The organism is Pseudomonas sp. THAF187a, from assembly GCF_009363395.1.
Lineage (GTDB): Bacteria > Pseudomonadota > Gammaproteobacteria > Pseudomonadales > Pseudomonadaceae > Aquipseudomonas > Aquipseudomonas khazarica.
Genome location: NZ_CP045349.1, coordinates 4,586,478 through 4,644,148, shown reverse-complemented (window position 1 = coordinate 4,644,148; position 57,671 = coordinate 4,586,478). Strand labels below are relative to the sequence as shown.

General features: G+C 60.8%; 46 protein-coding genes, 1 tRNA gene and 2 pseudogenes (2 of these 49 cut by a window edge). 14 read left to right on the top strand and 35 right to left on the bottom strand.

From position 1 onward, the window contains the following. Together FIV02_RS21700 and FIV02_RS21695 are read left to right on the top strand one after the other, a co-directional pair. On the top strand, positions 1-687 hold the 3' portion of the coding sequence (locus FIV02_RS21700) for a TRAP transporter large permease (protein ID WP_037056035.1). It extends 609 nt beyond the left edge of the window; only the last 687 of its 1,296 coding nucleotides appear in the window; its start codon lies beyond the left edge, outside the window; the stop codon is at positions 685-687. A gap of 83 nt (positions 688-770) precedes the next feature. Next, the gene (locus FIV02_RS21695) at positions 771-1,871 is read left to right on the top strand and encodes a GGDEF domain-containing protein (RefSeq protein ID WP_152489756.1); all 1,101 of its coding nucleotides are present in this window, start codon (positions 771-773) and stop codon (positions 1,869-1,871) included. A gap of 10 nt (positions 1,872-1,881) precedes the next feature. Here the strand turns inward: FIV02_RS21695 and FIV02_RS21690 are convergent, their stop codons facing one another. Next, positions 1,882-2,250 carry a hypothetical protein gene (locus tag FIV02_RS21690; protein WP_134676475.1) on the bottom strand — a complete coding sequence of 123 codons (369 nt, stop codon included), beginning with the start codon at positions 2,248-2,250 and terminating at the stop codon, positions 1,882-1,884. A 188-nt stretch (positions 2,251-2,438) separates the two neighbouring features. On the opposite strand from FIV02_RS21690, the gene FIV02_RS21685 reads away from it, so the two are divergent. After that, positions 2,439-4,070, top strand: coding sequence for a hybrid sensor histidine kinase/response regulator (locus FIV02_RS21685; RefSeq protein ID WP_152489755.1), 1,632 nt, complete (start codon positions 2,439-2,441; stop codon positions 4,068-4,070). 3 nt (positions 4,071-4,073) lie between these two features. Here the strand turns inward: FIV02_RS21685 and FIV02_RS21680 are convergent, their stop codons facing one another. Beyond that, positions 4,074-4,709, bottom strand: a complete 636-nt coding sequence (locus tag FIV02_RS21680; RefSeq protein WP_152489754.1) for a response regulator transcription factor — start codon at positions 4,707-4,709, stop codon at positions 4,074-4,076. 148 nt (positions 4,710-4,857) lie between these two features. On the opposite strand from FIV02_RS21680, the gene FIV02_RS21675 reads away from it, so the two are divergent. Next, on the top strand, positions 4,858-5,016 hold the full coding sequence (locus FIV02_RS21675) for a YqaE/Pmp3 family membrane protein (protein WP_003084988.1): 159 nt from the start codon (positions 4,858-4,860) through the stop codon (positions 5,014-5,016). Between the two features lie 122 nt (positions 5,017-5,138). Here FIV02_RS21675 and egtD read toward each other — a convergent pair whose 3' ends face one another. The 7 genes and pseudogenes from egtD to FIV02_RS21640 all read right to left on the bottom strand — a co-directional run bounded on the left by egtD (position 5,139) and on the right by FIV02_RS21640 (position 14,481). Further along, the gene (gene egtD, locus FIV02_RS21670) at positions 5,139-6,101 is read right to left on the bottom strand and encodes an L-histidine N(alpha)-methyltransferase (RefSeq protein WP_152489753.1); all 963 of its coding nucleotides are present in this window, start codon (positions 6,099-6,101) and stop codon (positions 5,139-5,141) included. Positions 6,102-6,103: 2 nt separating this feature from the next. Beyond that, the gene (gene egtB, locus FIV02_RS21665) at positions 6,104-7,387 is read right to left on the bottom strand and encodes an ergothioneine biosynthesis protein EgtB (protein WP_152489752.1); all 1,284 of its coding nucleotides are present in this window, start codon (positions 7,385-7,387) and stop codon (positions 6,104-6,106) included. Between the two features lie 560 nt (positions 7,388-7,947). Then, positions 7,948-10,287, bottom strand: a complete 2,340-nt coding sequence (locus tag FIV02_RS21660; protein ID WP_152489751.1) for an AAA family ATPase — start codon at positions 10,285-10,287, stop codon at positions 7,948-7,950. Further along, positions 10,271-10,966: an ABC-three component system middle component 1 gene (locus FIV02_RS21655; protein WP_152489750.1), complete on the bottom strand. Its 696-nt coding sequence runs from the start codon at positions 10,964-10,966 to the stop codon at positions 10,271-10,273. The genes FIV02_RS21660 and FIV02_RS21655 overlap by 17 nt, the downstream gene beginning before the upstream one ends. Further along, positions 10,963-12,243: an ABC-three component system protein gene (locus FIV02_RS21650; RefSeq protein WP_152489749.1), complete on the bottom strand. Its 1,281-nt coding sequence runs from the start codon at positions 12,241-12,243 to the stop codon at positions 10,963-10,965. The genes FIV02_RS21655 and FIV02_RS21650 overlap by 4 nt, the downstream gene beginning before the upstream one ends. Before the next feature lie 180 nt (positions 12,244-12,423). After that, positions 12,424-13,193, bottom strand: a pseudogene (locus FIV02_RS21645) (NERD domain-containing protein). 160 nt (positions 13,194-13,353) lie between these two features. Further along, positions 13,354-14,481, bottom strand: coding sequence for a Fic family protein (locus FIV02_RS21640; RefSeq protein ID WP_152489748.1), 1,128 nt, complete (start codon positions 14,479-14,481; stop codon positions 13,354-13,356). 815 nt (positions 14,482-15,296) lie between these two features. Here FIV02_RS21640 and iteA point away from each other — a divergent pair. Further along, positions 15,297-16,499, top strand: coding sequence for an anti-phage ATPase IteA (gene iteA, locus FIV02_RS21635; RefSeq protein ID WP_093051872.1), 1,203 nt, complete (start codon positions 15,297-15,299; stop codon positions 16,497-16,499). Next, positions 16,459-18,738 (top strand): S8 family anti-phage peptidase IteS, encoded by a 2,280-nt coding sequence (gene iteS, locus FIV02_RS25070; protein WP_256663015.1) that lies wholly within the window; start codon positions 16,459-16,461, stop codon positions 18,736-18,738. Before iteA ends, iteS begins: the two co-directional genes overlap by 41 nt. 308 nt (positions 18,739-19,046) lie before the next feature. On the opposite strand, the gene FIV02_RS21625 is transcribed toward iteS, so the two are convergent. From FIV02_RS21625 to FIV02_RS21600, 6 genes and pseudogenes are all read right to left on the bottom strand, one after another. Further along, positions 19,047-19,976: a hypothetical protein gene (locus FIV02_RS21625; protein ID WP_152489746.1), complete on the bottom strand. Its 930-nt coding sequence runs from the start codon at positions 19,974-19,976 to the stop codon at positions 19,047-19,049. Continuing rightward, the gene (locus FIV02_RS21620; RefSeq protein WP_152489745.1) at positions 19,973-21,418 is read right to left on the bottom strand and encodes an AAA family ATPase; all 1,446 of its coding nucleotides are present in this window, start codon (positions 21,416-21,418) and stop codon (positions 19,973-19,975) included. The genes FIV02_RS21625 and FIV02_RS21620 overlap by 4 nt, the downstream gene beginning before the upstream one ends. Before the next feature lie 400 nt (positions 21,419-21,818). Next, positions 21,819-22,091: pseudogene (locus tag FIV02_RS25125) on the bottom strand (LasR-specific antiactivator QslA); the annotation flags it as partial. Further along, positions 22,088-22,357 carry a hypothetical protein gene (locus FIV02_RS21610; protein ID WP_055985363.1) on the bottom strand — a complete coding sequence of 90 codons (270 nt, stop codon included), beginning with the start codon at positions 22,355-22,357 and terminating at the stop codon, positions 22,088-22,090. The gene FIV02_RS21610 and the pseudogene FIV02_RS25125, both read right to left, overlap by 4 nt. Before the next feature lie 496 nt (positions 22,358-22,853). Beyond that, positions 22,854-23,645 carry a helix-turn-helix domain-containing protein gene (locus FIV02_RS21605; protein ID WP_152489744.1) on the bottom strand — a complete coding sequence of 264 codons (792 nt, stop codon included), beginning with the start codon at positions 23,643-23,645 and terminating at the stop codon, positions 22,854-22,856. A gap of 5 nt (positions 23,646-23,650) precedes the next feature. Next, entirely contained in the window at positions 23,651-23,869 is a 219-nt protein-coding gene (locus FIV02_RS21600; RefSeq protein ID WP_096825472.1) for a plasmid-related protein, read from the bottom strand. 126 nt (positions 23,870-23,995) lie between these two features. Between FIV02_RS21600 and FIV02_RS21595 the strand changes: the two genes are divergently transcribed. Then, the gene (locus FIV02_RS21595) at positions 23,996-24,754 is read left to right on the top strand and encodes a hypothetical protein (protein ID WP_152489743.1); all 759 of its coding nucleotides are present in this window, start codon (positions 23,996-23,998) and stop codon (positions 24,752-24,754) included. A gap of 76 nt (positions 24,755-24,830) precedes the next feature. On the opposite strand, the gene FIV02_RS21590 is transcribed toward FIV02_RS21595, so the two are convergent. The 6 genes from FIV02_RS21590 to rpsU all read right to left on the bottom strand — a co-directional run bounded on the left by FIV02_RS21590 (position 24,831) and on the right by rpsU (position 34,306). Further along, entirely contained in the window at positions 24,831-25,925 is a 1,095-nt protein-coding gene (locus FIV02_RS21590; RefSeq protein ID WP_152489742.1) for a site-specific integrase, read from the bottom strand. Positions 25,926-26,052: 127 nt separating this feature from the next. Continuing rightward, positions 26,053-26,129 (bottom strand) — tRNA-Ile (locus FIV02_RS21585). Between the two features lie 16 nt (positions 26,130-26,145). Beyond that, complete coding sequence (locus FIV02_RS21580; protein ID WP_152489741.1) at positions 26,146-29,880, bottom strand: bifunctional diguanylate cyclase/phosphodiesterase; 3,735 nt, start codon at positions 29,878-29,880, stop codon at positions 26,146-26,148. 147 nt (positions 29,881-30,027) lie between these two features. Then, positions 30,028-31,875 carry an RNA polymerase sigma factor RpoD gene (gene rpoD / locus FIV02_RS21575; protein WP_037055043.1) on the bottom strand — a complete coding sequence of 616 codons (1,848 nt, stop codon included), beginning with the start codon at positions 31,873-31,875 and terminating at the stop codon, positions 30,028-30,030. A gap of 67 nt (positions 31,876-31,942) precedes the next feature. Continuing rightward, positions 31,943-33,943 carry a DNA primase gene (dnaG, locus tag FIV02_RS21570; protein WP_037055042.1) on the bottom strand — a complete coding sequence of 667 codons (2,001 nt, stop codon included), beginning with the start codon at positions 33,941-33,943 and terminating at the stop codon, positions 31,943-31,945. 147 nt (positions 33,944-34,090) lie between these two features. Next, the gene (rpsU, locus tag FIV02_RS21565) at positions 34,091-34,306 is read right to left on the bottom strand and encodes a 30S ribosomal protein S21 (protein ID WP_003290642.1); all 216 of its coding nucleotides are present in this window, start codon (positions 34,304-34,306) and stop codon (positions 34,091-34,093) included. 203 nt (positions 34,307-34,509) lie between these two features. Here rpsU and tsaD point away from each other — a divergent pair, with 203 nt between their 5' ends. Next, entirely contained in the window at positions 34,510-35,535 is a 1,026-nt protein-coding gene (tsaD, locus tag FIV02_RS21560) for a tRNA (adenosine(37)-N6)-threonylcarbamoyltransferase complex transferase subunit TsaD (protein WP_152489740.1), read from the top strand. Positions 35,536-35,591: 56 nt separating this feature from the next. On the opposite strand, the gene plsY is transcribed toward tsaD, so the two are convergent. Further along, a complete protein-coding gene (gene plsY, locus FIV02_RS21555) occupies positions 35,592-36,161 on the bottom strand; it encodes a glycerol-3-phosphate 1-O-acyltransferase PlsY (RefSeq protein ID WP_037055037.1) in 570 nt (189 codons plus the stop codon). A 75-nt stretch (positions 36,162-36,236) separates the two neighbouring features. Here plsY and folB point away from each other — a divergent pair, with 75 nt between their 5' ends. Together folB and folK are read left to right on the top strand one after the other, a co-directional pair. Then, positions 36,237-36,593, top strand: coding sequence for a dihydroneopterin aldolase (gene folB, locus FIV02_RS21550; protein WP_152489739.1), 357 nt, complete (start codon positions 36,237-36,239; stop codon positions 36,591-36,593). Then, on the top strand, positions 36,584-37,111 hold the full coding sequence (gene folK / locus FIV02_RS21545; RefSeq protein ID WP_047589147.1) for a 2-amino-4-hydroxy-6-hydroxymethyldihydropteridine diphosphokinase: 528 nt from the start codon (positions 36,584-36,586) through the stop codon (positions 37,109-37,111). Before folB ends, folK begins: the two co-directional genes overlap by 10 nt. A 117-nt stretch (positions 37,112-37,228) precedes the next feature. Here the strand turns inward: folK and FIV02_RS21540 are convergent, their stop codons facing one another. The 12 genes from FIV02_RS21540 to FIV02_RS21485 form a co-directional block, all read right to left on the bottom strand. Further along, on the bottom strand, positions 37,229-38,458 hold the full coding sequence (locus tag FIV02_RS21540; protein ID WP_152489738.1) for a multifunctional CCA addition/repair protein: 1,230 nt from the start codon (positions 38,456-38,458) through the stop codon (positions 37,229-37,231). Positions 38,459-38,546: 88 nt separating this feature from the next. Then, positions 38,547-39,059, bottom strand: a complete 513-nt coding sequence (locus FIV02_RS21535) for a DUF4136 domain-containing protein (RefSeq protein WP_134676491.1) — start codon at positions 39,057-39,059, stop codon at positions 38,547-38,549. Positions 39,060-39,120: 61 nt separating this feature from the next. Then, positions 39,121-40,686: a SpoVR family protein gene (locus tag FIV02_RS21530; protein ID WP_037055027.1), complete on the bottom strand. Its 1,566-nt coding sequence runs from the start codon at positions 40,684-40,686 to the stop codon at positions 39,121-39,123. A gap of 10 nt (positions 40,687-40,696) precedes the next feature. Further along, positions 40,697-41,968 (bottom strand): YeaH/YhbH family protein, encoded by a 1,272-nt coding sequence (locus tag FIV02_RS21525; RefSeq protein ID WP_037055025.1) that lies wholly within the window; start codon positions 41,966-41,968, stop codon positions 40,697-40,699. Between the two features lie 111 nt (positions 41,969-42,079). Further along, on the bottom strand, positions 42,080-44,002 hold the full coding sequence (locus FIV02_RS21520) for a PrkA family serine protein kinase (RefSeq protein ID WP_047589140.1): 1,923 nt from the start codon (positions 44,000-44,002) through the stop codon (positions 42,080-42,082). Positions 44,003-44,286: 284 nt separating this feature from the next. Then, the gene (glpE, locus tag FIV02_RS21515) at positions 44,287-44,616 is read right to left on the bottom strand and encodes a thiosulfate sulfurtransferase GlpE (protein ID WP_152489737.1); all 330 of its coding nucleotides are present in this window, start codon (positions 44,614-44,616) and stop codon (positions 44,287-44,289) included. A gap of 41 nt (positions 44,617-44,657) precedes the next feature. Next, positions 44,658-45,476, bottom strand: a complete 819-nt coding sequence (locus tag FIV02_RS21510) for a symmetrical bis(5'-nucleosyl)-tetraphosphatase (RefSeq protein WP_152489736.1) — start codon at positions 45,474-45,476, stop codon at positions 44,658-44,660. Next, entirely contained in the window at positions 45,476-45,856 is a 381-nt protein-coding gene (gene apaG / locus FIV02_RS21505) for a Co2+/Mg2+ efflux protein ApaG (RefSeq protein WP_152489735.1), read from the bottom strand. Before apaG ends, FIV02_RS21510 begins: the two co-directional genes overlap by 1 nt. Positions 45,857-45,885: 29 nt before the next feature. Further along, the gene (gene rsmA, locus FIV02_RS21500) at positions 45,886-46,695 is read right to left on the bottom strand and encodes a 16S rRNA (adenine(1518)-N(6)/adenine(1519)-N(6))-dimethyltransferase RsmA (RefSeq protein WP_152489734.1); all 810 of its coding nucleotides are present in this window, start codon (positions 46,693-46,695) and stop codon (positions 45,886-45,888) included. A gap of 112 nt (positions 46,696-46,807) precedes the next feature. After that, positions 46,808-47,800 carry a 4-hydroxythreonine-4-phosphate dehydrogenase PdxA gene (gene pdxA / locus FIV02_RS21495; RefSeq protein ID WP_152489733.1) on the bottom strand — a complete coding sequence of 331 codons (993 nt, stop codon included), beginning with the start codon at positions 47,798-47,800 and terminating at the stop codon, positions 46,808-46,810. Between the two features lie 99 nt (positions 47,801-47,899). Beyond that, positions 47,900-49,192 carry a peptidylprolyl isomerase gene (locus tag FIV02_RS21490; RefSeq protein WP_152489732.1) on the bottom strand — a complete coding sequence of 431 codons (1,293 nt, stop codon included), beginning with the start codon at positions 49,190-49,192 and terminating at the stop codon, positions 47,900-47,902. After that, a complete protein-coding gene (locus tag FIV02_RS21485) occupies positions 49,173-51,989 on the bottom strand; it encodes an LPS-assembly protein LptD (protein ID WP_152489731.1) in 2,817 nt (938 codons plus the stop codon). Before FIV02_RS21485 ends, FIV02_RS21490 begins: the two co-directional genes overlap by 20 nt. Before the next feature lie 124 nt (positions 51,990-52,113). Between FIV02_RS21485 and FIV02_RS21480 the strand changes: the two genes are divergently transcribed. From FIV02_RS21480 to FIV02_RS21470, 3 genes are read left to right on the top strand one after another with little or no spacing between them, the layout of a single operon-like run. Continuing rightward, positions 52,114-53,139 (top strand): aminoglycoside phosphotransferase family protein, encoded by a 1,026-nt coding sequence (locus FIV02_RS21480; RefSeq protein ID WP_152489730.1) that lies wholly within the window; start codon positions 52,114-52,116, stop codon positions 53,137-53,139. Then, on the top strand, positions 53,136-53,807 hold the full coding sequence (gene murU, locus FIV02_RS21475) for an N-acetylmuramate alpha-1-phosphate uridylyltransferase MurU (protein WP_152489729.1): 672 nt from the start codon (positions 53,136-53,138) through the stop codon (positions 53,805-53,807). Before FIV02_RS21480 ends, murU begins: the two co-directional genes overlap by 4 nt. Next, a complete protein-coding gene (locus tag FIV02_RS21470) occupies positions 53,807-54,565 on the top strand; it encodes a DnaJ domain-containing protein (RefSeq protein WP_152489728.1) in 759 nt (252 codons plus the stop codon). Before murU ends, FIV02_RS21470 begins: the two co-directional genes overlap by 1 nt. Here the strand turns inward: FIV02_RS21470 and FIV02_RS21465 are convergent. Next, positions 54,562-55,545: an alpha/beta hydrolase family protein gene (locus tag FIV02_RS21465; RefSeq protein WP_152489727.1), complete on the bottom strand. Its 984-nt coding sequence runs from the start codon at positions 55,543-55,545 to the stop codon at positions 54,562-54,564. The genes FIV02_RS21470 and FIV02_RS21465 overlap by 4 nt on opposite strands. 115 nt (positions 55,546-55,660) lie before the next feature. Between FIV02_RS21465 and FIV02_RS21460 the strand changes: the two genes are divergently transcribed. Next, positions 55,661-57,671 carry the 5' portion of a PAS domain S-box protein gene (locus tag FIV02_RS21460; RefSeq protein ID WP_152489726.1) on the top strand. It continues 395 nt past the right edge of the window, so only the first 2,011 of its 2,406 coding nucleotides appear in the window; it begins with the start codon at positions 55,661-55,663; its stop codon lies off the right edge, out of view.

Sequence of the window (57,671 nt, the reverse complement as noted above, 5' to 3'; positions counted from 1 at the left end):
CCGGAGCAGGGTGAGCGCCCGGCACTGGGAGAAAGCTTCAAGCAGGCGTTGCCGGCGCTGTTCGCTCCGGTGCTGATCCTCGGTGGGCTGCGCAGCGGCCTGTTCACCCCGACCGAAGCGGCGGTGGCCGGTGTCACCTACGGCGTGCTGGTCGGCCTGTTCCTCACCCGCGAGCTGGACTGGCGCGGCCTCTGGCGCCTGTGTGGCGAGGCGGCGGTGATCTCCGGGGTGGTCATGCTGATCATCGCCCTGGCCGGCATCTTCGCCTGGGCCGGCACCATGCTCGGCACCTTCCGCCACCTGGCCGAGTGGCTGATCTCGCTGTCGGACAACGGCTGGGTACTGCTGGCACTGGTGATGCTCGCCGTGCTGCTGGCGGGCATGCTGCTCGATGCGATTTCCATCTACCTGATCCTGATGCCGATCCTCATCCCGGTGATGCAGCACTTCGGCTGGAATCCAGTGTGGTTCGGCATCCTGCTGGCGATGAACATCGCCATCGGCCAGTTCACCCCTCCGGTGGCGATCAACCTGATGGTCACGGCCGAGGTCGCCAAGATCCGCCTCGAGCAGACCGTGGGCTGGGCCGCGTTGTTCGTGGTGGTGATGTCCAGTGCGCTGCTGCTGGTGGCGATCTTCCCGGAAATCGCCCTGTGGTTGCCGCGAGTGCTGGGCTACGCGGTGTAAAAGGCGCGACAGCGTCTATAGTTGGCAGATGGTGCGCAGCGGGGGGCTGCGCACCACTGAGGGCGGTACCGCTGGGCAAGAACATGGGCGATGGCGACTATAACGAGCACAGGGATGTAGGCACGGAGCACTGCGAAGGGCTGCGTGAGTCGGGCAAGCGTGCGCTGATGCGCACCATCCTGCTGGCAACGGGGCTGACCCTGGGTGGCTTTGCCGTGCTGCAGGCGTTGGCCGGCAACTATCCGTTCGCCATCCTCGAAGTGCTGTGCACCGCGCTGCTGCTGTTCGGCGCCAGTCGCATCGGGCGGGCGCGCCACCTCAACCTGTGGATCTACCTGTACCTGGTCCCCACCTTCTGTTTCATCCTCTACATCATCGTCATGCCGGATGCCTCAGCGGCGGCGTTCGTCTGGCTGTACATGATCCCGCTGTTGGCCTACCTGCTGCTGGGCAAGCAGCGCGCCTTCCTGCTGACCGCGCCGTTCATGCTCGCCGGCCTGTTGCTGTACTTTGCCGACAACCGCCTGAACCTGGATACCCGTGGCCTGATCGACCTGGGCAATGCGGCCCTGTGCGGTGTCCTCATCCTGGTCTTCGTGCATATCTACGATGGCTTGCGCATGCAGGCCCATCTGGAGCTGGAGCGCCTGGCGCAGACCGACTCGCTGACCGGCGTGGCCAGCCGTGGCAGCTTCCAGCATGCCTTGCAGCGCAGCATCCAGGAGGTCGAGCGCAGCAACGGGCACCTGGTGCTGGCGCTGCTCGACGTCGACCACTTCAAGCAGGTCAACGACCAGTGGGGGCACGAGGCGGGGGACATGGCCCTGCAGCACATCTGCCAGATACTCCAGCATCGCCTGCGCGTGACGGATTTCCTCGGGCGCCTGGGCGGCGAGGAGTTCGGCCTGTTGTTGCGGCACACCGACAGTGCGGGCGCCGAGCCGCTGGTGGAGCTGCTCCGCGAGCAGGTCGCCGAGCAGCCGCTTGAGTACGACGGCCAGCTGATCGCGCTGTCAGCCACCTTCGGCCTGGCCGCCTGGCCAGCGGACGGACGCAGCGCCGCCGAGCTCTACCGCAGCGCCGACCGCCGCCTGTACCGGGGCAAGCAGCGCGGGCGCAATCAACTGGTCAGCGCGGACGTTCCGGGGGAACTGCTGCTGGACAAGTTCGACGTGCGCCTGTGAGCGAGCGCGCTCAGCGCGTCGCGCTGGTTGGTGCGGGCGCTACGCAGGGTTGCTGGTTGGCACCGGCCAGTTTCTCGACGTTGTTCAGCACGTTCTGCCCCTGGTTGACCCGCTGGGCGTTCTCCGCGACCTGCATGCGCTGGGTGTAGGTGGCGGAGTTGCCGTTGAAACTCTGCTGCGTCTCGAGCACGGTGTTGGCCATGTCCAGCAGGCTGCGCCCGGTTTCGATCAGGCTGCTGGTTGCACTCGGGGCGCATGGGTCATTGGCCATCTGGGCATTCTGCAGGCCCTGGCTCTGCGTGTTCTGTGGCAGGCAGCCGGTCAGCGCCGTCAGTACGGCAGCACCCAGGACCAAGCCCAGGCTTCCATTGATATTCATCGGACATTCCCTTCGATCACCAGGCCTCGGCCCAGTGCCGAAGCGTTGTCCGCGATTCTAGGAAGGGGCTGACAGGCCAGGAATAGTACGGGTGTACTAGTGCCCGCCTATGGTCCTTGCCGCGTTCGCTGCCCAGGGCCTAAGGTGTCGGGGTAACGACGAAAGCTGTTTCAGCAGGGAGTGTCAGCATGCCCAGGAAGGGTCCCGTTTCCTACGACACCGAGCTCGCCCAGGCCGGAGTACGGCTGATTTTCGTGGCGATCGTCAGCAGCTATACCGTGCTGCTCTACCGCTATTCGCTGATGGAGCCTGGCCCGGTCTGGAAGGCGCTGGCGCTGTACGCAGCGTTGCTGGTGCTGGCGATGATCATTCGCTGCGACGTCATGCGCCGTCCGGGAAACCGCCCCTGGCGGCGCATGCTCACCATGCTCAACGACTACACGGGGATCACCCTGACGCTGGTCAACGGTGGCCAGTTGATGCTGCCGATCTATGCGATCCTGGTCTGGGTCACGATCGGCTACGGGTTGCGCTACGGCTTCGGCTACCTGTTGCGGGCGACGCTGATGGCGTTGCTGTCCCTGATCCTGACCGCTTGCATGTCGGAGTACTGGCAGTCGCAGCCTTACCTGGTGGCGACGCTGCTGCTGACGGCCCTGATGGCGCCTGCCTACCTGCACACGCTGCTCAAGCGCGCCCGCGAAGCCGCCGAGGCCGAACAGGCGGCGAACCGCGCCAAGTCGCAGTTCCTCGCGCAGGCCAGCCATGACCTGCGGCAACCGGTTCACTCCATCAGCCTGTTCACCGCCTGCCTGCGCGACAGCGACCTGGGCGCCGAGCAGCGGCGCCTGGTGGAAAACATCGACAAGTCGCTGCACAGCGTCGCGCGCCTGTTCCGCTCGATTCTCGACATGTACTCGCTGGACAGCGGCAAGGTAGTGCCGCGAATGGAGACGCTGGAGCTGCGTCCTCTGCTGCAGCAGCTCATCCAGCAGAATGCCGAGGCGACGCGCTGGGCCGGGGTCGAGATCCGTCTGCATTGCCCACCACTGTATGTGCGCGCTGACCCGGCGCTGCTCACCACCATGCTGCAGAACCTGCTGTCCAACGCGCTGAAATACGCGCCGGGCAAGCCGGTGCTGATCGCCTGTCGGCGTCGCGGCCAGGGCCTCGCCATCGAGGTCTACGACCGGGGGCGGGGCATCGCGGTCGGCCACCTCGACAGCATCTTCAACGAGTTCTATCGCGTGCGTCAGGAGCGCGACCGCGACGTCGACGGCATGGGCCTGGGCCTCGCCATCGTCAGGCGCCTGGGCACGCTGATGGACCTGCGGGTGAGCATGCGCTCCGTCGAGGGCCGAGGCACGCGGGCGATGATCGACGGCTTGCAGCGGGTCGAGGCACCGAGCGAAGGCCGCTCGACCCACGCGGGCAGCGCCCAGGCGCCGAGGATGCTGGACGGCTTGCGCGTGTGCCTGATCGAGGACGATCAGAACGTGCTGCTGGCGACCGCGACCCTGTTGCGCAAGTGGGGTTGCGAGGTGGCGACCTTCGATGCGCTGCCCGATGCGTCGATGCATTTCGACCTGGTGGTGACCGACTTCGACCTCGGCACCGAAGTCTCCGGTGCCGACTGCATTCGTCACCTGCGCCGGCACAGCGGACGCGAGGTGCCGGCGATCATCATGACCGGGCACGACGTACGCCGTGTGCAGGAGCAGGTGGGCGATGGCAACACGCCGATCCTGTCGAAGCCGGTGCAGCCCGCCGAACTGCGTTCGCTGCTGGTGGCGCTGAAGCTCAAGCTCAAGGCCGCCTGAGCGCTACACCAGCCCGGCCTTGGCGCCGATACCCGCCGCTGCCGCACGGGTGCTGACGTCCAGCGTGCGCAGCAGCGAGGAGACATGGATGCGGACGGTGAACGGGGAGATATCCAGCTCGCGGGCGATCTCCTTGTTCGATAGCCCGCGCACCACCAGGCGCAGCACATCCTGCTGGCGCGGCGTCAGCTGTTCCAGCAGGTGGCGGTTCTCGGCAAAGTCCGGTACGCCGGACGGCCCCAGCGCCATGACGAATTCCCCGGCGCAGACGGCCAGCAGTGACTCGGCGATTTCCTCGGGAGGGGTCGCCTTGCCGATGAACCCGTCGGCACCTGAGGCCATGACCTCATCGATCAGCTCGCGGTTATCGACCATCGACACGATCACGATGGAACTGCGCTGGAACTCCTGGCGCAAGGCACTGATGGCATGCGGGGACTGACCGGGGAACAGCAGGTCGAGCATGAACAGGCGCGGCGCCTTGCCGTCGCGTGCGAGGCTCAACACTTCGTCCATGTCGCCCGCCTCGAGGATCTCCGCCTGGGGGAAGACTCGCTGGGCGATACGGCACAGGCCATCCCGGAAAACAGGGTGGTCGTCGGCCACGATTATGCGTTCTTGTTGTGAGGGTTCGGACATGGTGGGCGCTTCCGTCTGGCCCTCAGACTAAAGTCATATGCCGGTCGGCGCCAGCGGATGTTTTCTCCAGCCATGCCGCCGAACTGAACCGGAGAGCGTCGCGCCGGGTCTGTGTGAGTACACCTCATGGAATGCCAAGGAGTCGTACATGGACCTTATCCGCATCCTCATCGCCATTCTGCTGCCGCCGCTGGGCGTGTTTCTCCAGGTCGGTTTCGGCGGTGCGTTCTGGCTGAACATCCTGCTCACCCTGCTGGGCTACATCCCCGGCATCGTGCATGCGGTGTACATCATCGCCAAGCGCTGAGGGCCTGTTCCCGCCCGCAGCGATGCAAGGAACGGAGCCCCTCTCTCGCCAGCGGGAGAGGGGAGACGATCACGCCGCAGTTCCCCCAGCCCGCTCTCCGAAGCGGCTCGTCATTCGTTGTTTCACTCCCGCCGCAAGAAATGCACGCTGAACAGCTGCGCCGGGTCGCGCCACATGGCCGCCGAGGCGAAGCCACAGCTGCCGGCCAGATCGCGGAACCCGCTCGGCGTGTACTTGTAGGAGTTCTCCGTGTGCAGGGTCTCGCCGGCGGCGAAGTCGAACACCCGGTCCTCGATCCTGACCTGTTGCGCCTGCCGGCTGATCAGGTGCATCTCGATGCGCGATTCGGCCTCGTTGTAGAACGCCCGGTGCTGGAAACTGCGCGGGTCGATGTCGCTGTCCAGCTCGTTGCGGATGCGCTCGACCAGGTTGAGGTTGAACAGCGCGGTGACCCCGGCATGGTCGTTGTAGGCGCGCTCCAGCACCTGACGGTCCTTGACCAGATCCACGCCGATCAGCAGACCACTGCCGGCCGGCAGCGCCTGGTGCAGATTGCGCAGGAAGGCGCGCGCCTCGTCCGGGTCGAAGTTGCCGATGCTGGAGCCCGGGAAGAAGGCCAGCGGGCGTTGTCCCAGCGCATCGCCGGGGAGCTTCAGCGGTTGACTGAAGTCGGCGCACAGGGCGTGCACGTCGAGCCAGCGATAGTCTGTGGCCAGGCGGCGGGTGCTGGCCTGCAGGAACTCGCGGGAGATATCGATGCCCAGGTAGCGCGCCGGGCGCAGGGCTTCGAGCAACAGGCGGATCTTGCGGCTGGCGCCACTGCCCAGTTCGACGAGGCTGGCGTTGCGCCCGGCCAGCGCGGCGATGTCCTGCGCGGCCAGGCGCAGGATGGTCTCCTCGGTGCGCGTCGGGTAGTACTCGGGCTGTTGGCAGATCAGCTCGAACAGCTGCGAGCCACGGTGATCGTAGAAGAACTTCGGCGACATCGTTTTCGGCCAGGCCGCGAAGCCGCGCAATGCCTCGTCGCGCAACGCCTCCTGTTCCGGGCTCAGGGATCGTTCGTTGCTACGCAGTGCCAGTGCCATGCTCAAAGCTCCTTGGCCAGGCGCAGGCCGGAGAACTGCCAGCGCATCGTGGGGTAGAAGAAATTGCGATAGGTGGGGCGAACGTGGTCTTCGGGGGTGGCGCAGCTGCCGCCGCGCAACACCATCTGCCCGGACATGAACTTGCCGTTGTACTCACCCAGGCTGCCGCCCAGCGGACGAAAGCCGGGGTAGGGCCGGTAGGCGCTGGCGGTCCATTCCCAGACGTCGCCGTAGAGCTGCTGCAGGCCTTCGCCCGCGCCAGCGGCCACCGGCTGCAAGTGATCGTTCTCGACGAAGTTGCCCCGCAGCGGCTCGTCCTGCGCGGCGACTTCCCATTCCTCTTCACGTGGCAGGCGCGCCTGCGCCCAGGTGGCGAAGGCCTCGGCCTCGAAGTAACTCAGGTGGCAGACTGGTGCGGCGAGGTCCAGCTCGCGCGGGCCGCCCAGGGTCAGCTCCAGCCAGTCGTCACCCTCGCGCAGCCAGTACAGCGGCGCCTGCCAGCCGGCGCGCTGGATATGGTCCCAGCCATCCGCCAGCCACAGCGCGGTGCTGCGATACCCGCCGGCGCGGATGAACTCGAGGTACTCGCCGTTGCTCACCGGCCGGCTGGCCAGCTGGAAGTCGTCGACGAACACCCGATGGCGCGGCTGCTCGCAATCGAAGGCGAAGCCCTCGCCGGCATGCCCGACATGCCGCAGCCCGGCGGGAAAGCGCAGCCACTGCAGCTCGCCCGCTGTGGCAGCGCCGGGCTTGAGGTCGTCGCGGTAAGCCGGGCGCAGCGGGTTCTGCGCCAGGATGTGCTTGATGTCCATCAGCAGCAGCTCCTGATGCTGCTGCTCGTGCTCCAGTCCCAGCTCGATACGCTGCAGAATCTCGTCGGCGAGCTGGCCGCTCTGCCGGGTCAGCAACTGCGCCATGGCCTGGTCGACATGGCTGCGGTAGGCATACACCTCGCTCACCGTCGGCCGCGACAACAGCCCGCGCCGCGCCCGCTCGAAGGGCGTGCCGTGGGTCTGGTAGTAGGAATTGAACAGGTGGTCGTAGCGCTCATCCAGCGGACGATAGCTAGGCAGGAAGGGCCGCAGCACGAAGGCTTCGAAGAACCAGGTGACATGCGCCAGATGCCACTTCGGCGGGCTGACGTCCGGCATGCTCTGGATCACATAGTCCTCGCGCTCCAGCGGCTCGCAGAGTCGCTCGCTGGCGGCGCGCACCCACTGATAACGCTGCCATAGGCGTTCGAGGTGAAGGTGTGCAGCGTCGATCCTGCTGGCGCGGTTTGGCATGTCGCGCGTCCTTTGCTGGCGTCGCGGAGGCGACGGTTCTTAGAGCCGACCGGGCGAACAGGGCAAAGGTTCCGGCAAAAGCATGACGTTCGGATGACAGGTCGCCGAGGTCAGTGGGTATTGGCCTTGCGAGGGCTGGGAAGCGGCGCCAATCACGCCAGTGAGCGAAGCGGCTGTGGCAACTCTATGGAGGCAAAAGCCACGCAATGCGCGGCTTTGAAGATGGCAGATCCACGCAGACTCGGATCGTGGAACAAAGGATTATGAGTTGCCTAGAAATGCCTCAATCCCAGCAAAACGGTAGGCAGCTTAGCGCAAGTAAAATAAGCTGGAAGCATCGTCGTTACTGGGCTTCAGCGAAATTTTGCGAAACCTGTAGAAGCTCGGAACTGTACCTCTAGTGTACTGATTTTTCAGCCCGACAGCCAATTGTTGCGGACTCTGTCCAGCAGCATAGCTTGTCAGGCGAGGCTTTGATCAGCCAGCTATTAGCTTCTTGGGAGTACGCACCCATGAGAGTAACCGAGCGCTATTTGAGGGATGTGCGCGATAACCATAAGTTAAACATGAAGAGTCCTTTTAAAATCAATAGACTCTGCCTCTAAGTTGTGTTTCTTGAATTTGTACTTCATGTAAGAGGATATTTCATCTTCGTGTGTTGACAGAATAATTTGGCGTTCAGAGAACTCATTCCTCAATAAATCAATGAAGCCTGCAACATTAATGTCATCCAGGCTCTGTGCAGGGTCGTCAATTAGAAGTATGGAATTTTTTGCATATCGCTTATTTAGGGCAAGTGTAAAGGACAGAACCAAGGAGGAGAGTTGGCCTGAGCTCATTGAGAAAATAGCGTCATGTAATTTATTAGGATGCTCACGAAAAGAAAGGCTTTTTCCATCAGTCTCAATAAAGATGCCGAGTCCATTTTGAAAATTTTGTAAAAGACGGCCAGAGTACACGTGAAAGAGAACCTCTATGCCTTTGGCGACAGAGGAGATATAGGAGCTTAGATTGTCTGTGTAAATTTCAACCAGCTTTTCTAGTGCCTTGCTTAAATAAACAGCTTTTCGATATGTCTCATCCAATTTTAAAACTTCCGCTTCTTTGCTTGCGATTTCTATGTGTGTGCCACGGATATAAGCTAGTTTTAAATAGGAGTGTTTTCTATTAATGGCCTCAATATCAAGTTGCATGACTGATTTTTCATCTGAAAGAAAAATCTGTTCAAAAAATTCCTGAAAGTATTCTTCAATAGAATCGTAATTAACTTCTCGGTACAATAGGCGTACTTCGTCCTCGAGTTCTTTTATTTTTAGCGTCTCTTCTAAAGAAAAATCTTTGCAGTAGAACCTGCTCAGATCTATACGATAAGATGTATATGAGTATTTAAGTCGTTGCAGGTACGAGATTTGCTCCTCGCTAAGAGCAATAAGCTTTCTCTTGTATTCAATCGTGTGATAGTGAGTTGCAATATAGTGCTCCAAGATCTTAAGAATGGGGCTGGCTATTTTGGTCTTGAATTCATCGACACTATTTTTTAAGTTCTTGCCGTTTGACTCAACTAGAGCTTCTAAAGAGATTCTATGCAAGTCCAACTGCCGCAACAGATTTTCCCTAGTGCCCCACTCATACCCGCACGCCGGACAATCAGAGCTGTTATGTTTTAAGTGGGTATTAGAAAATTTCGTTATGAATGTATCGCGCGAGCTCAAGAGCTCATTATAGGCAAGCTCGACAAGGTCTGCGCTTTCTGCAATTGAGCGCACTGAGGCTGCGGCTGAGATAAACTCCTTGTAGTCAAGTCCAAAATTAAATTCATTGAATATGTCTGAGTTGATTTCGAAATTCAAGTTTAGAGGTTGGTGTAGGCTGTTTTCTAATTTGCTTGTTAGTGACTTTGCGAAATCATAGCGCATCACCTCTTTGCGAGAGTCAGCAATACCATCTAATTGACCTCCAAATCTCAGTAGGCTCTCAATGGCCTGCAGTTTTGGTCTTAAGCTTTTATCAATGGAATTGTTATGTTTGGAGTTGAAAAAAATAACGGCGTTTTGGCGAAATTTTTTTAGCTTGTTCAATACTCCGTCGGCTTCTAGCCAACTGGATATGATTGAGGGTTTTGTGTCAATGGTTTCGAGATCCCACGGTTGTAGCGTGGCGCTGATCAGTCGTTCGTAAACAATGTCTTCAGCATTAAGTGTGTTGTTACTGACAGATTGGCGCAGCTCGCTTAACTCATTTTTATGGAGTTCGAGGGCCTCTTTTTTGGCAGCTGTTTTTAGCTTACTTATTGCGTTTTTAATCGCGGCTATTTTATTACACTTCTCTCTATAGTCGCCAACATCAAATAGATGATCAATTTTCTTTTGTTTGGTTGAACCCTTGCTTTTTAGTGCCGCGGTATTATTTTCTTGCTCGACATAATGGAAGAGTCTATAGTTCTGCTTGTAGCCGGGGCCGAGAATTTTTTCAAGGATCTGTGCTTCATTTGCAACCTCTTGCCACTCGCCATTGTTTGACGAAATATAAAGCTTGAATAGGTTAAGGCCTAAGCCCTTTCCTTCATCAAGGTCGGCTTTGATAGCGCTTCTTCTTAGGTGAAATATACCATTACCTGTCTCTACTTCAGCTGAAATAGAAACCTCTGTCCCTGGTAATGACAAGTCGTAAGTTAGTGGGCTCCCTTTAACGGTTGAGCGGCCATCCACAGTGTCAGCCTCTAATGAGGCGTAACGCGTTATATTGCCTGTTAATAGGAGTTCCACTGCGTCAAAAAAAGAGGTCTTCCCAAATCCGTTGGGGCCATCCAGTACAGTTAGATTGTTGGAGTTTATTTTGAATTCATAGAAATGAAATGCTTTAAAATTTTCAAGCGTAAGCTTCTTAATATTTGATTTCATATCCAGTTCCTACAATCCTTGAGGCCAACTCATCCAAAACCAACTCTGGATCACTTGTGCTTTCAAAGTCTAAATCCAATACGGCCGACTCAATGAATGCCAAGAGTTCTGGTTGCTTTGTTTTTTGGATCTTGGACTTATGCTTGGAATATAGTTCTTGTATGTCAGCCGGTTCGCCGTCGCCAATATCGATGAAGCCTAGTTTTATAACGAGTCTGAAAACAAGTTCCTGCCAGGCTCCCGTCCCCAAAAGTTTTTTGTAGTCTGAAAAAACAGTCGAACTATTCAGTGCGCTATGTATCGTCTCTGAGAAATTGCCTTCGCCCAGCATTTCGTGAAGGTTGTTAAGTTCAATTGGGGTGTAGTAAATAACGTGCTTCTTAAAGAAGAATAGATCCTCTTCTGCCTCGTGAACCTGGCTTATCACAGATGGGCTAATTTCGGCTACCTGCCACAGGCAAATCAAGTTGGTGTTCTTCTGTATCGACTCATGCCGATATAGCTCTTGGCATCTTTCGAGCCATAGGTGCTGGCTACTGATAACTTGCTTCGGATCGGTCTCTACAACCAGCCAGTATGTTTGGCTGTCTTTGTCTTCCGGGATAAAAAAATCAAATCCTTCTCCGATGAGAAGTCTATATCCATTTTGAGAAAACAGGCTGGCGACTAAATCTCTCACTTTTTTATCTCATCTGGAATGTTAGCAATAGAGACTAGAGCTATTTCTTTAAACTTATTGAACTTGCTGTGCTCTTGATAGCTTTCACTACGAGCTCCGACACATAGTACCGAATAAATTGACTCGGCATTGATGTCGGATGTTATTAGTGTCCCGCTTTCGTATAAGAATTCCACATCATGTTTTATGGCTCCTTCAACAATTCGTTTGCAAATTGCACCAGCGCTGCTAGGTCCTTGGTGTATTGCTGTAGGGTAAAAATCCCCGTTGGGGAGGCTCCAGAAGAAATTCTTAACCTTGCGAGACGGGTCGTAAGTAGATTCGACCAGTTCGTGAAATATTCTAAATAACCCTAGTTGTAGGTCATTTGATGTGAAGGCTTCGTCTTTGTATTCTACCAGCGAGCTAAATTGACCTTTCTTGTTTGGTAGTATTGAACGGATAAAAGATTTTAGTCCTTCGGTATCTAGCTGGCTGATTTGCGCGACGCAGCGGCTAAGCTTTTCAAGTTCTTCTCCTTGTAGGTCGTTGTCATCACAGAACTCAGAAAAGTAAATTCCTAGGTCTTTAATGATGACTGAGAAGAAATATTCTTCGTTGAGAATCGAAGAGGTTAGGTTTTGCTCCAAAACGCTGATGAATCTTTTAAATTCAATTTTTTCACGATTGGCCACTTGGCGCTGGATAGCAGTCTTTGATAGCTGTATCTCAGAATGCATTGCGATAACTTTTTTTACAACGATATCTTCCAGTAGGTTTCTTGACCAATCCAGGTATTCAGTAGAGAGTTTGTGGGGGGCGCTGGTATGGTATCTTGCATATATCTGTTTTATGGTGTTTTCTAGAAGGGCGTCTATTTCCGCAAGGGCGCAGTAGCTTTCCGAATTTGACCCTTTTTTGTATTCATACAAGGAAACTGGTAAGTAGTTTGAAATGAAGTTATCGGGGAGCTTGATCTTTTTTGATACATGAAGGAATGCGCTGCAATTAGGATGGTTGGTGGCTTTTTCTATCTGCTCTGTAATTGCTGACTCATAAGAAGAGAACTCTTCGCTTTTGTAAGCCTTAACTTGATGTATAGACTGGCAAGTGTCACCTAAAAGTACTGCAAAATCATCAATGCTATCTAGCTGTAAGGAAAGGTTTTCACTGAGATCTAAGTCGTCAAGGATCAAAGTCAAGCAGTGATAAAGAGCAACCTTGCCTTGGTATATGTATCCACCCCAAGTGGCTACTGCGGTGTGAGGTAAACTAGCCTCGATATCATTCCTAGCCATGACGCATCCAATCTAAGCGTAAAGGGAGTCTTTGGACTCAAGTCACGTTTCCTAACTGGCTCCTTGGCAGATTAGGTTGCGTGACAATATTCGGAAAGGCGGAGTATGCCCAGAATTGCTGCCGGTACTCTTGCTGGGGTAATTGGGAGCAGATCACAGATTATTGTTCTCACATGCATTTCAAAAACTCTGCACCGTTCGACACTGAGGGAATGCTGAACACCCCCGAGCTGCTGAAGCGCCTTCGTCCCAGATTTCACGGTACGAATCAGCAGCGCACTGCTGCATTTCGGGCATTGCCGCTCGGCTGTCGGATCGCTACGGCGCTTGAGGTTCTGCACATGCTCGCGGTGAGTGGCGAGGCTCGGCACGCGACGGCCGCTTTGCAGGGTGTGCAGCATGGCGTCGACTTCGGCCTCGCTGAATACCGCCTGCTGGAATGACTGGATATAGCGGATAAAGCCAATGCCCTGGGTCACGTTGGCCGGCACTTCGGTCTTGAAGGTGCTACCGCCGACAAAGGTGATCACCGAGTGCAGTTGCTCGGGGCTAGCGCCAAGGGTGGCTTCCAGGGCTTTGAGATGCTTGTAGTTCTGGCGTAGCGGGCTCTGGAATTTGAAGGTGCGTTTGTAGAGCTTCTGCGTCCACTGCGCCTGTTTCTCGCTGCCGAAGATCCAGCCGCTCATATTCTTCGTTTTCAGCACGAAGATGCCGTAGGGCGAGAGGAATACGTGGTCGATCTGTGTAGTGCCGTCTAGCGTGTTCAGGGTGACGTTGTGCAGGCGGCGGTAGGTTTGCTTGTCCAGTTGCCAGTGGGCGAACAGGCGCACCAGCAGTTCGCCGATCTGCCCCTTGGCCCACGGCGATTTGAGCAGGGCGATCAGCAGGGCTGCAGGGATGAACCAGGTCAGCATGCCCCAGACCTGGGCGACTATCGGGCTGTAATCCATTTTCTTCCTTGAGCCGAGCTGCTTGTTAGAGAGGCGAGCAGGTGTGCCGAAATCCAGGTGCCTGGCACATCCGGATAATGGCTAATTGCTTTCAAGGGCTCAAGGGGGCGCGACTATTGTCCTATGGCGTGATGACGCACTAGGGGCTGGTGAGCCCGGTTTAGCTACTCAGCGCTATTTGGTAACGCGTGCTGCGCCCGCCACCGGGTAGTCGCTCGATGCAGCCCTTTTGCAGCAGGTCGCCCAGGTGACGGGTGGCGGTGGCTTTGGATACCTTGGCCACGGCTTGGTATTGCGCCGCGCTGATACCGTTCTCGAAACCCCTTTCACCGCCATCGAGCAGACGGTTAAGCACTTTGATCTGCTCCGCCGATAGCGTTTGGCTGCGGTGTACCTGCCAGAAGCGCGCCTTGACCAGCACACGGTCAATCCGAGCAAGTGCCCGCTCCAAGCTCTTGAGCAGTGTCTTCAGAAACCACTGCAGCCAGGCAGTGATATCCAGCCCACCTTTCTGACTGGCTTCGAGGATGCGGTAGTAGCCGGCGCGGTCCTCGAGGATGCTCGCGGACATCGCGTAAAAGCGGATGGCCTGCTGTTCGCCCTGAGCCAATGCCAGATCGGTGATAGCGCGGGTGAGGCGACCGTTGCCGTCATCGAAGGGGTGCAGGGTCACGAACCAGAAATGTGCGATACCGGCGCGAAGAAACGGGTCGAGGCTGGTATCGCTGCGGCTGCTTTCGAACCAGGCGAGAAAGTCCGCCAGTTGCGCTTCCAACCCTGCGCGGGGAGGGGCTTCGAAATGCACGGTAGGGCGGTCTATCCGACCCGAAACTACCTGCATGGGCTCTTCGCCGCGCAGTGCGCCGATGTGTAGTGGTCGAGCCAGAAGTTGGTCATCGGTGGGGAATAACCAACTGTGCCAGGTGAACAGTCGCTGTTCTTCTAGCGGCTCTTGATGTGCGTGGGTGGCATCGAGCAGCAGTTCCGCCAGGCCTTCGGAGCGAGAGGTGGTTCGACCTTCTTCGCTCAGCCCCAAGCGCCGCGCCAGTGATGAACGCACCGAACCGACATTCAACTGCTCACCCTCGATGGCAGAAGAGGTGACGATGTTTTGCAGCATGGCATCCAGGCTGCTCTGCACTTCGGTGTCATTGCCCACCGCACCGAGCATTCCTAACAAACGCCCCTGAGCCTGACTGCAAGCACGCAGCAGCGGGGCAAGCGTTTCGCCTTGCCAGCTGAAGTGCGGCCAGTTGGGCTGCTGCCAGATCCAGAGCGGTTCATTCATAAGGGGGCATCTGTGAGCCGATTGGCGAGCCTATTCGGCTCATTCAGTGAGCCGATAATGCCTTCTATTCGGCTCACTGTCTAATTCTCAAGCCGGGCTTGCTAGGTTGCTGAGCGTGTCTGATCAGGGTTTTTGCTCGCGCGTTTTTTTCAGCGTTTCAGAAACATCGTTGAAAGAGGTCATTTGTAGCTCTCGGGCTACAAAATGGCACAGTCCGAGCTGTCTTGTAGCTCAAGGGCTACAAGCTTCCAGGCATGACTCTGTATCTGCGCCGGTTTTCGGCTGTAGGTTCGGTTGCCGATGTCTGTTCCAAGCTGATCGCAATGAGGAGTGCTAGGCACGTGCCAAAGCCAGAACTGGCGGGCGTTTGCGCTGTGCACGGCACGCCTATGCATGCCTTGGGTGCCGTCTCCAACCCCCGTGCAGACTGCTTTTCAGGTGAACGAAGTGCCGCCACCTTTTATCTTGCCCTCCACCTTTTCCGCGCATTCTGAACTGCTGGATGGAGTAACCATGGTGAGGAAGTGAGGGACGCCGCCTTCGCTGTGTGCTGCGCGAGGGCTGGTCAGTGGCATTCGACTGTGTACGCCATAGATATCAGCGTCGATGCAGATGACTTTCAGATGACTGGCTTTGTCAGTGGTCTGTCTGGCAAGCCTTTGCTTGCCGTTGGTCCAATAGCTGGTGCATTAGCTAGGAGGCTGTACGCATATACAGCTATGATCTGTAGGAGTGACCTACGAAGGCTTAAACCGGAACAGATACCCATTTTTCCGACACGGATTAATGGTTATCCGTTACGGGAAGCAGCTATCATGAAACGAGTTTTAGAAAACCGGATCGGCAAAGTGGAATATTTATCTGAAATCCTGAAGATCCTAGATGGGGCCTTGAAAGCCAACGCAAGCATGGCATCGAATTATGCCGGCTTGCTGGCCGACAAGCTTGATAGCGATGGAGCATCGCGGCAAGCACGTATGATTCGTGAGCGTTTGGCGCGCGCCCCTGCGGCCTTGGCTACAGCCCAAGATGCTTCCCGTGGCGTTAGCCTCACTCAGCTTCCGGTGGACGGTGAAAGTAGACTTCATACCGTCGATGTGAGCCGACCGAGCGCGAGCGAGTTTTCTCTGCATCTTCCCAGTGCTCTTCATGAGCGTATTGTTGAGTTTCTGGAAAACGTTGAGCACTACGATGCTCTGGCCAAAGTTGGAGCCGCGTTACCGAGCCGGCTCCTAACTTACGGGCCGCCGGGCACCGGCAAAACGATGCTTGCTAGGCACATAGCTTCAAAACTCGACTTACCGTTGCTGACAGTTCGGTGCGATACCTTGGTGAGTAGCCTGCTTGGCCAGACTAGTCGCAATCTGCGCCGGGTTTTTGAGTATTCCCAGCAGATGCCGTGTGTGCTGCTCCTAGATGAGTTTGATGCCTTGGCCGGGGCAAGGGGCAACGAACGAGATGTGGGAGAGTTGCAGCGTGTGGTAATTGCCCTTCTGCAAAATATAGATGCTTTACCGGAAAGCACGATTCTCATTGCAGCAACAAATCATGACCAGTTGCTGGATCCAGCCATCTGGCGACGCTTCAGCTTTAGGATCCCGATGCCGGTTCCTGATGCAGTGTTGCGAGAAGTGCTTTGGCACCAATTCTTGGGCAGCTATCGCCCAGCAAGCCTGGATATTGCCTCTTTGGTACAAGCGTCAGAGGGCCTCACGGGTGCAATGATTGAGCAGGTCTGCATCGACACCAAGCGCCACGCTGTAATTCTTGGTGCGGCTGAGGTGGATGAGACCCAATTGTTCCGGAAATTGGGTCTGTTGATTGCACTTCTTGATGGTATTTTCTTAAGCACCTCTGAAGCAGAAATTACTTGGTTGAGAAAGTGGAACCCCAAGCAATTTTCGCTGAGAAATCTCGCCAAGACGTATAAAGTCTCTACACGGTACGTATCGAACCTTACAAAGGAGAAGGAATTCAGTGGCTCGGAAAAAGGGATTGGCAGCACGAGAAATAGCTAGCGCAAGCGTAAACAACCCCTTCCAGCATGTCCCCTTTTCTGAGGGCGATCTTGGCTCGTATGACCGGAGCGGGGGCGGCGGAGGGAAGATTCTTGTCGATGTGACCGCTGAGTATCGTCAGTCACTGATTGAGAACATCACCTCAGCGGCAGCAGTTTTAGCCCCAGAGGGGGTTAAACATCCAGGCTACCTTTCGACTCTTGTTTTCAAGCTGAGAGAAACAGGAGTTGCCAAGTCCCACCGCCCAACCACGCTGGCAGAGGAAGCTGGTCTTCTGACAGCTGGACATGGAAAGATCGACGAGATGCTGGTTGGCGTCGATGCAGCGCGCATCGCTGAGTTGAATCGGGTCATTAGGACGAGAACAACTAAAGCTATTGAGGCTAACCTCAGCGCTATCCAGAAGATCGAGCCTTGGGGGCGAGACAGGAGGGTTCCAGAGGGCGCGCCTACCCTTCGAGAGAGGGGACGCGCACTCGTGCGCTTATTCCGGTACGGCCAGGAAGCCTTTTCCCAGCATAACTATGAGAGCGTTCTTGCCATGCTCAAGAAGCTCAACATTCCATACCGCCAACTTTTTCGGTCCCGCGGACTACCGCTGTTTTCATTGTTGGATCTGGACAAGGTAAGTGATGAAGCCTTCGGCTTGCTGCTCGACTACCCAGGTGCACGTCAGATCATCGCGGAACCGATTTTCAAGCCATTCACAACGCATGCAGCCTCCACAGCTGAAAGCACGAGCGCTGCAGTAGCTGGTCTTCCTGCGGCATCCTCTATTCCTACTGTCGCCGTTTTCGACTCCGGTGTTAGCGCCGGTGCCAAAGCACTATCTGGGTGGATTGAGGGAAGAGACCTCTACGTACTTCCTCCGGATACCAATTACGAGCATGGCACGATGGTCGCCTCGCTCGTAATCGATTCTCGCCATTTTAATGACGGGCACGATTGGTTCCCGCCGCTACAGACCAAGGTCTTCGACGTGTGTGCTTTAGAGACCGGAGGCTCGTACATGAGCGACCTGGAGGAGCGGTTGCGCAGCGCAGTTAAAAAGCGCCCCGACATCAAGGTCTGGAACATATCGATTGGCGGAAACCCATGCGACGAGCACCTATTCAGCGACTTCGCGCACACACTCGATAAGCTTAGTGACGAGTACAACGTGCTGTTCGTTGTAGCCGCGGGCAACTATGACATTGAGCCAAGACGGAGCTGGCCTAACTCTGCCCCGCTAAAGGATCGCATCTCGACACCCAGCGAGTCCGTTCGGGCTCTGACTGTCGCCTCAATCACTCATATTCATGCGACCGACGCGCATACCTTGATAGGCCAACCTACCCCGTATTCGCGACGCGGGCCTGGGCCGGTGTTTACCCCTAAGCCAGATATCACTCATGTTGGCGGTGGCGTACATCTTCCTTGGAAGAGCGGAGCAAGTAGCATCAAGGTGGTCACTCCTGATGACAAGCTCACGGCGAGATTCGGCACCAGCTTTGCGGCGCCAATTGCATCGAGCATGGCCGCTCACGCCTGGCAGGCTGTCGAGGGACACCCTCATCTGAGCGCCGATCCCTCGATGGTCAAAGCGTTGATGATCCATGCCGCGCAACTCGCCTCGCCTGACTACGACCGTAGTGAACGTCGGTATCTTGGAGCCGGGCGACCAGACGACGTCATTCGTACGCTTTATGACAGCGACGACAGTTTCACGCTGGTCTTCCAGGCAAAGGTTGCTCCGAGCATGAGATGGCGCAAGTCCCCCTATCCCATCCCGAAAGCCCTAATGCACGATGGCAAGTTCCGGGGCGAAATCATCATCACTGCCGCCTACGCCCCTCCACTCGACCCAGATTGGGGTAGTGAGTACGTACGGGCCAACATTGAGCTCAGTTTTGGTGTGCTCAATGGCGAGCGGATATCGGGACGCGTCCCGATGGAGGGCGAAGCGGGACAGAGTGGCTATGAGACTGCTCAGGTCGAACAGGGAGGGAAATGGTCGCCCATTAAAGTTCACCGCAGGAGTTTTCCTGAAGGGACTGCGGGAGATATCTGGGCGCTGCAAGCATCCGTTTTCCTGCGCGCTTTCGAGCCGCGCCTAGAAGAGGCACTGCCAGTTACGGTAATTGTTACGTTACGCTCGCTTGATGGTGACACGAATGTTCACGCAGATGGCCTTCGCGCATTGGGGGCAACGAACTGGGTGCATAATACTTTGCCGGTTCGAGTTCCGGTTAATGCTTAGAGCCGTCAGCGAGTGCCGTATTCTCGATATGTTTGAGGTATATAGGTCTTCTATCCTTGTGATGCTTTAATTTTTTGTGCGGATGGCTCGGTAATTTCTGCACATTGAAAGGTCTCAACCTTTGTCTATTAGCTGGTTGCCATCAGTTAGCGCTGTGGCCTCCAGTTGTAGTCGAGGTACAGCTGATATCTGCCTGATCGCATCAATTAAGTGATCACGTTATGCCTGTCGTGAGACAGCAGTAGACTGTACCGTAATACTCATTCTATTGAGTTGGCTTAATTTGTCCCCGTATTCCCGTCAGTCGTCTAGTCCGGAAGTGCTCCGAACTGTTTTGCTATGCAGATTCTTGCCTTACCATAAGGCACAGTCTTGTAGTCCTCTGGTTCGAATTCCAAATAATCTTCAATAGAGGTTTCGCATTCTAATATTTCTCGATGCATGTCCAGGCGAGCAGACATGCCGCGCATGACTTTGGCTAAATGATAAGCTTGGCCAGAATAATCTTTATAGCGACTTTTAAGTTGAAAGGTTCTGATCGATGCCTTCGATAGAGCTTCGTTTTTCTTAACTCTAAGCGTGAGGAGATAGCTGGACTTGGGTAGGCTTAAAGAAATTAACTCAGTAAATGAGTCATTGTCTGGGTTTTGGGGTGTGAGCACGAAATCTATAGTCTCTTCATCCAATAAAGGATTCAAATGTGGAATCTCAGAGAAGTCGATCATTCCTTTCATTTGACTGCCATTGCATTTTTCACAGCAGGGGACGAAATTGCTAAGGGTCAAAGCTAAAAATGGGTACTCTGCTTTTCCGTAATAATGATCAATTGGTGGCCTGTATCCTTGATTTTCTTCATCAGGTAAGCATGTGCCAGTGAAGACTAATTGACAATATGAGCAGACTTGGTACTTCGCTAGCATGCAAAGATTGTATGCGGTCCAGGGCTTTCCAGATTTCTTTGAGAAGTCAGAGTAGTCAAATATTATCTTTAGTTTTTCTGCGGCGCATGCTCGTAACAAACTACTACCAAATCTCAGGTTATAGTCGTTGATGCAGAGTTTCAAATCAGAGGCGGTGCCTCCGTTGATGGTCTCTATGTTGTCTATAATAAACTGATATATCTGTCGATCCAGTGTTGAGTTGCTTAAGAGCTTCAGTCCGCTCTCAATTACTTCTGCAAGATATTTGGTGTGGTTGTCTGCGGCTGCATCCCATACGTCTGAAATATTTATTATCATTCTTTTGTTGCTCCGCTCAACGCTGCCTGTATTGCTGGGTCTCCAATCGCAGATATTAGTTTGCGGTCTTCTTTGGTTAGCTTGGATTTCTGTGCTCGCTTGTAAACTTCATTTATTTTGCTTGCGGCAAATTCTCCAATCGAATTTGATTCAAATGATCCAGCTATTACTTCCTCCAAGGGGGCGGCAAATGATTTTGTCTTTGTGGTTGAGTCGAGGTTAGTCACAAATTCGCTGGGGATGTCTGCGGCCAGCAATGGGGAGTGAGTGGCTAGTATAAGTTGTAGGCTTTCTAGTCTGTGGCGTTTCTTGACATTGGCGAGGTACTTATTAAGTAGTGATATATATTTTCTCTGCCAATCTAGGTGTAGATATGCGTCACCCTCGTCAATTAAAAGTAGCACAGAAGAACGCCCTTGCTGTGACGCTTGAGCTACTGCCTCGTCGATTAATGAAAATTGCTCTACCAAAGCTTGGAGGCCAGAGCTAAGGTTTGACCACTCGATTTTTATTGGCGTTTCATGTCGGTGAATCGCTTCCAGGCCCAGAACTGAGTCAATTTGAAAGTGCTGGGTTCGTTCGTCAAGGTAGAAGTCCTCAGGATGAGCGTAGTTATTTAATGCTGATCTAGTTCGCTCGACGATGTGCTCAAGATCCTCAAAGTTATATTTTGATGAGTTGGCTCTAATTAGGCCGATGTAATCTAGGAACGCAGAGGCTGCTTTAGGGGTGTCAAACTCTCTTGTGCGTCCATGCATATATTCAAGTGATGTCAAGAAAAGGATGCGCTCGTAGGACCCAAGCTTGTAGTCGATCTCTCTATCTAAAAGCTGTTCAATTTCATGGAGTGTTTCCTCTTTTTCGTGATCAATGAATCTTGTGCTTCTATTTGATGTAAGCTCCTTGCTGTCGGTGTCATTGTAATACGTATGTATGAGTTTTTTTAAGTCTTTGTCGATTATCTCAGTTTCCTGATGCAGTCTCGGTATGAGTATTGAGCGATATACATTGCGCGAGTACCCAAAATAAGCAGTAAGTTTTGTGTCTATTCCTAGGTCTCGTGCCACTTCTCCAATACGTAGTAGGCGGCTGGCATCATTTTTATTTCTTGCGGTAGGCGAGGCGTCAATTAACCCACTACGTCGCTTAAGCTTTCGCCTATAGGGCAGTGCTGAATAGTAAATGGCGCAAGATTTTTCTTTTGGAGTGCGATAGGAGAACGGTTTTCTTTCTTCTTTGCTGAAATATATTCTTGCTCCCTCATCTGTTGGTGATGTGATGGCGCGTGCCAGTGCCACTAAGAATCGTGTCTTGCCAGAACCATTCTTGCCGAGAAGCAAGTTAATACTGTCGATGTCAAATAGCTTTCCAAAACTATCAAGTTCCGGGGAGGATAATTCAATAAATTGATCATCGACTCGCACACCAAGAATTGCAGGCATGAAACTCCCTTTACTGAACAATCAGGTATGTTGGCAGGAATCTCAACGCACATGGCTTGCACTAAGCCAGGATGCCGTAACGGTATATTGGGCTTAGGGGGCGTTGCGCGATGAGCGATTCGCTCGGATCTAATGATCGCGAATATCAGGCCCGAGTGACAAGATCATCCTCGCCTCTCAAGCGCTCTATAGCCTGAGTAGATCAAGGCTGTGATTTCATGAAAACCTGTTTTGCCTACCTACCAGAAGTTCACTTCTTACAGCTTTTTTTGGGCGTTCTGACCCTGTTTCTGGACGTCCGCGCTGTTGGGGCGCCCCTGTAGTTTGCTGGCATATTTGGTTCGTGAGCCGGCAAGATCGGCTCACGAACATCTTCTTTATAGCGCGAGGGGAAGGGGGGATCTGGCTGCCCGCTGCACTTATGAGAGCATATGCGCTGATGTAGGCGGCTGAGGAACCCCACTTCGAAGGCTCGCCGTTCTATTGCGCCTGGTAGTAGATCGCGCTCTGCAATCATGACCGCCCAGAGCCAGCCGCTGCGAGCATTATCAAGCCAGCTCTGGGCCAGTTTGGCTCCTTGATTGAACGCTTCTCTGCAGTCTGCCGCCCAGGTGATCTCCACACCTGGGTGGCCGTCGTGAGGTGGAAGGCAGGTCATTACGCCTTTGCTCATCTCGCACCTCCTCGCGCCTCGGATAGGGCTCGGCGATAGAGCACGACCATCTCGTCGAGCAGATCCAGAGCTGAGTAAGCAGCGATCCGTACGCGCAGATCTTCCGGCTGTAGCCCATCCGGTTCAGCCAGTTGATCAAGCAGATTGCCGAGCATGACGCCGCGTAGTTCAGCTGCAGCTTCGGAGGGTAGGGGAGAGCGTTCGGATTCATGCAGCGGGCTTCGCTGCAGTGGGAAAGGTACAACGCAGGATTCGAACTCAGCCATGGCGCACCTCCGGGTCAGAGGTGGACAGCAAGACCTGAAGCCCAAGGCGGAGCTCTCGGGTAAAAAAGGGGTAGCGCATTTTCCTTGTGCTCCTCAGACGATTAAGGAGCCGTCACCCGCCGTTGTCACTCGGATATGGGTGGCGGACCGTGCGGGGGTGACAAACCGGCGTCCGAGGGAACCGGCCAGGCAAAAGCCTGCCCCACACGGCCCGCCATAGAAGTTAAGCAACCAAGCAATCGTATTGCTGGCTACCTAAGCTATGGCGCTACCGCGCCTCGAACGAATCAGGTTGTCACACCCGGTCGTGGGATTTACCACGACGGGCGCACTCTAGCCCGAGGGTTTCAGTATGGCAACCAACTATGGCGTAGGAGGGTTTTGGCGGTCTGCGCTAGGTGTGTGGCCACGTGATGTAGCCAGCTTCTGCGGACACACATAACGAACTGCGGGGCGAACTGGCAGGGGCGTACTTCGTCAGCTTCACGCTGTCCTTTCAGCCGCAGTCCTGGGCGGTTTGGTGGGTGAGGTGATTCCCCCAGCGTTTCACAGAGGGGCTGACTCCACGGCGACTAAAGGTCTTCTGGGCTATGCGCTGAGCGTCCTCAGACGATATTCCGCCTTGAACCAGACGTTTCACATAGTCCGCTTCCGACAGCTCTGGCGCGTTCCTCGGATGCGCGAGGCTCCCTGTCCGGTGAATGACAGCTCTCAACCAGCGCGATGGGGAAGTACGGATGGTTCCCTTGACCAGCGCGTTCAAAAGCTGGGAAGTGATCGCTTCCTGTTGATCAGCAGGAGCGGAGCTGATCAGCAGGGCGACCTGTTGACTCTCCGATGCACTCAGCCGCGTCAGTTTTGCCGTGCGGCTTACTGATGATTCATTTGAGGGTTCATATGGTGGTTCTAGGGGTGACATAGCTATGTCACCCTCCCCCTGACATAGCTGTGTCACCCCGGGGGTGACAGTGGTGTCACCCTCCCTGGCGATGTCATCGGCCGGGGGTGACAATTTGTCGGGGTAGGTCAAAGCGAGTGTGTAGCCGTTAGAAACCTGCCGGCCGCTGGCATCGAATCGAGCGTCCTTCTTCAGCAGACCGGCAGCCAGCAGGGTTTTGATAGTGCGTTGGACGGTGCGCTCCGAAGTGCTGCACTTCGCTGCAATCGTCTTCATCTTCGGCCAGCAGTAGCCGTGATCATCTGCGTTATCAGCGAGCGCCATGAGGACTAGCTTCGGCACAGGCGGGAGCGGCTGCTCCCATGCCCAGTTCATGGCTTTGATGCTCATGGCGATCAGGCTTCTTCGATGACGCGAGCGACTGCAGAGGTTTTGAAATAGATCCGTCGGCCGATCTTGACCTTGCAAGAGCGCAGCTTCGCGGACAGCTCGTTGTCGCCGCTCAGGGAGATCCTCAGGCCGTTTTTGCTGCGATGTAGCACCTCTGCGAGCTGCTCAAGGGAAAGCAGTGGTGAGCCTCCGTAACGGTTCAGCAGGGTTTCTTCGACTGTCATCTTGCGACTCCTTGTATGGCTTGCGATACACTGCGCTCATTACGCGAAAAAGGCGTAAGAGTCCTTAAAAAATACTAAATGTCCATATTTTAGACATTTAGTTCTTTTTATGATCGAAGGCTTACGATGTCAAGCACGATTGAAGACCGCGTCATTCTGATTCTGAAGGAGCAGATGTCTCCGGCTGACCTTGAGAGCCTGAAGGGGCACGAAGGGCCGTTCTCAGCGCTGCTCAGCCTGTGGAGTCAGCCGCCGTACGCTGGTCGCGGCTTCTGGGAAAAGCTCTCCCAGCTCACAGGTATTCCATCCGCCCGGTGGCGTAGTGCGTTCTCGCGCAAGCAGAAACCGACCTCAGCCATGATCGAGTCGATTGCTCACCTGTGGCCGAAATATGCGTTCTGGCTGGTTACTGGCGTGACCGATGCGGCCAATGGTCATGTGGCGCCATTAACGGCGTTGACCTTCCCTGAGTTTCTTCATGCGGAGCAGCCTGGTGCGGATGCGTATTTCAGCAAGGCCATTGCCCTGGCAAAGCGACTGTATGAAGAGGGTGAGGTCGATCTGGAGAGCGATGAAGCGCGCCTTGCGGCAGTTGAGAGGACGCTTCCCTTGGCGCATTGGGTTGGAAGCGATCTAGTTGACGTGGCTTATCGACTGGCAACCAGCGATGAGTATCAGGAGCTTGTCAGAGCTTGGGAGGGCCGAGAAGAGTCTCGTGCTGAGCATATTGGTCGGGTACTAGGCACTGACCGGCCCTGGGAGCGGCAGTTGGAGGAGGGAAAATCTCTCGGCCTCACATCGGCCCCGGTATACGGACAAGACCCTCGCGTCACGCACCAGAGCAGTTGGGATCTTTTCTACAAGCCTGACAGCGAAGATGCCTGAGGGCTGGTGACCGAAGCTGGGTCAGTTAAAGCCCTCAGTAAGCGTGGTGAAAAAATCCAGGCTGCATGGCTGCTGATCAGTTGTCAGCCTGTTGCCTGCTGCGTTTGGTCGTTTTCCTCTCGAGCTTATCAAGCTTGCCAACAAGGTCTTCAGCACGCAGGTGCGTGTAGCGCTTAAGCATCTGCATCGACTTGTGGCCGCTGATGGCCGAGACCTCCTGATCAGATAAGCCGCCCTCGACCAAGCGGCTGACCGCCTCATGACGTAGATCGTGGAAGCGCAGGTCGGGCATCCCGAGTTTCTTCTTCAGCAGCCCCCAGGTCTTGGTGAAGGCATAGGGGCGACGTTTTTCGTCCTTTCCCGGTTCACCAAAAAACACCAGATTGCAGTCTTTGGGGCGAACGGGGTTCTCCAGGGCGGCCCTAAATGTTTCGGTGGCCAACTTGGTGAGAGGGACGGTGCGAGCACTATCGTTCTTGGTGTCTGCGAGCCGCACCACGCGCTTTTTCAGGTCTACCTGATGGCAACGTAGGCCGGTTATTTCCGACGACCTCATGCCCGTTTCCAGGGCGATTCGGACTATCCAGCCCAGCATGGGGTTGCTGTGGCTGTTCACCGCAGTGAGCAGGCGCTTTTCTTCGTCGGCGGACAGTCGGCGGTCGCGGCCGTCTCCAGGGCTCGGCTTGCGGATATTCAGCACCGGGTTGAAGGTAAGGCCCAGGCCCCATTCCTGGATAGCAACCGTGAAAAGGTGGCTGAGCAGGGCCAGTTCAAGTCGCACGGTATTGTTGCTGGTGGGAAGACCGCGCTTGCTCAGGGTGCCGAGCCTTGTGTCGCGGTATTTGGCGATAACCTCAGCGGAGAGGGCGGCCATGGAGTATTTGCCCAGGTGCTGGGTCAACTGCTTGGCCTTGGTGGCTTCGGCTTTGCGCGTAGTGGGCTTCTTGCTGGGCGTCACCTCGGACAGGTAGCGCTCTAGAGCTTTCTCCAGCGTCATGCGCTCGGAGCCGCTGCGCTGGATGTACACGCCGCGCACCATTTCGTCTTCGGTGCGGCGTGCCCAGTCTTCGGCGTCGCGCTTGGTGCGGAAGGTTTTGGCGTTGGTCGGCCAGCCCGTTTTTCGGACTACGGCTTTCCATGTGCCGGCAGGGGTTTTGACGATTGTTGCCATCAGATAAGGACTCCAAAGGCAGACTGGCTAACCAGTACTGTACCGATTTTGTACCTTTGGACCATAGGCTGATCCAGATGCCACAACCCTGAAAAGCTTAAAGCCGCGCAGTGCGCGGCTTTGAAGGTGGTGGGCCCACACGGACTCGAACCGTGGACCAAAGGATTATGAGTCCTCTGCTCTAACCAACTGAGCTATAGGCCCCCAGAAGGCCGGCGGATTATACCGGCGCGCTCTCGTCGGCGCCAACCGCTTGACCGGGCGAGAGAAATTTCCGGGTGAAGGCTTCGGAGGAGAGCGGGCGGCTGACCACGTAGCCCTGAATCTGCAGGCAACCTTCGGCGGCCAGGCAGAGTTCCTGCGCCTTGGTTTCCACGCCTTCGGCGATCACCGTCAGTTGCATACTGTTGCCCAGGGCAATGATGGCGCGGGTAATGGCCAGATCGTGCGGGTCGTCCGGCAGGCCGCGAATGAATGACTGGTCGATCTTCAGCACGTCCAACGGCAGGCGCTTGAGGTAGCTGAGCGAGGAGTAGCCGGTGCCGAAGTCGTCGATGGCCAGCTGCACGCCGAGGTCCTTGAGGCGGTGGAGGATGTCCAGCGCTTCGCCGGACTGGCTCATGATGAAGTTCTCGGTGATCTCCAGCTGCAGCAGCTCCGGCTGCAGGTCGTGGCGCTGCAGCAGCTCGCTGATGCGCGGCAACAGGCTTGGCTGGTGCAGCTGCGCGCCGGCCAGGTTGACCGAGAGGGGGCCGAAGACGTGGCCGTTGTCCTGCCATTCCTGCAACTGGCGGCAGGCCTCCGCCAGCACCCAGTCGCCCAGCGGCAGGATCAGCCCGCTCTCTTCGGCCACCGGGATGAAGCGATCCGGCGGGATGTCACCGAACACCGGGTGCGGCCAGCGCACCAGCGCTTCGGCGCCCACCAGGGCCTGGCTGCGCAGGCAGTACTTGGGCTGGTAGTAAAGGCACAGTTCGTCGCGCTCCAGGGCACGACGCAGCTCCTGCTCCATGGCCATGCGTTCGTTGACCTGGAAGGTCAGCGAGCGGGTGTAGAACTCGCAGCGGTTGCGGCCCTTGGCCTTGGACTGGTACATGGCCGCGTCGGCGTTCTTGATCAGCGTGGCGACATCGATGCCGTCCTTCGGATAGAGGCTGATGCCGATGCTGGCGCTGATGAAGAACTCGTGGTGATCCAGGGCGAAGGGCGCGCGGAAGCATTCCAGCAGTTTCTGCGCGACCTGCTCGGCGTCCTGCTCCTGGTGCAGGCCGGGCAGCAGGATGATGAACTCGTCGCCGCCGAGACGAGCCACGGTGTCGACATCGCGCAGCTGCTGCTTGAGGCGTGCGGCGATGGCCTTGAGCAGCTGGTCGCCGACCGGGTGGCCGAGGCTGTCGTTGATCTGCTTGAAGCGGTCGAGGTCGAGGAACAGCACGGCGCCCAGCTGGTCGTTGGCGCGCGAGCCGTCCAGCGCGCTGCGCAGGCGATTCTCGAACAGCAGACGGTTGGGCAGGCCGGTCAGCGGGTCGTGGTGGGCCTGGTGGTCGAGTCGCGCCTGGGCATGCTTGAGGCTGGAGATGTCGGCGAATACGCCAACGAAGTGGGTGATCTGGTTGTCGGCGTTGCGCACGGCGCTGATGGTCAGCCACTCGGGGTAGAGCTCGCCATTCTTGCGCTGGTTCCAGATCTCGCCCTGCCAGTGGCCGTTGGCGGCAAGGCTGTGCCACATGGCGGCGTAGAAGGCGTTGTCGTGCTGCCCGGAGGACAGCAGGCTGGGGCGCTGGCCGAGGGCTTCGGCCTCGCTGTAGCCGGTGATCTGGGTGAAGGCGCGGTTGACGGCGGTGATGCGCTGTTCGAGGTCGGTGATCATGACGCCTTCGGCGGTGCTCTCGAAGACGGTGGCGGCCTGCTGCAGTTCTTCCTGCATCTGCTGGCGCTCGGTGATGTCGCGGGCGATGGTCAGCAGACACTCGTCACCGCCGATAGGCAGTGGTTGTGCGGAGAGTTCGCAGAGGCGCAGCTGGCCGTTCTTGTTGCGCACCGGGGCGATCATCTCGCGCACGCTGCCCTGTTCGCGAATCTGCCGGACCAGGCGTTCGCGGTCCTGCGGGTTGGCCCAGATGCCCAGGCTGAGGGTGCTGTGCTTGCCGATCTCATCGAAGCTGTAGCCGGTGATGCGGCTGAAGCCCTCGTTGGCTTCCACCAGCAGGCCGTCCCGCAGGCGGGTGATCAGCAGGCCGTCGGGCGAGGCATGGAAGGCCTTGGCGAATTTCTCTTCGGATATCTGCAACTGTTGCTGGGTGCTCTTCAGCTGGCTGATGTCGCGCACCACGACCACCAGCGCCGGCGTATTGTCGAGTACGAAGGAGCTGGCCGAGATGAGCCCGGTGAAGAGGCTGCCGTCGGCCCGGCGAAAGGGCATCTCCAGGTTGCGCACGCTGTTTTCCTGCAGGCGCAGCAGCAGGCTCGGGCCGATCCCCGGGGTGCCCCAGAGGTCGAGTTCGGTGGCGGTCTTGCCGATGGCCTGCTCGATGCCGATACCGGTCTGTTCGGTGAACGCGGTGTTGACCTCGAGCAGCACGCCATCGACGCGGCGGGCGATGATCAGGGCGTCCGGGCACTGCTGGAAGACCGAGGCGAACTTCTGTTCGGAGAGGCGCAGCGCATGCTCGGTCTGCTTGGCTTCGCTGATGTCGACCATCAGCCCGCGCACCACCTGGCGGTCGTCGCGCTGCAGCAGGGTGACGATGTCACGCACCCAGACGGTTCGTCCGTCGGCGGCGATCAGGCGGTACTCCAGGGCGTGATCCTGGCCGGCGGCACATTGCTCGAGGCAGCTGCGCAAGGCGCGCTGATGATCGTCGGGGTGCAGGTGGCGTTGCCAGAAACCGGGTTCCAGCCATTCGTGCAGCGGGTAGCCGAGCAGCGTCTCCGCGTGGGGCGAGACGTAGGTGTAGTTCAGCCCGTTTGCCTCGGTCTCCCAGGTGATGGCCGAGAGGCTTTCGACCATGTCGCGGAAGTGCTGCTCGCTGCTGTGCAGTTCCTGCTCCAGTGCCTCGCGGTTGCGCATCTCCTGCTTCAGGCGATGGTTGATGCGCAGGATGATGGCGATGACGGCCAGCAGCGCAAGCAGGGCGGGCAGGCCGTAGAGCAGGGCCTGATGCCAGAATGCGCGGCGGTCGAGCACGCTGCCGACCCAGGGCTCCTGCAGCGCCTCGATTTCGTCGGCGCTGAGTTCGGCGAACAGCTTGTCGAGGATGCCGACCAGCTGGCCATGGCCACGTGGCGCGGCCATGGCCAGCTGGTAGCGGTAGGGCGTTTCGCCGCTGATGTACAGGCCGTCCAGCTTGAGCTGGCGCAGGCTCCAGACGCTGGATGCGAGGTCGCCGACCATGGCGTCGGCCTGATTGGTGGCCAGCGCCTGCAGGGCCGCGGCTACGCTGGGTAGCGGCAGCAGGTTGAGGTCGGGGTGGCGCTGGCGCAGCAGTTCGTGGGGCGCGTAGTTGGCGACCACGGCGACTTTCAGGCCATACAGGTCGTCGAGCTTCTGCGGTTGCGGGCCGCCGTCGCGGGCCAGGATGATGATGGGGAAGTCCAGGTACGGACGGGTGAAGGTGAGGTACTCCTGGCGCTCGGGCGTGGACATGACACCGGGCAGCAGGTCGAGCTGGCCGCTGCGCGCCTGTTGCAGCACCGCGCTCCAGTCGCTCGGCTCGATGGGTTCGAGCTTCACGCCAAGGCGGCTTTCGATGAGGCGGACATAGTCGGCGGTGAGGCCCAGGTAGTTGCCCTGGGCGTCGCGAAACTCGAAGGGTGGCCAGGACGCGTCGACGCCCAGGCGCAGCTCCGGGTTGGCTGCCAGCCAGGCGCGCTCGTCCTCGTCGAGTGTCAGGGCGTGGGCCGGGGTCATCCAATACGCCAGGCACAACAGCACAATGGCCGGCAAGCGGAACATAACGGCCTCGTTTCGGGATCAATAAGGTCGCAGTGTAGACCGCCGGCGTCGAGATGGCAGTTTGATTGCGCAGTCGGCGTGTGATTGGAAGAAGGCGGGCGAGCGCCCGGAAAGCAAAACCCCCGGCCTGGGCCGGGGGTTCTGGTATCACTCGTCGAGGAAGGAGCGCAGATGCTCGCTTCGCGTCGGGTGGCGCAGCTTGCGCAGTGCCTTGGCTTCGATCTGACGAATACGCTCGCGGGTGACATCGAACTGCTTGCCGACTTCCTCGAGGGTATGGTCGGTGTTCATGTCGATGCCGAAGCGCATGCGCAGGACCTTGGCTTCACGGGCGGTGAGGCCGGCCAGTACTTCGCGCGTGGCTTCCTTGAGGCTTTCGACCGTGGCTACGTCGATCGGGGACTGCATGGTGCTGTCCTCGATGAAGTCGCCCAGGTGCGAATCTTCGTCGTCGCCGATCGGGGTTTCCATAGAGATCGGCTCTTTGGCGATCTTCAATACCTTGCGGATCTTGTCCTCGGGCATTTCCATGCGCTCACCCAGCTCTTCCGGAGTGGGCTCGCGACCCATTTCCTGAAGCATCTGACGGGAGATGCGGTTGAGCTTGTTGATGGTCTCGATCATGTGCACCGGGATACGGATGGTGCGCGCCTGGTCGGCGATCGAGCGGGTGATCGCCTGGCGAATCCACCAGGTGGCGTAGGTCGAGAACTTGTAGCCGCGACGGTATTCGAACTTGTCCACCGCCTTCATCAGGCCGATGTTGCCTTCCTGGATCAGGTCGAGGAACTGCAGGCCGCGGTTGGTGTACTTCTTGGCGATGGAGATCACCAGACGCAGGTTCGCCTCGACCATTTCCTTCTTGGCGCGGCGGGCCTTGGCCTCACCGATGGACATGCGACGGTTGATGTCCTTGATCTCGGCCAGGCTCAGGCTGCACTCGGCTTCCAGGTCAGCGAGCTTCTGCTGGCAGCGCTGGATGTCGGCCTGCAGGTTGCCCAGGGCTTCGGCGTACTTGGCCTTGCCCTTGGCCAGGTCGGCGGACCAGTCCATGTCGACTTCGTTGCCCGGGAACAGGCGCAGGAAGTCGGCACGCGGCATGCGCGCATCACGTACGCACAGCTGCATGATGGCGCGCTCTTGCGCACGCAGACGGTCGAGGGCGCTGCGCACCTGGATGACCAGAGCGTCGTACTGCTTGGGCACCAGCTTGATCGGCATGAACAGCTCGGCCAGTGCGGCCAGCTCGTCGGTGACCTGCTTGCTGCCACGGCCATGCTTCTTCAGGGCCTTCTGGACCTTGTCCTGCTGCTCGGCCACGGCGCTGAAACGGCGCGCCGCTTCTTCCGGGTCCGGGCCGCCATCGCCTTCTTCTTCCTCGTCGTCGCCGTCTTCTTCCTCGTCTTCGTCGTCGCTTTCTTCAGCGGCGGCGCCTTCCTTGACGGGAACGGGGGCGGCGGCTTCGTCGGGCACGCTGCCGTCATCCGGGTCGATGTAGCCACTGAGGACTTCGGCCAGGCGGCCGCCTTCGGTGGTGACACGGTTGTACTCGGCGAGGATGCCGTCGACGGTGCCGGGGAAGTGAGCGATGGCGCTCATGACTTCGCGGATGCCTTCCTCGATGCGCTTGGCGATCTCGATCTCGCCTTCGCGGGTCAGCAGTTCCACGGTACCCATTTCACGCATGTACATGCGCACCGGGTCAGTGGTACGGCCGATATCGGTCTCAACGGCAGCGAGGGCGGCAGCGGCTTCTTCGGCAGCGGCTTCGTCGGTGTCGGCTTCGGCCAACAACAGGGCGTCCGCATCCGGAGCACTCTCGAATACGTTGATCCCCATGTCGTTGATCATGCGGATGATGTCTTCCACCTGTTCCGGATCGGAAATGTCTTCCGGCAGGTGGTCATTGACCTCCGCGTACGTCAGGTAACCCTGCTCGCGACCACGGCTGATCAATTCTTTCAAACGAGATTGCTGTTGCGCTTTTACGGACATAACACCCTATCCACTGAAGGTCTTGGCGGGCTGAAAACAAGCCGAGGATTATACCTCAGTTCAGGCTTTAGGCGCCAGTTGGGGACTTGCTGCTCTGCGAGGAGGTCAGGCTGTAGTGCTCTCTGAGCAAGGTCTTCTCCTCGTCGGTGAGCTCGCTGGGGCTTTTCTGCATGATGCTGCGGAGCGCCTTTTCACGCCGCCTCTGCGATTGGTTGTGTGCAAGTGTAGTAATGGTGTCGAAAAACTGCTGTTCAAGGTTGTCGCCTTTGATCAGCCATTCTTTCTCCGCCAGTGCCCGCAGCAGGCGGCCCTGTTCGGTGCCGTGCCAGCGGGCGATCAGCTGCAGCGAACGCAGGTTGGGCGTCTTCTGCAGGGCGCCGACCAGCGCCACCAGCAACTGGGCGTAGGTATCGTCTTCATCGGCGAAGTGGCTGACATCCTCGACCTTCTGTGCCAGCTGCGGATGGTGCAGCAGGGTGCGCAGGGCGATCAGATGCGGTGATTCGACGCTGACGGCGGTGCGTGGGGCACGCGGCGCGAAGTCACCCTTGCCTTTCTTGTTCCACTTGCCGCCATCCTTCTTCCAGTTGCCCTTGCCGCCTTCGTTGCTGCGTTCGTAGTACTGCTGTTGCGGCGGCGCCGGCTGCTCGTAGCCGCCGACATCCGGCAGGCTGTCGTAGTAGGCGCTGTCAGGGATGTCGCCGTAGTCCGGGTAGTCGCTGCCGGGCGCTGGGCTGGCCGGGCTGGGCGCCGGGCTGCGCGGGCTGCTGGCGACCTGGCTGAGGGCTTCGCCGGACAGGCCGGTGATCTCGCTCAGGCGCTGGCGCATCAGGGCGCGCAGGTTGTTGCCGGGAATCTTGTCGATCAGCGGCGCGGCCAGGGTCACCAGATGCGCCTTGCCTTCCAGCGAGCGCGGGTCGGCTTCCTCGCTCAGTTGCTGGAAGAAGTAGTCGGCCAGCGGTTGTGCGTGCTGGTTGATGCGGGCGCGGAAGGCGTCGGTGCCTTCCGCGCGCACCAGGGTGTCCGGGTCCTCGCCGTCGGGCAGGAACAGGAAGCGCGCGCGGCGGCCGTCCTGCAGGCTCGACAGGGTCGACTCCAGGGCGCGCCAGGCGGCGTTGCGCCCGGCGGCATCGCCATCGAAGCAGAACAGCACGCTGGGCACGATGCGGAACAGGCGCTTGAGATGCTCCTCGCTGGTCGCCGTGCCCAGGGTCGCCACGGCATTGCGCAGGCCCTGCTGGGCCAGGGCGATGACGTCCATGTAGCCCTCGACCACCATGATCTCGTCGAGGTCGCGGTTGTGCTTGCGGGCCTCGTACAGGCCGTAGAGCTCCTGGCCCTTGTGGAACACCGGGGTTTCCGGCGAGTTGAGGTACTTGGGCTTGTCGTCGCCCAGTACCCGGCCACCGAAGGCGATTACCCGTCCGCGGCTGTCGCGGATGGGGAACATGATGCGGTCGCGGAAGCGGTCGTAGCGCCGGCCGTTCTCGGCGTTCTCGATCAGCAGGCCGGCGTCGATCATGACCTTCTGCTGCAGGGCGTCGCCGCCCAGCTGCTTGAGCAGGTTGTCCCAGCCGGGTGGGGCGAAGCCGAGGCCGAAGTCGCGGGCGATTTCGCCGGTCAGGCCGCGCCCCTTGAGGTATTCCACGGCGTACTTGCGCTGCGGATGGCTCTTCAGTGCCTGGCGATAGTGCTCGGCGGCGGCGTTGAGCAGCGGGTAGAGCGGCGAGTCGACCGGTTGCCGGGGCTTGTGTCCGCGACCGCTTTCCTCGCGTGGCACATCCATGCCGGCACGCTTGGCCAGTTCCTCGATCGCCTGGGGGAATTCCAGTTGATCGTGGTCCATGACGAAGCCGAGGGCATTGCCGCCGGCGCCGCAGCCGAAGCAGTAGTAGAACTGCTTGTCCGGGCTGACGGTGAAGGAGGGGGTCTTCTCCTTGTGGAACGGGCAGCAGGCGCTGTAGTTCTTGCCGGTCTTCTTCAGCTGGATGCGCGAACTCACCACATCGACGATGTCGGTGCGGTTGAGCAGGTCATCGATGAAGGATTGCGGGATCAGGCCGGCCATGGGTGCTCAGCATACTGTCCGGCGCGGGCGCGGAACAGCGGTGGGTAGAAATGCAAAAAACTCCGGCCATTCGCCAGTTGGCGAAGCGGAGTTCTGTAAATGCAATGCCCGGCCGGAGCCGGGCATTCGAGCGTGGCGTGTACGGTATTAGTACAGGCGAACGCTGCGGCGCTGCTCGCGCTGCACTTTCTTGGCGTGACGCTTAACAGCGGCAGCGGCCTTGCGCTTACGCTCAGCGGTCGGCTTTTCGTAGAATTCGCGGCTACGGACTTCAGCCAGTACACCGGCTTTTTCGCAGGAGCGCTTGAAACGACGCAGGGCTACGTCGAAGGGTTCGTTCTCTTTAACTTTGACGGCTGGCATCCAGGTCGTACCTATCTTTAATTACCGGGTTAACGCGTACCCGGCAATGTGGCTCGGGGTGCGTCGGTTTTTAAGGGTTGCGGATGTTACCGCCTCGGGCCGAGGAATGCAAAGCCCTCTGATCGAAAAGCGCTGGCCGCTCCGCCGGGCGGCGCTTATCATGCGCGCCTTTGTTCCACGCGGCAAACCAAGGCTCAAGCTCCATGCTCGTACTGGGATTGGAAACCTCCTGCGATGAAACCGGCGTCGCGCTCTATGACAGTGAGCGCGGCCTGCTGGCCGATGCATTGTTCAGTCAGATCGATCTGCACCGTGTATATGGCGGCGTGGTGCCCGAGTTGGCCTCGCGTGACCACGTCAAGCGCATGCTGCCGCTGATTCGCCAGGTGCTCGACGAGGCCGGGCGCGCGCCGGGCGATATCGACGCGCTGGCGTACACCGCCGGGCCCGGCCTGGTCGGTGCGCTGCTGGTGGGCGCCTCCTGTGCGCAGGCGCTGGCCTTCGCCTGGGGCATCCCGGCGGTCGGTGTGCACCATATGGAAGGTCACCTGCTGGCGCCGATGCTCGAAGAGCAGCCGCCGGCGTTTCCGTTCGTCGCCTTGCTGGTGTCGGGCGGCCACACGCAGCTGGTGCGTGTCGATGGCATCGGCCAGTACCAGCTGCTCGGCGAGTCGCTGGATGACGCGGCAGGTGAAGCCTTCGACAAGACGGCCAAGCTGATGGGGCTGAATTACCCCGGCGGCCCGGAGATCGCCAAGCTGGCCGAGCAGGGTACGCCGGGGCGTTTCGTCTTCCCGCGGCCGATGACCGATCGCCCGGGCCTGGACTTCAGCTTCAGCGGCCTCAAGACCTTCGCCCTGAATACCTGGCAGCAGTGCCGTGACGGCGATGACGACCTCGATCAAGCCCGTCGCGACATCGCGCTGGCCTTCCAGCAGGCAGTCGTCGAGACTCTGACCATCAAGTGCAAGCGTGCGCTCAAGCAGACGGGGCTGAACAGCCTGGTGATCGCCGGTGGCGTGAGCGCGAACAAGGCTTTGCGTGAGCATCTGGAGCGCATGCTGGGCGAGATGAAAGGCAAGGTGTTCTATGCTCGCCCGCGCTTCTGTACCGATAACGGCGCAATGATCGCCTACGCCGGTTGCCAGCGTCTGCTGGCCGGGCAGCACGAGGATCTGGCGATCAAGGTGCAGGCGCGTTGGCCGATGGAGTCGCTGCCGGCGATCTGACCGAGGGTGTGCCCTGCAGGCGCGGCGTTAGCCGCGAACTCTTTCCTGCCGGTCGTTCAGAAACGGCGCTCGCGCCCGGCGAACAGATCGCGCAGGTTGTTGCGATGGCGCCAGACGATCAGGCCGGTCAGTACGCAGGCGGGCAGCAGGGCGGCAGGTTGTTGCCAGGCCAGCAGGGGCAGCGTCAGCGGCGTGGCGATCAGCGAGGCCAGCGAGCTGGTGCGGGTCAGCAGGAACACCAGGGCCCAGGCCGCCAGGGCGAGCAGTGCCGCGGGTGGATAGAGCCCGAGTAACATGCCGGCGGCAGTGGCCACGCCCTTGCCGCCGCGAAAACGGAAGTACAGCGGGTACAGGTGGCCGACCACGGCTGCCAGGCCGATCCAGGCTTGCTGGTGCAGGCCGAGGCCCAGCAGCTTGGCGATCAGGATCGGCAGCAGGCCCTTGAGCAGGTCGCCGATCAGGGTCATGACGGCGAGCTTCCTGCCGGCCACCCGCAACATGTTGGTGGCGCCGGGGTTGCCCGAGCCGCTGGCGCGCGGGTCAGGGCCGCCTGCGAGGCGACTGAGCAGGATGGCGAAGGACAACGAGCCGAGCAGATAGGCGAGGATCGCCAGAAGCCAGAACATGGTGGCCATTCCAGGGCATGGGGTGGGCCGATTCTAACGAGGTACGGCGCCCTTGTCGTGGCGCGGAGAGTGTGGGTGGACAGAGTATTTATCGAGGGGCTGGAGGTCGACACGGTGATCGGCGCCTACGATTGGGAGCGCGAGATTCGCCAGTGCCTGCTGCTGGATCTGCACATGGCCTGGGACAACCGCCCAGCTGCGGCCGGTGACGACCTCAACCTGGCGCTCGACTACGCCAGCGTTTCCGCGCGTATCCAGGCGTTCGCCGCCGAGTCGCAGTTCATCCTGGTGGAAACCTTCGCCGAGCGTCTGGTGCAGACCCTGATGGCCGAGTTCGACATTCCCTGGATACGCCTGAAGCTGACCAAGCCCGGCGCCGTGCCGGCGGCGCGTGGTGGCGTGGGTGTGGAGATCGAGCGCGGATGTCTCTGACTCGGGTCTTTCTCGGTCTCGGTAGCAATATCGAGCGCGAGACGCATCTCGTCGCCGGGCTCGAGGCGCTGGCCGCAATGCTCGGCGACATGCGCTGCTCGCCCGTGTTCGAGAGCCATGCCGTGGGCATCAAGAGCGGCAATTTCTTCAACCTGGTGGTGGTCGGGGACACCGAGCTGCCGCTGCTGGAGCTGGACCGCCGGCTGAAGTTCATCGAAGCCGACAACGGTCGCTATGCCCCGGACCGCAAGGGCTTGCCGCTGGATATCGACGTGCTGCTGTATGGCGAGCAGGTGGGTAACTTCAACGGCCTGATCCTGCCGCGTGCCGAGATTCTCAAGAATGCCTTCGTGCTCTGGCCGCTGGCGCTGCTGGCTCCCGAGACCTGCCACCCGCTCGACGGCCGCTCGTTCGCCGAGCTCTGGGGCTCGGCGCAGATCGACCAGCAGCTCTGGCCGGCCGCCTTCCAGTGGCGTGACAGCGCGCTGACACCGGCCGAACTGCTGGCGTCCGCGTAGCACCGAGCCCGGCTGCAAGTGCCTGGAGATGCCGTGCCTTGAGGCTACGGCGGGCGTTCGGTCGTAGCCGAATGGAATCCGCGACCTGCTCGTATGCCGCCCCGGATTGCATCCGGGCTAGGCTTGCTCGCGTTCCTTGTAGGCCTTGAGTGCGTTCAGGCGTTCGCGATTGAGCGCTTCACCCAGTTCCGCACCCTTGTAGCCCTTCTCCAGCAACGGCTTCACCGCTACCTGGCGCGCGACTTCGGCAGCGCCCAGCAGGTAGGCGGCCTGCGGATAGTCGCGTTGCTCCAGGCCCAGGCGCCCGCGTGCGTCCATCTCGCAGGCCGCGACGAATTCGGCGAAACGTTGCGGGCGGCGGAACACATCGAAGCGTTGCAGCAGCTCCAGCAGTGTCGAGGCGCGCAGTTCCCGCGCACGGTGGCCATGGGTATGGAACTCGCCAACCAGCAAGGCCAGCTCGGCGTAGTCGCGCGGCACCTTGCAGCGTTCGTTGATCGCCTGGATCAGGCGCAGCCCCAGGTGCTCATGGGCGATATGCCGTGGCCATTGCTCGGCCGGCGTCAGGCCCTTGCCGACATCGTGCAGCAGGCTGGCCCAGCGCACGCTCAGCGGCTGCTCGTGCTCGGCACACTGTTGCAGCACGCTGAGTACGTGCACGCCGGTGTCGATCTCCGGGTGGTGCGCGGCTGGTTGCGGCACGCCGAACAGGGCGTCGACCTCAGGCAGCAGGGCCGCTAGGGCGCCGCAGTCACGCAGTACCTGGACGAATACATCCGGGCGCGGCTCCATCAGGGCGCGGGAAATTTCCTTCCAGCTGCGCTCGGCGGTGAGGTGTGCCAGTTCGCCGGATTCGGCCAACTGGCGCATCAGGGCCAGGGTCTCCTCCGCCACGCTGAAGCCCAGTGGCGCATAGCGTGCGGCGAAACGGGCGACGCGCAGGACCCGCAGCGGATCTTCGGCGAAGGCCGGGGAAACGTGGCGCAGTACGCGCGCGGCAAGATCCCGCTGACCGCCGTAGGGGTCGAACAGCGTACCCTGATCGTCCTCGGCCATGGCGTTGATGGTCAGGTCGCGGCGGATCAGGTCCTCTTCCAGGGTGACGTCGGGGCTGGCATGAAAGGTGAAACCGCCGTAGCCGCGCCCGCTCTTGCGCTCGGTGCGGGCGAGGGCGTATTCCTCCCCGCTCTGCGGGTGGAGGAATACCGGGAAGTCCTCGCCGACCGGGCGATAGCCGAGCGCGAGCATCTGCTCGGCATCGGCGCCGACCACCACCCGGTCGATATCGGTGACCGGTCGCCCGAGCAGGCGGTCGCGCACGGCGCCGCCGACTTTGTAGATCTGCATGTCTGATCCTCCACTGAGCGCAGAGGATATCGAAGATTGGCCCAGGCTGCGTGAGCCCGAGTCGATTGGCTGCTGCTTGCGGCGCTGCCTATGGCGTGGCCAGGGGGATCTGCTCGGTCAGCGCCTGGGTGGCACGCTCCAGCAGCTCGGCGCTGTCGTGCGCCGGGCTCAGCCCGGTGCTGATCACGCCTTCCCAGAGGATGTCACCGTCCAGGTCGGTCAGGCGCAGGCGCAGCACGCCGGTCTCGTCCCGCAGGCGATGCATGGCCTGGTACGGGCCCAGGGGGTTGGGCGCAGGTGTGTCGACCTTGAACGTCAGCGGGCTGTCCTGCACGGCCAGCCAGTAGTAGACGCGCAGCTGCGGCGGTCGGCTCTGGTGATAGCCGCGGGCAGACAGACCGTGACGCAGCAGCTGAGGTAACTGGCGATAGCGTTCGGGAAAGGGAGGCTCACCCTCCAGGCTGCGCTGTGGGTCGATCAGTTCGTAGCTGTGTTGCCCGGCGAGCGAGGCATCGGCCGGGCTGAGGATGCGCGCCTGCGGCACGTGGCTGGCGCAGGTGGCCAGCCCCAGGCACAACAGGAGCACCAGAAAGATTCGCATGCGCTGTCTCTCGCGGAGTCTGCCTGCGATGCTGGTATCTGCTGCGATCTTCGGCAACCGATCAAATGGGTGGTATCACCAGGTCCAGACGTGGGTACTCGCTGTCCCCCTCGGCGCTGCTGCGTGGCGGCACGTGCTGGGTGGTGATCAGCTGGTCGCCCTGGCAGACCTCCAGGTGGATATCGAAGCCCCACAGCCTGTGTAGGTGCTTGAGCACTTCCTCGGTGGAATCGCCCAGTGGCTTGCGGTCGTGCTGCTGGTGGCGCAGGGTCAGCGAGCGGTCGCCGCGCCGGTCGATGTTCCAGATCTGCACGTTGGGCTCGCGGTTGCCCAGGTTGTACTGCGCGGCGAGCAGTTCGCGGATGGTGCGGTAGCCGGACTCGTCGTGAATGGCCGGCACCAGCAGCTCGTCCTTCTGGTCGTCGTCGAGGATGCCGAACAGCTTGAAGTCACGGATCACCTTGGGCGAGAGGAACTGCAGGATGAAGCTCTCGTCCTTGAAGCTGGTCATGGCGAACTTGAGGGTGGTCAGCCAGTCGCTGCCGGCGATGTCGGGGAACCAGTGCTTGTCCTCGTCGGTGGGCTCCTCGCAGATGCGGCGAATGTCACGGTACATGGCGAAGCCCAGGGCATAGGGGTTGATGCCACTGTAGTAGGGGCTGTCGAATGGCGGCTGGTAGACCACGCTGGTGTGCGACTGCAGGAACTCCATCATGAAGCCGTCGGTGACCAGGCCCTCGTCGTACAGGTCGTTCATCAGCGTGTAGTGCCAGAAGGTGGCCCAGCCTTCGTTCATCACCTGGGTCTGGCGTTGCGGGTAGAAGTACTGGGCGATCTTGCGCACGATGCGGATCACCTCGCGCTGCCAGGGCTCCAGCAGCGGCGCGTGTTTCTCCAGGAAGTAGAGGATGTTTTCCTGCGGTTCGGCCGGGAAGCGCTTGCTGTCTTTCTCGCCGCCTTTGTCGGCGCTGCGCGGGATGGTGCGCCAGAGGTCGTTGATCTGTTTCTGCAGGTGCTCTTCGCGGTCCTTCTGGCGCTTGCGCTCCTCCTCGGCGGAGATCGGATAGGGCCGCTTGTAGCGGTCGACGCCGTAGTTCATCAGGGCATGGCAGGAGTCGAGCAGCTCCTCCACCGCGTCGATGCCGTAGCGCTCCTCGCACTGCATGATGTACTGCTTGGCGAACACCAGGTAATCGATGATCGAGCTGGCATCGGTCCAGGTGCGGAACAGGTAGTTGCCCTTGAAGAAGCTGTTGTGGCCGTAGCAGGCATGGGCGATCACCAGCGCCTGCATGCAGATGGTGTTCTCCTCCATCAGGTAGGCGATGCACGGGTCGGAGTTGATCACGATCTCGTAGGCCAGGCCCATCTGCCCGCGCTTGTAGCCTTTCTCGGTGGCGAGGAAGTGCTTGCCGTAGGACCAGTGGTGGTAGCCCAGCGGCATGCCGACCGAGGCGTAGGCATCCATCATCTGTTCGGCGGTGATGACTTCGATCTGGTTCGGGTAGGTGTCCAGCGCATAGCGTTCAGCGATGCGCGAGATTTCGCGGTCATAGGCGCGAATCAGCTCGAAGGTCCATTCCGAACCGGTGGACAGCGGTTCACGTTTCTTGGCAGTGGCACTCATGACTCGGCCCTCAGCTCACCAGACGACGCTGGAAGAGTTCGCGGAACACCGGGTAGATGTCCGCTGCGGAAACCAGTTGCTGCTGGGCGAAGCTGTCGGCGAACGCCTCGGCCACTTGCTCGTACTCGAACCACAGCGCCTGGTGCTCGCGTGGGGTGATCTCGACGTAGGTGAAGTACTGCACGAACGGCATGATCTGATTGATCAATATATCCCGGCAGATCGGCGAATCATCGTTCCAGTTGTCGCCGTCCGACGCCTGGGCGGCGTAGATGTTCCACTCGTTGATCGGGTAGCGCTCGGCCATCACTTCCTGCATCAGTTTCAGGGCGCTGGAGACGATGGTGCCGCCTGTCTCGCGGGAATAGAAGAACTCCTCCTCGTCCACTTCCTTGGCGCTGGTGTGGTGGCGAATGAACACCACGTCGATCTTGTCGTAGTTGCGCTTGAGGAACAGGTACAGAAGGATGAAGAAGCGCTTGGCGATGTCCTTGGTGGCCTGGGTCATGGAGCCGGACACGTCCATCAGGCAGAACATCACGGCCTTGGAGCTGGGGTTGGGCTGCTTGGTCAGCAGGTTGTACTTGAGGTCGAAGGTGTCGAGGAAGGGCACGCGGTGGATGCGCGCGCTGAGGCGCTCGATCTCCGCCTCCACTTCCTGGATGTCGCCGAAGTTGTCCGGTTCTTCGCGGCGCAGGCGCTCCAGTTCGGCCTTGGCCTCGCGCAGCTTGGCGCGGCTGGAACCGGATAGCGCGATGCGCCGGGCGTGGGCCGAGCGCAGGGTCCGCACGATGTTGATGCGCGACGGATTGCCTTCGTTGCTGATGCCAGCGCGGACGGTCTTGAAGGTTTCGGCCCCGGTCAGGTGGCGCTTGACCAGGTTGGGCAGCTCCAGGTCCTCGAACATGAAGTCGAGAAACTCCTCCTGGGTGATCTGGAAGACGAACTCGTCCATGCCCTCGCCGGAGTTGCTCGCCTTGCCGCTGCCACGACCACCACCACCGCCCTGCGGCCGGGGGATGCGTTCGCCGGTGGTGAATTCCTTGTTGCCGGGGTGGACGATGGTCTGCTTGCCACCGCGCCCATGGTGCAGCACCGGCTCGTCGATGTCGCGGCCGGGAATGCTGATCTGCTCGCCATGCTCCATGTCGGTGATGGAGCGCCGGCTGACGGCTTCCTCCACCGCCTTCTTGATGTGCTCACGGTAACGCCGCAGGAAACGCTGGCGGTTCACCGTGCTCTTGTTCTTGCCATTCAGGCGCCGGTCGATCACATAGCTCATAGGCCCCTCCGGGGCTGCTTCAAGCTGCAAGCCACAAGCTGCAAGCAAGCGCCGGGCGACCAGCGCTTGCGTTCGTTCCGCCAGCTCGAAGCCTGGCGCTTGCCGCTGCCGTTATTGCGATTTGCGAACCCGCAGGTACCACTCCGACAGCAGGCGCACCTGCTTCTCGGTGTAGCCACGCTCGACCATGCGTTTGACGAAGTCGTTGTGCTTCTGCTGTTCCTCCTTGCTGCCCTTGGCGTTGAAGCTGATGACCGGGAGCAGGTCCTCGGTGTTGGAGAACATCTTCTTCTCGATGACCACACGCAGCTTCTCGTAGCTGAGCCAGGTGGGGTTCTTGCCGTTGTTGTTGGCACGGGCGCGCAGCACGAAGTTGACGATTTCGTTGCGGAAATCCTTCGGATTGCTGATGCCCGCCGGCTTCTCGATTTTCTCCAGCTCCTCGTTGAGGGCCACGCGATTGAGGATTTCGCCGGTTTCCGGATCGCGGTACTCCTGGTCCTGAATCCAGAAGTCGGCGTACAGCACGTAGCGGTCGAAGATGTTCTGGCCGTACTCGCTGTAGGACTCCAGGTAGGCGGTCTGGATCTCCTTGCCGATGAACTCGATGTAGCGCGGCGCCAGGTATTCCTTGATGTAGCGCAGGTAGCGCTCGCGCACTTCGGCCGGGAACTGCTCCTGCTCGATCTGCTGCTCCAGCACGTAGAGCAGGTGCACCGGGTTGGCGGCTACCTCGTGCGGGTCGAAGTTGAACACCTTGGAAAGGATCTTGAAGGCGAAGCGCGTCGACAGGCCGTTCATGCCCTCGTCGACACCGGCGGCGTCGCGGTATTCCTGGATCGACTTGGCTTTCGGGTCGGTGTCCTTGAGGTTCTCGCCGTCGTAGACGCGCATCTTCGAGTAGATGTTGGAGTTTTCCGGCTCCTTCAGGCGGCTGAGCACGGAGAACTGGGCCAGCATCTTCAGGGTGTCCGGCGCGCAGTGGGCCTTGGCCAGCGAGCTGTTGATCAGCAGCTTGTCGTAGATGCGTACCTCATCGCTGACGCGCAGGCAGTACGGCACCTTGACGATGTAGATGCGGTCGATGAAGGCCTCGTTGTTCTTGTTGTTACGGAAGCTGTGCCACTCGGACTCGTTGGAGTGGGCCAGCAGGATGCCGCTGTAGGGGATGGCGCCGAGGCCTTCGGTGCTGTTGTAGTTGCCCTCCTGGGTGGCGGTGAGCAGCGGGTGCAGCACCTTGATCGGTGCCTTGAACATCTCGACGAACTCCATCAGGCCCTGGTTGGCCCGGCACAGCGCGCCCGAGTAGCTGTAGGCGTCGGCGTCGTTCTGCGGGAAGTCCTCCAGCTTGCGGATGTCCACCTTGCCGACCAGTGCGGAGATGTCCTGGTTGTTCTCGTCACCCGGCTCGGTCTTGGCCACGGCGATCTGGTTGAGGATCGACGGGTAGAGCTTGACCACGCGGAACTGGCTGATGTCGCCGCCGAATTCCTGCAGGCGCTTGGTCGCCCAGGGCGACATGATCGAGTTGAGGTAGCGGCGCGGGATGCCGTAGTCCTCTTCGAGGATCGCACCGTCCTCGGTGGCGTTGAACAGCCCCAGGGGCGATTCGAACACCGGCGAGCCCTTGATGGCGTAGAAGGGCACCTTCTCCATCAGTTGCTTGAGCTTCTCGGCCAGCGACGACTTGCCGCCGCCAACCGGGCCCAGCAGGTAGAGGATCTGTTTCTTCTCTTCCAGGCCCTGTGCCGCGTGGCGGAAGTAGGAGACGATCTGGTCGATGCACTCTTCCATGCCGTGGAAGTCGGCGAAGGCCGGGTAACGACGGATGACCTTGTTGGAAAAGATTCTGGACAGTCGCGAGTTGCTCGAGGTGTCGAGCAGCTCGGGTTCGCCGATGGCCATCAGCAGGCGCTCGGCCGCAGTGGCGTAGGCGCTGCGATCCTGCTTGCACAGTTCGAGGTACTCCTGCAGCGAGTACTCCTCCTGGCGGGTCGCCTCGAAACGCTGTTGGAAGTGACTGAAAATACTCATGACTTCACCTCGCTCGATGCTGAAAGCTGGCTCGGGATCGGTCGTGCGTACAGGTGCTGGGTAACCCCGGCTCAGAGACAAGTCGGGAAGAATCCCCCAAAACCTAAAAGTCGTTACCGATGGCCCGATGCCGGTTGACCGGCTCTACCTTCAGTGGGATGGCCTGAGTAACAGAATAGTTCGTTCTGCGAATGGTCAAGGGCGGGACAACGATAACTGAATGTTACCGTGCCTCGGGAAATGGCGGCAGGCCAGAGCGGGCGGGGCTTGCCGCTGGGCGAAATTTATTCTTCGGCGCTTTGCGCGGTTTCGTCCGGGTAGGTGGCGCGCCACAGCTCGAAACCACCGTCGAGGCTGTAGACGTCGGAGAAGCCCTGGTCGACCAGATAGGCGGCGGCGCCCTGGCTGGAGTTGCCGTGGTAGCAGGAGACGATCAGCGGTGCATCGAGGTCTGCATGGGTGATGAAGTCATGCAGCGAGTGGTTGTCCAGGTGACGCGAGCCGCTGATGTGGCCGTTGGCGAAGCTCTGCGGGTCGCGGATGTCGACCACCACGGCGCCCTGGGCGCGCAATTCTTGTGCCTGTTGCGGGGAGATTCGCTTGAATTCGCTCATGTTCGGGGCCTTTGCGTGATTCGTGGGAGCGCTGCTGGCGCTCATGCCTTGGGGCAGGTGCAGCGATGGAGTTCGCCGCTGTCGACGTCGAGCAGGGTCATCGCACCGCCCCACACGCAGCCGGTGTCGAGGGCATGCAGGCCGGGTTCCCGGCAGTTGCCTTCCAGTGCGGCCCAGTGGCCGAAGATGATCTTCTCGCCGCGCATCTTGCGCTGTGGATGGCTGAACCAGGGGGCGAAGCCGGGGGGGGCATTGCCGATGCCTTCCTTGGTTTTCAGGTCCAGGGTGCCGTCGGCGGTGCAGAAGCGCATGCGGGTGAAGTAGTTGGTGATCACCCGCAGGCGCGTCACGCCACTCAGCTCCCGGTTCCACTTCGCCGGCTCGTTTCCGTACATGCCGTCTAGAAACAGCGGCAGGCGCGCGTCATCGCGCAGGACTTCCTCGACCTCGGCCGCGCGGCGCAAGGCCTTGCTCAGCGTCCATTGCGGCGGAATGCCGGCATGCACCAGGGTGACCTTGCGTTCGGCGTCGTGGTGTACCAGTTTCTGCAGGCGCAGCCAGTCGAGCAGATCGGCGCGGTCCGGGGCGTCGAGGATCTCGCGCAGGGTGTCGCCCTTCTTCAGGCGCTCGATATTGTGCGCCACGGCCAGCAGGTGCAGGTCATGGTTGCCCAGGACGCAGGTCACGGCCTGGCGGATGCTATAGAGGAAACGCAGGGTTTCCAGCGACTGCGGGCCGCGGTTGACCAGGTCGCCGACCAGCCAGAGGCTGTCCCTGGTCGGGTCGAAGGCGACTCGTTCGAGCAGGCATTGCAGCGGTTTCAGGCAGCCCTGCAGATCACCCACGGCATACACGGCCATCAGTGCAGGGCTCCCGGCACTGCCAGGCGGAAGGGGGCGATGATGGCGTCGAAGCGTTTGCCGTCCTCGGCGAGCATCTGGTAGCTGCCCTGCATGGTGCCCACTTGGGTGGCCATGACCGTGCCACTGCTGTAGGTGTGGCTGGCGCCCGGCGCGATGTGCGGCTGCTGGCCGATGACGCCCGCACCGCGCACTTCCTGCACGCGGCCGTCGCCGTCGGTGATGATCCAGTGGCGCGACAGCAGCTGCGCCGGCAACTCGCCGTTATTGACGATGGTCACCTTGTAGGAGAACGCGTACCGGCTCTGCTCCGGCTGCGATTGCGCGGGCAGGTAGCGAGTGGTGACGCTGACGTCGATCTGATAACGAGGGTCGGACATGCAGGAAACCCGTTGAGCGTGATTGCAGTTTAGTCCTGAGCCGCGCCGGGCTGCAGGGCCAGCTGGTCGGCCAGGCGGACGAAGGCGGCCAGGTCCAGCTGTTCGGGGCGCAGGCTGCCGTCCACCCCGGCGGCCTCGATGGCCTCGGCCGGCAGCAGCTGCTTGAGCGTGTTGCGCAGGGTCTTGCGGCGCTGGTTGAAGGCCTCGCGGACGACGCGCTCCAGCAGGCGATGGTCCTTGGCCGGGTGCGGCAAGGTCTCATGCGGGACCAGGCGCACGATGGCCGAGTCGACCTTCGGCGGCGGATTGAAGGCGCCGGGGCCGACGTTGAACAGATGCTCCACGCGGCAGTGGTACTGCACCATGATCGACAGGCGGCCCCAGTCACCGCCGCCAGGTCCGGCGGCCATGCGCTCGACCACTTCCTTCTGCAGCATGAAGTGCATGTCGCGAATCAGTGGCGCGTTGTCCAGCAGGTGGAAAATCAGCGGCGTGGAGATGTTGTAGGGCAGGTTGCCGACCACGCGCAGGCTGTGCGGCGCGGCCTCGAGGCGGGAAAAGTCGAACTTCAGCGCATCGCCCTGATTCAGGCGAAAGCGCGGGTTGTCGCCGAACTTGTTCTGCAGGATGGGAATCAGGTCGAGGTCCAGCTCGATCACATCGAGTTGCGCGCCGCTGCCCAGCAGGCCTTCGGTCAGAGCGCCCTGGCCCGGGCCGATCTCCAGCAGGCGCTCGCCTTCCTTGGCGCGGATGGCGCGCAGGATACGGTCGATCACGCCGGCATCATGCAGGAAGTTCTGGCCGAAGCGCTTGCGCGCGCGGTGTTGGTATTCGGACATGTACGGCTCCGCGAGCAGCTCGACGCGTGGTGGCCGAGGCTGGATGCAAAAAGGGAAGTCGCACAGTCTACCAGCGAATGGCGCCAGGGGTATGGGCCTTGGCCCCAGTGGCTCAATCCGTGCGGCTGGCGGCCATCTGGTAGGCAGTTTGCAGGGCGACCTGCAGGCTGCCGATGTCCACCTTGCCAGTGCCGGCCAGGTCCAGCGCGGTGCCATGGTCCACCGAGGTGCGGATGATCGGCAGCCCCAGGGTGACGTTCAGCGCGGCGCCGAAGCCCTTGAACTTGAGCACCGGCAGGCCCTGGTCGTGATACATGGCCAGCACCGCATCGGCCTGGTCCAGGTACTTGGGGGTGAACAGGGTGTCGGCTGGCAGCGGGCCGATGAGGTTCATGCCCTCGGCGCGCAGGCACTGCAGCGTCGGCTCGATGATGTCGATCTCCTCGCGCCCCAGGTGGCCGCCTTCGCCAGCGTGCGGATTGAGCCCGCAGACCAGGATGCGCGGCGCGGCGATGCCGAACTTGCTGCACAGGTCGGCGTGCAGGATGCGGGTGACACGCTGCAGGCGCTCCGCGGTGATCGCGGCCGCGACATCCTTGAGCGGCAGGTGGGTGGTGACCAGGGCCACGCGCAGGCCGTGGGTCGCCAGCATCATCACCACCTGCGAGGTCTGGGTGAGGTCGGCGAGAAACTCGGTGTGGCCGGAGAAGGCGATGCCCGCCTCGTTGATCACGCCCTTGTGCACGGGGGCCGTGATCATCCCGGCGAAGGTGCCATCCAGGCAGCCCCGGGCTGCGCGGGTGAGGGTCTGCAGGACATAGCTGGCGTTGGCGGCTGCCAGCTTGCCCGGTTCTGCGGCGACGGCCAGGGGCGTGTCCCAGACATACAGGCTGCCCGCCGCTGCGGGAGCGTCCGGCCATCGCTGCGGCTCGACCGCCAGCAGCTCGATGGACAGGCCCAGTTGCCTGGCGCGCTCGGCCAGCAGTTCACGGCTGGCGATCGCCACCAGCGGCGCCGGTTGCGCCTCGCGTGCCAGCAGCAGGCAGAGGTCGGGACCGATGCCGGCTGGCTCGCCTGGGGTGAGGGCAAAGCGGGGGAGCGTCATGGCGGATCTCTGTGCGGGCGACGGGGCGTCAGTGTACGCCGCCGGGCCGATAACGAAAAAGCCCGGCACAGGGCCGGGCTCGTTCAGACAGCGTCACCGTTACAGCTTGGTCTCGACGTAGGCTTCGTCGCGGATCTGGCGCAGCCAGGCCTGCAGCTCTTCGTCGTACTTGCGGTTGCGCAGCAGGTTGGCGGCCTGTTGCTCACGGAACTGCTCGCTGGTGTCGGTAGCGCGACGGCCCAGCACCTGCAGCACGTGCCAGCCGTAGGGGCTTTTGAACGGCTTGGACAGCTCGCCGCTCGGCGTGTCGTTCATGACCTTGCGGAACTCCGGCACCAGCGCGTTCGGGTCGATCCAGTTGAGGTCGCCACCGTTGAGGGCGGAGCCCGGATCTTCCGAGAAGTTCTTCGCCAGTTCGGCGAAGTCTTCGCCCGCGAGGATGCGCTGATAGAGACGCTCGACCAGGCGACGGGTCTCGGCTTCGCTGCGGATTTCGCTCGGCTTGATCAGGATGTGGCGCACATGCACTTCGTCACGTACCTGGGTGTCGCCGCCACGCTTCTCGCTCAGTTTGAGAATGATGAAGCCGCCGGGCGTACGTACCGGCTCGGTCACTTCGCCCGGGTTGAGGGCGCTGACCATGCTGTCGAACGGTGGCGGCAGCTGGCCGGCCTTGCGCCAGCCCATCTCGCCGCCTTCCAGGGCGTTCTCGCTGGCCGAGCGAGCCACGGCCAGCTGGGCGAAGTCCGCGCCCTGTTGCAGTTGCTGATACAGCTCCTGCGCCTGGCGGTCGGCAGCCTGGATCTCGCTGGACGATGCGCCTTCGGATACCGGAATGAGGATGTTGGCCAGGCGGAACTCTTCCGACAGCTGCATCTTGCCCAGGTCGGAGGCGAGGAAGTTCTGCACTTCCTGGTCGGTGACCTGGATGCGCTCGGCAACGCGACGCTGGCGTACACGGCTGATGATCATCTCGCGGCGCACCTGGTCACGGGCGTCGTCGTAGGACAGACCGTCGCGAGCCAGTGCCTGGCGGAACTGCTCCAGGGACATGCCGTTGCGCTGGGCGATGGTGCCCATGGCCTGGTTCAGCTCCTCGTCGGTGATGCGAATGCCGGAGCGTTCGCCGATCTGCAGCTGAATGTTCTCGATGATCAGGCGCTCGAGCACCTGCTGGCTGAGCACGTGCTCGGGCGGCAGGGTGCCGCCACGCTTGTCGATGGTCTGCTGAACTTCGCGCAGACGCGCGTCGAGCTGGCTCTGCATGACCACGTCGTTGTCGACGATGGCCACGACGCGATCCAGAGGGCGAACCTGGGCCTGAGCCGTTGCCGCCAGCAGTGCTGCGCCCAACAGCAGGGGGCGCAGGCAATCAGAAAGCTTGGTCTTCACGTTCACGGTAACCTTGAATGCCTTGGTCGAGGAAAGATTCCACCTTGTTGCCTACGACACCGCCGAGGCCCTTGAGGACGATCTGCAGGAAGATGCCGCGGTCCGCCTCGTCGTTGCGCGAGGGGTCGAGGCTGACTTCGTCGTAGTCGATCCAGTAGCGGTTGATCAGGCGCAGCTTCCAGCAGCAACTGTCGTACTCGAAACCACCGAAGGCTTCGAGGGTGCGGTTGCGACCGTAGTCGTACTGCCAGCGCGAGATCAGGCTCCACTGCGGAGCCAGCGGCCAGATGACGGAGAAGTCATGCTGGTCGATCTTGTAGTAGTCCTTGATGTAGTTCGGGTTCGGCGTGCCATTGGCAAGGGTCGGGTTGCCGTAGTCCGGGTTGGTGGTCCAGGTGCCGCTGTCACGGTCGTAGCGCACGGTGTCGTTACGATAGCGATAGCCGAAGTTGACCACCTTGTTCGGGTTGGCTTCCGGCTGGTAGTGGAACATCGCGCTGCCCGAGCGGGTCGCGTGCTGGTCCGGGTCCCAGTTGAAGGTCGAAGCGAAGCGCCAGTCGCGGTTGAAGCGATACAGGTACTCCAGGGCGTACGGCGAGACGTCGGCGGTCGACTCGGCGCGGTCGCGATAATCGATGCCGGCCAGCTGTACCTTGCGGTCTTCGAAATAGAATGCCTGGCCGATGCTGACACGCTGGCGCTCGAAGCCGTTCGGCTCGATCCAGCGGCTGGTCAGGCCCAGCGACAGCTTGTTCTCGTCACCGATGCGGTCCTTGCCGCTGAAGCGGTTCTCGCGCCACAGCGAGGCGTAGCTGAAGGTCGGTTCGCTGGTGTCGAAGATCGGGATGTCGGTCTGGTCTTCTTCCGGTACGTAGAGGTAGAACGCACGCGGCTCCAGGGTCTGGCGGAAGTCCTTGCCGAACAGCTGGGTGTTGCGGTCGAAGTACAGGCCGCTGTCGACGCTGAACAGGCCGACACCGCGGTTGGGCGAGCGCTTGTAGTCCACGCCGAACCACTGATCGTTGGGATCGTTGGTCGCGAGCTCGGCCTTGCCACGGCTGTCCAGGTCCACCTGGTACTGCGTTTGCAGGTACTTGACCTGAGGCTTGAGGAAGCCCCAGCTCCAGTTCAGCGGCAGGCTGACGCCTGGCTCCAGGTGCAGGCGCTCGCCGTCGGCACGGTTCAGGCCGGTCAGGCGTGCGTCGTACCAGAGGTCCTGCGGTCGCCCGGTCAAGCCGTCCTTGTCGATGAAGTAGCCCGAACGCAGGTTGCGGTCGAAGCGTACGTACTCGGTGCCGTAGGTGAAGTCGAGACCGCCCGGGTTGAAGGGCAGCTTGCCGTCCAGGGTGATCTGCGGCAGGCGGTCGTACGGCGTCACGTCGGTAATGTTGGCCAGCTCGTACGCATGCAGGTTCAGGCGTGCACGGTAGCTGTCACCGCGATAGGTCAGGGTGCCACGCTGGTTGACGTAGGTCTGCTTGTCGATACCCAGGTCGGTATCCAGATCCTGGAAGTAGTAAGGGTCGCTGATATCGGTGTAGTCGACTTCAGCCAGCAGGCGCGAATTCAGGCCCTGCTTGTGCTGCCAGCTGTACATCCAGCGCTGGTCTTCGTACTCGGACTGCAGCTTGCGCTCGTCTTCGCTGTCGTTCAGCCAGGCGCCGCCCACCTGCCCCTCGCTGCTTTCCGTCAGGTAGCGGAACTCGCCTTCCATCAACAGGCCGCGCTTGGCCATGTAGGTGGGGTACAGGGTGGCGTCGTAGTTCGGCGCGAGGTTGAAGTAGTAGGGCGTCTGCAACGCAAAACCGTTGCTGCTCGAGCTGCCGAGGCTAGGCGGCAGGAAGCCGGACTGGCGACGGTCGTCGATCGGGAAGTAGATGTACGGCGTGTAGAACACCGGAATGTCCTTGACCCGCAGCGTCACGTTGGTCGCGGTACCGAAGCCGGTCGCCGGGTTCAGCGTGATGTTGTTGCCTTTCAGGTGCCAGGCATTGTCACCCGGCTCGCAGCGGGTGTAGGTGCCGTCCTTGAGGCGGATGATCGCGGTCTCTTCGCGCTTGGCGTAGAGTGCGCTGCCGCGTACGTGAGCCTGATGCATGACGTACTCGGCGTTGTCGATCTTGGCTTCGCCGTTGTCGAGCTGCAGCTCGGCGCGGTCACCGACGACCAATGCACCCTTGTCGCGCAGACGGACGTTGCCGACCAGTTCACCGCGGTTTTCCGTCTGGTGCAGGCTGGCCTCGTCGGCTTCGACCTGCAGGCCGGACTGGCGCAGCACCACGTCGCCAGCGAGGGTGGCGATCTGCTTTTCCTGCTCGAAACGCGAAGCCTTGGCCGAGACGTACATCGGCGCCTCGCTCAGCGGCGTGGTGTCATCCATGCCTGGGCGCAAGGGCTCGACGTAGGCGCCTGCGCAGTACGGACCGGCTTCGGCCAGCTGTGCGGCGGTCAACTTGTCACGCGGGACCCAGTCCAGGTGGCTGTAGTCGGCACTGCGCGAGGCGAGTGCGCGGCCCCCGCTTTCGGTGACCAGCACCGGCGCGGCGTCCTGCTTGGCGACGGCCTCAGCGGTCGTGCCAGCCGTGGTGCTGACCGCATTGCGGCTGTGCTGCGGGCGAGGTGGCAGGGCACTGGTGGCTGTCTTCGGCGCACAGGCCCAGCCGCCCGTGGGCGACACCTGGCAATCGTATTGCTCGGCGGCAAAGGACTGTAGGCTGAACACGGGCTGTAGGGCCAGAAAGCTGCCGGTCACCAGCAGTGGAAATTTCTTGCGGAACGCGGGGTGTTTTACTGCCATCTTGTTAGTCCGGGCTTCCTGCGCGCTATCGGCCCGGGGGCCGCACGCCTCTCGATGGGCTGAAAAAGATGCTGGATAATAAAGCATGACCCGCGCAACGGCTAGCGCCGTCGGAGACCCCTTGATGTCTGAACACGATGTACGTCTGCAACAACTGCACGCCTGGCTCGCCGGGCAACTGCCAAAGCTGTTCGCCGAGCGCGGCTGGGGAGCGGTACCGCCCGCCGAGCTGAGCCCCGCCAGCAGCGACGCCAGCTTCCGGCGTTACTTTCGCTGGCAGGCGGGCGAGCGCAGCCTGATCCTGATGGATGCGCCGCCCCCTCAGGAGAACTGCACGCCCTTCGTGCGCATCGCCGGATTGCTGGCCAGCGCCGGCGTCCATGTGCCGCAGGTACTGGCGGCCGATATCGAGCAGGGCTTCCTGATTCTCGATGATCTGGGGCGGCAGACCTATCTGGATGTGATCGATCCGGACAACGCCGATGCGCTGTTCGACGATGCCATCGAGGCGTTGTTGCTGCAGCAGCGCCTGCCGCTCGACCAGGACCTGCCGCATTACGACGAGGCCTTGTTGCGCCGGGAACTGCAGCTGTTTCCCGAGTGGTACGTGCAGCGGCAGCTGGGGCGCGAGTTCACGGCCGAGCAGGAGGCCGCCTGGCAGCGCATCAGCCGCTGCCTGATCGACAGTGCCCTGGCGCAGCCCAAGGTGCTGGTGCACCGCGACTTCATGCCGCGCAACCTGATGCAGAGCAGTCCCAACCCCGGGGTGCTGGATTTTCAGGATGCGGTCTACGGTCCGGTGACCTACGACATCACCTGCCTGTTCAAGGATGCCTTTCTCAGTTGGCCCGAGGTGCGCGTGCAGGCCTGGCTGGAGGGCTACTGGGAGCGTGCGCGGGCGGCCGGGATTCCGGTGCAGGCGTCGCTGGAGGATTTCCTGCGTGCCAGTGACCTGATGGGGGTGCAGCGTCACCTCAAGGTCATCGGTATCTTCGCGCGCATCTGTCATCGCGACGGCAAGCCCAAGTACCTCGCCGATGTGCCGCGCTTCTTCGCTTATATCCAGGCGGTGCTGGCACGCCGGCCGGAGCTGGCCGAACTCGGCGAGCTGTTCGCCAGCCTGGAGTCCGTGGAGGCTGTGGACGCATGAAAGCGATGATTCTGGCCGCAGGCAAGGGGGAACGACTGCGCCCGTTGACGCTGCACACGCCGAAGCCGCTGGTGCGTGCGGCCGGCGTGCCGTTGATCGAGTATCACCTGCGTGCGCTGGCGGCTGCCGGTTTCAGCGAGCTGGTGATCAACCACGCCTGGCTCGGCCAGCAGATCGAGGACCATCTCGGCGACGGCTCGCGCTTTGGCGTGAGCATCCGCTATTCGCCGGAAGGCGAGCCGCTGGAGACCGGCGGCGGCATCTTCAAGGCCCTGCCGTTGCTGGGTGATGAGCCGTTCCTGGTGGTCAATGGCGATATCTTCACCGACTACGCCTTCGCCCAGTTGCGCAAGCCGCTGGCCGGGCTGGCTCATCTGGTGCTGGTGGACAACCCCGCGCATCACCCGCAGGGCGACTTCCTCCTGACTGGCGGACAGGTCTCCGACGGCCAGGGGGTTGGCGAACGTCTCACCTACAGCGGGCTGGCGGTGCTCAGTCCACAGCTGTTCGTGGGCTGTGAGCCGGGGGCGTTCAAGTTGGCACCGCTACTACGCCAGGCGATGGCGCGAGGGCTGGTCAGTGGCGAGCGACATGCGGGGCGCTGGATCGATGTCGGCACGCATGAGCGTCTGGCCGATGTCGAGCGTGTGCTGCAGGAGTCGCCCTAGTGCTGTGGCCGGCCACTCTGCTTGGTGCGGCAGCGGGGCTTGCCCTCGCCAGCATCCCCGGCGCATTGCTGGGTGGCCTGCTTGGCCAGGTGCTGGACCGACGCCTGCGTCTGCACGGGTGGGACAACCTGCGTGAGCGCCTTGGCCGGGCTGCGCCTGGCGACGACCAGCTGTTGTTCCTGATGCTCGGGCGTCTGGCCAAGAGTGACGGGCGGGTGGTGCAGAGCCACATCCAGCAGGCCCGTTCGGAAATGCAGCGCCTGGGCCTGGACGAGGCGGGCCAGCGCCGCGCCATCGAGTCCTTCGCGCGTGGCAAGACCGGGCGCGACAACCTGCGCACGCCACTGCAGCGTCAGCGCGAGCGGGCCGATGCGCTGTTGCGGGCCTGCTGGCGCATGGCCTGGGTCGACGGGCGGGTCTCGCCCAGCGAACACGAGCTGATCCTGCTGTGGGGCAAGTGGCTCGGCTGGGACAGTGCACGTCTGGAGCGCCTGGGCGAGGAGTATGCGCCGCGCCGCAGCCAGCAGCCGGCCCCGGCGGGTGGCAGCTACCAGGAGGCGCTGCGCCTGCTCGGGGTCAGCGAGAGCAGCGAGCCCGAGCAGATCAAGCGCGCCTATCGTCGTCTGCTCAGTCGCCATCACCCGGACAAGCTAGCCGGTTCCGGCGCCTCGCCCGAGCGGATTCGCGAAGCGACCGAGACCACGCGCCAGCTGCATCAGGCCTATGCGCTGATTCGTCAGCGCCGGGACCTGCGCTAGCCGCCGCTGGCGCGGATGTGCAGTTGCAGCCAGCCGCGCAGGCGGCGGTACAGCTGTTCGTCCTGCACGGCCAGGTTGCCCGGCAGGGCCTTCATCGCCACCTGTATATAGGTGGGCAGCTTGGCGCGCTTGCTGGCCTGCAGGCGTTTCAGGGCGGCGCTGCGTTCGCTGGCCTGGTCCTTGTAGTAGAAGTCGCCGGTGGCCACGGGCAGCTCCGGCACCAGTTCATCCAGTGGTGGTGCGAACCCGGCGGGTAGCTCGGCTGCCACCATCAGCAGGTTGTGCACGTTGGCCGGCTTGCGCTCGTTGAGATAGCGCGCGGCCCAGTACGCCCCGCTGCCATGACCGAGCAGCACGATCTCCTTGGCCTGGCGTTGTTCGGCGAAGGCGATCGCGGCATCGATTCGCGCCATGACGCGCTCGACATGCTTCTGCCGTCGTTGCTCCGGGCTGATCTCGGGGGCTGCCGCACCTTCCGCAGGCTGGACGCTGTCGGGGGTGACCGGCTCGGTGCTCGGCGACGTTTCCGTGCCGTCTGCCGCAGGAGGGGGCGTTTCAGTGGCTTCATCGCGCAGGGGAACGGGGTCGCCATCCGGGTCCGGCAGGGTGAGGCTCAGGCTGTGCCAGCCCGCATCGGGGAACTTGCGCCGCAACGGGCCGACGGCGGCCGCGCCGTCGGCGTTCTCCACGTCACCGGGCACCAGGATCACGACGCCGCTGGGCTCGCCGACGTTGGCCGGGAGCCACAGCGCCAGGAAACTTTCGTCGCCGGCCTGCAGCATCTGCTGCTCGCGCTTGTCCAGGCGTTGTTCCAGGGCCAGTGCTTCGCTGACGCTGCGCTCCGGCAGGGCCGGGCGCTCGTTGCCGGGCCCGGCGCCATCGGGATTTTCGTTTGCCGCTGCATCGGTGGTTTCCTCTGCCCAGATCGCGGGGCTGCAAGACAGGCAGAGTCCGAGCAGAAAGAGGGAGAGAGGGCGCATCGTTCGAGCTCCTGATGATCTGCTACAGAGCCTAATGCCGGGCTCCGCTTTTGTCAGGCGACGGCTGCAAGACTGGAGTAAGGTAGGGGATCGCGTCATCGGATCGTCCCCTCGCATGAAGTCCGCTCTCTCCTCCCTCTGCCTGCTGCTGATGCTGTGCGCCTCGACCACCTGGGCAGATGCGACGCGCCTGCCGTTGCGGCCGGCCTACGATGCCGAACAGCGCGCCTGGCTGAAGGCGCATCCGGTGTTGCGGGTGGGGCTGATCCAGCAGGCACCCTGGGTCCAGCGTGTGCAGAACCGGCAACTGGTCGGCGCCAACATCGACCTGATGAAGCGCCTGCTCGAAGGCATGGGCGTCACGCCCGACTGGCACCTGTACCCGGATTTGCCTGCGCTGGAGCGGGCGGCCGCAGCAGGTGAGGTGGACCTCGCTCCCGGACTGCAGCAGACCCCGGCGGGGCTGCGCATCTGGCACTACTCCATGCCCTATCTGCGGGTGCCGCACCTGGTCGTCGGCGAACGCAGCGGCAGTGGCTCGGTGGACCTCGATCAGCTGCCGCTGGAGCAGATCGTGGCGGTGCGCGTGCCGAGCCAGGCGGCCGAATACCTGGAGCGTACCCATACCAACCTGCGCCTGAAGCCCACCAGCAGCGAACGCGCCGCGCTGCTGCAGGTGCTGAACCAGGAAGTCAGCTACGCGGTGCTCGACGAGGCCAGCCTGAGCCTGCAACTGCGCGAATCGCGCTTCACCAACCTGAGCATCGTCGGTGACATCGGGCTGCCGCAGCTGTTGCGCCTGGCCACGCGCCGCGACCAGCCGCTGCTGTCGGACATCGTCGACCGCACCCTGCAGGCGCTCCCGGCTCGCGAACTGGAGGAGCTGCGTGACACCTGGCTGCCGCTGCGCTACCCGCAGTCCACGGATTTCGTCGGTTTCTGGAAGACCCTCACGCTGTTCCTCTTTCTGCTGCTGACCCTGGTGGCGACCGCGCTGTACCGGCAACGCCAGCAGACCCGCCTGCTGGAGCGCGGCCTGCTCGGCGCGCGGGCGCAGCTCGACTCGCATCAGCAGGCCGCCGAGGCGCTGCGCCTGAGCCAGTTCTCCATCGACAACAGCACGGTCGGCATTCTCTGGGTCAACTGGGACAGCCACTTGCGCTATGCCAACGGCGCGGCCGAACGCATGCTCGGCTATCGCCCCGGCGAGTTGGTGGACAGGCCGCTGAGCCAGGTGGAGCCGAGCCTCGACATGGATCGCTGGCTGCGCCTGTGGAAGCGCGTACGCGAGCAGGAAGACGGTTCGTCGAGTTTCGAGATCGACTGCCTGCGCGCCGATGGCAGCCGCATGCCGGCGGATGTGTCGTTGAGCTTTCTGCGCTATCGCCAGGCCGAGTACCTGGTGGTCTTCCTCAGCGACGTGACCGAGCGCCGCCGCGCGCGGGCTGCACTGGAGGAGAGCGAGGCGCGCTTCAAGGGCATCGCCGGCAACGTGCCGGGCCTGGTGTTCCGCCTGGAGCGCGCGGCCCCGGGGCAGGTGGTCAACTTCGCCTATATCAGCGAGGCCAGCCAGGAGATGGTCGGCTGGCCGGCCCGTGAACTGCAGCGTGAGGAGCGTGGCATCCGCAGCCTGGTGCATCCGCAGGACCTGGCCAGCTACCTGAACAGCCAGACGCTGGCGCTGGAAGGCGAGAGCGACTGGTATTGGCAGGGGCGCATCCTGACCCGCGACGACGAGGTGCTCTGGGCCGACATTCGCACCACCGCGCGGCCTTTGGGCGGCGGGCGCATGGTCTGGGACGGGATTCTCTGGGACATCACCGAGAACAAGCTGGCGGAGCTGGCCCTGGCCGATTCGCGGGCGCGCCTGCGTGAGCTGTCGGCGCATCTGGAGAGCGTGCGCGAAGAGGAAAAGGCGCGCATCGCCCGCGAGGTGCATGACGAGCTGGGCCAGGTGCTGACCGTGCTCAAGCTGGAAACGGCGATGTGCGAGCTGGCCTGTGCCGGGCAGATACCGGCGCTGGACGAGCGCCTGGCCAGCATGAAGCGCCTGATCGCACAGCTGTTCCAGCTGGTACGCGACGTGGCCACGGCGTTGCGTCCGCCGATTCTCGATGCCGGTATCG

Coding starts and splice junctions, on each gene's coding strand:
- FIV02_RS21695 (WP_152489756.1), top strand. CDS start 771: ATGGGCGATGGCGACTATAACGAGCACAGGGATGTAGGCACGGAGCAC.
- FIV02_RS21690 (WP_134676475.1), bottom strand. CDS start 2,250: ATGAATATCAATGGAAGCCTGGGCTTGGTCCTGGGTGCTGCCGTACTG.
- FIV02_RS21685 (WP_152489755.1), top strand. CDS start 2,439: ATGCCCAGGAAGGGTCCCGTTTCCTACGACACCGAGCTCGCCCAGGCC.
- FIV02_RS21680 (WP_152489754.1), bottom strand. CDS start 4,709: ATGTCCGAACCCTCACAACAAGAACGCATAATCGTGGCCGACGACCAC.
- FIV02_RS21675 (WP_003084988.1), top strand. CDS start 4,858: ATGGACCTTATCCGCATCCTCATCGCCATTCTGCTGCCGCCGCTGGGC.
- egtD (WP_152489753.1), bottom strand. CDS start 6,101: ATGGCACTGGCACTGCGTAGCAACGAACGATCCCTGAGCCCGGAACAG.
- egtB (WP_152489752.1), bottom strand. CDS start 7,387: ATGCCAAACCGCGCCAGCAGGATCGACGCTGCACACCTTCACCTCGAA.
- FIV02_RS21660 (WP_152489751.1), bottom strand. CDS start 10,287: ATGAAATCAAATATTAAGAAGCTTACGCTTGAAAATTTTAAAGCATTT.
- FIV02_RS21650 (WP_152489749.1), bottom strand. CDS start 12,243: ATGGCTAGGAATGATATCGAGGCTAGTTTACCTCACACCGCAGTAGCC.
- FIV02_RS21640 (WP_152489748.1), bottom strand. CDS start 14,481: ATGAATGAACCGCTCTGGATCTGGCAGCAGCCCAACTGGCCGCACTTC.
- iteA (WP_093051872.1), top strand. CDS start 15,297: ATGAAACGAGTTTTAGAAAACCGGATCGGCAAAGTGGAATATTTATCT.
- FIV02_RS21625 (WP_152489746.1), bottom strand. CDS start 19,976: ATGATAATAAATATTTCAGACGTATGGGATGCAGCCGCAGACAACCAC.
- FIV02_RS21620 (WP_152489745.1), bottom strand. CDS start 21,418: ATGCCTGCAATTCTTGGTGTGCGAGTCGATGATCAATTTATTGAATTA.
- FIV02_RS21610 (WP_055985363.1), bottom strand. CDS start 22,357: ATGGCTGAGTTCGAATCCTGCGTTGTACCTTTCCCACTGCAGCGAAGC.
- FIV02_RS21605 (WP_152489744.1), bottom strand. CDS start 23,645: ATGAGCATCAAAGCCATGAACTGGGCATGGGAGCAGCCGCTCCCGCCT.
- FIV02_RS21600 (WP_096825472.1), bottom strand. CDS start 23,869: ATGACAGTCGAAGAAACCCTGCTGAACCGTTACGGAGGCTCACCACTG.
- FIV02_RS21595 (WP_152489743.1), top strand. CDS start 23,996: ATGTCAAGCACGATTGAAGACCGCGTCATTCTGATTCTGAAGGAGCAG.
- FIV02_RS21590 (WP_152489742.1), bottom strand. CDS start 25,925: ATGGCAACAATCGTCAAAACCCCTGCCGGCACATGGAAAGCCGTAGTC.
- FIV02_RS21580 (WP_152489741.1), bottom strand. CDS start 29,880: ATGTTCCGCTTGCCGGCCATTGTGCTGTTGTGCCTGGCGTATTGGATG.
- rpoD (WP_037055043.1), bottom strand. CDS start 31,875: ATGTCCGTAAAAGCGCAACAGCAATCTCGTTTGAAAGAATTGATCAGC.
- dnaG (WP_037055042.1), bottom strand. CDS start 33,943: ATGGCCGGCCTGATCCCGCAATCCTTCATCGATGACCTGCTCAACCGC.
- rpsU (WP_003290642.1), bottom strand. CDS start 34,306: ATGCCAGCCGTCAAAGTTAAAGAGAACGAACCCTTCGACGTAGCCCTG.
- tsaD (WP_152489740.1), top strand. CDS start 34,510: ATGCTCGTACTGGGATTGGAAACCTCCTGCGATGAAACCGGCGTCGCG.
- plsY (WP_037055037.1), bottom strand. CDS start 36,161: ATGTTCTGGCTTCTGGCGATCCTCGCCTATCTGCTCGGCTCGTTGTCC.
- folK (WP_047589147.1), top strand. CDS start 36,584: ATGTCTCTGACTCGGGTCTTTCTCGGTCTCGGTAGCAATATCGAGCGC.
- FIV02_RS21540 (WP_152489738.1), bottom strand. CDS start 38,458: ATGCAGATCTACAAAGTCGGCGGCGCCGTGCGCGACCGCCTGCTCGGG.
- FIV02_RS21535 (WP_134676491.1), bottom strand. CDS start 39,059: ATGCGAATCTTTCTGGTGCTCCTGTTGTGCCTGGGGCTGGCCACCTGC.
- FIV02_RS21530 (WP_037055027.1), bottom strand. CDS start 40,686: ATGAGTGCCACTGCCAAGAAACGTGAACCGCTGTCCACCGGTTCGGAA.
- FIV02_RS21525 (WP_037055025.1), bottom strand. CDS start 41,968: ATGAGCTATGTGATCGACCGGCGCCTGAATGGCAAGAACAAGAGCACG.
- FIV02_RS21520 (WP_047589140.1), bottom strand. CDS start 44,002: ATGAGTATTTTCAGTCACTTCCAACAGCGTTTCGAGGCGACCCGCCAG.
- glpE (WP_152489737.1), bottom strand. CDS start 44,616: ATGAGCGAATTCAAGCGAATCTCCCCGCAACAGGCACAAGAATTGCGC.
- FIV02_RS21510 (WP_152489736.1), bottom strand. CDS start 45,476: ATGGCCGTGTATGCCGTGGGTGATCTGCAGGGCTGCCTGAAACCGCTG.
- apaG (WP_152489735.1), bottom strand. CDS start 45,856: ATGTCCGACCCTCGTTATCAGATCGACGTCAGCGTCACCACTCGCTAC.
- rsmA (WP_152489734.1), bottom strand. CDS start 46,695: ATGTCCGAATACCAACACCGCGCGCGCAAGCGCTTCGGCCAGAACTTC.
- pdxA (WP_152489733.1), bottom strand. CDS start 47,800: ATGACGCTCCCCCGCTTTGCCCTCACCCCAGGCGAGCCAGCCGGCATC.
- FIV02_RS21485 (WP_152489731.1), bottom strand. CDS start 51,989: ATGGCAGTAAAACACCCCGCGTTCCGCAAGAAATTTCCACTGCTGGTG.
- FIV02_RS21480 (WP_152489730.1), top strand. CDS start 52,114: ATGTCTGAACACGATGTACGTCTGCAACAACTGCACGCCTGGCTCGCC.
- murU (WP_152489729.1), top strand. CDS start 53,136: ATGAAAGCGATGATTCTGGCCGCAGGCAAGGGGGAACGACTGCGCCCG.
- FIV02_RS21465 (WP_152489727.1), bottom strand. CDS start 55,545: ATGCGCCCTCTCTCCCTCTTTCTGCTCGGACTCTGCCTGTCTTGCAGC.